Genomic DNA, 55,959 nt, shown 5'->3' with positions numbered 1-55,959 from the left:
TTCATCATGAATTTGAATTATTAGTTTAGACTTTAAATTTCTCTTTTTAAGTTCATTATAAACTTTTACCATTGCGATTTTTATAATGTCCGCTGCAGAACCTTGGATTGGTGTGTTAAGAGCAATTCTCTCGCCAAAACTTCTTATGTTAAAATTCTTTGCACTAAGTTCAGGAATGTACCTTCTCCTTTTAAAAATTGTCTCAACATAACCCTTCTTTTTGCCTTCTTCAATTTCCTCAGACATATAATTTTTTATTCCAACAAAGTGTCCCAAATAGTTGTCGATGTATTCCTTGGCAGCCTTTCTCGGTATATTTAGGTTTTGTGAAAGTCCATAGTCAGAAATTCCGTAGACTATTCCAAAGTTTACAGCCTTTGCCTCAGACCTTTGAAGGGCATTTACATCGTCATAGTCCACATGGAAAACTTCTGATGCAGTTTTTCTGTGAATGTCCAAGCCATGTTTGAAGGCATCAAGCATTTCTTGGTCCTTTGAAAGTGCCGCTAAGACCCTAAGTTCAATTTGTGAATAGTCGGCGTCCACTAAAACTGAATTTTCTGACGCCAAAAAGGCCTTTCTAATTAACCTTCCCTCTTCAGTTTTTATTGGAATGTTTTGAAGGTTTGGCTCAGTTGATGAAATTCTTCCCGTTGCAGTCACTGTTTGCATAAATCTTGAGTGAATGCGGTTGGTCTTTTTATTTATAACAGCCTTTAGTCCGTCAATGTAAGTTGATTTTAATTTAGAAAATTTTCTGTAGTCTAAAATATTGTCAATGATTTCGCCCTTGCCGCGAAGTTTTTCTAGAACATCGGCAGAAGTTGAGTAGCCCGTCTTTGTCTTTTTAATCACTGGAAAGTCCATCTTCTCAAATAAAATCACGCCCAACTGCTTTGGCGAATTGATGTTAAATTCTTCCTCAGCTTCCCTATAAATTTCTTCTTCCAAATCCTTTAGCTTTAAAGTAATTTTCTCGTCAATTTCATCAAGGACAGCCTCGTCAGTGTTGATGCCCACATATTCCATGGAGGCAAGGACTTCAACTAGAGGCAGCTCCATGTCTTTGTAGAGAGAAGTCATCTCCTCTTCTTCAATTTTTTCTCTTTGAAGACCTTCCAATTTATAAATTGTATTTAACATAAAGGCAAAATATTTAAATAGGTCATCCTTATCTAAGTCTGCATAAGTCTTTTTCTTTGCCCCCTTGCCCAAGAGGTCTTCCTGGTCCATGTAGCCATTTTTAAAATAGTCCATAGAAATTTTATTTATGTCGTAGTCGCTTTTTGTGGAATTTAAAATATATTCTGCAATAACCACATCGTGGGAGTAATTTTTTATGTCCATGCCAAGATCCATTAAGATGATTATATCTTCTTTCATGTCGTAGCCAAGTTTTTCTATGCCTTCATCTTCCATGACTTCCTTTAACTTTTTGAAATCAATTTTTTCCCACGAAATGAAATTCACAAGCTCATCCTTAATTTTTAGGGCCAGATAAATAGGTTCCACATCTTCATAAATTTTGCCATCAGAAATAAATTTAAAGGTAAAAGACTTTTCATCTATCGCTTTTTCTATAAAGTCATCTAGGTTTTTTATTTCCTTAAATTTAAAATTATCTTCGGAAATTTCCTCCACTTCTTCTTTCCTATACTCCTCTGGAAGTCTTGCAAGCATGGAATTAAACTCAAAGTCACGGTACATCTTTGAAAGATTTTCATAATCGTAGTCCACTTTTTTGAAGTCATCTAAAGACTCTTCAATTGGCACATCTCTTACAATTGTCCCCAATTTTTTGCTCATAAAGGCAGACATTTTGCCCTCAATTAATTTTTCCTTAAGCTTTTTTGCTGTCACATTTTCAATATTTTCGTAAAGATTTTCAATGTTTTTAAACTCTTTAATTAATTTGAGACCAGTTTTTTCTCCAATGCCATAAATTCCTGGAATATTATCAGATTGGTCCCCCATAAGTGCCTTTAAATCAATAAATTCATGAGGCTCAAGACCGTATTTTTCCTTTAGACTATCAACTGTTATTATGTCCATTTCAGTTATGCCCTTGCGAGTTAAGAGGACCCTTGTCTTGTCATTTACAAGTTGGAAATAATCCTTGTCGCCAGTTAAAAGATAAGTTTCAAAATTTTCTTGACTGGCAAGCTTTGAAAGAGTGCCTGCGATGTCGTCTGCTTCATAAACTGGTGATTCCAAAATTTTTATATTCATCAAGTTTAAAATGTCTCGGACAAGAGGCCATTGTTGTTCAAGTTCATTTGGAGTCTTTTGCCTAGTGCCCTTGTAGTCCTTATAAATGTCAGACCTAAAAGTTTTGCCCTTCATGTCAAAACAAACTGCCACATGAGTAGGATTTATCTTCTCTATGGCATTTTCCACCATCATGACAAAGCCGTAAATCGCATTAGTGTAAAGACCCCTCTTAGTTTTTAAAAGAGGAAGAGCGTAAAAGGATCTGAAAAAAAGTGAACTTCCATCTATAATTAAAAATTTATTATCCATAAAAAACCTCCTTACTACATTATAACAGAGTTTAAAAGAAAAAATTTGCAAATAAAAATCCCCAAGTGAAATTAAATTCATTTTGGGGATTTATAAATTTTAAATTTTATTTTTCAGAATATTCTGCTTTAAGAGTCTTGCCCTTAATTTTTTTGCCGTCAAGGTCTTTTATGGCATCTTTAATCATATTTTTTGGAATTTCCACAAAAGTGAAGTTTGGCATAATATTGATCCTGCCAATTTCACCTGGAGATACATTTGTGTGCTTCTCAAGAAGTCTTATAATTTCGCGGGAGTCAAGTCCATCTCTTTTGCCCTTGTTGATGAAAATTTTTGGTCCCTTGATCTTTTTCATTTCTTTAGTCGTCTTGGTCTTTCTATTAGACTTGTCAGCCCTATTAGATCTATTCATTTCAAATTTTTTGCCAAAGTCAACCTTATCAAGCTCAGTAATTTTTCTGTTTTTTGAAGACTCATTTACCATCTTTAAAAGTGAAACGCTTATGTCGTATAAACTGTGTCCCTGAGCCAAAAGTTTATTTAAAACTTCGCTGTATCGGACATTGTCTTCTGCCTTTAAAATATTTTTGCTGACCCTGTCAAGTAAATTTTCCATACTTTCTCTTTCAAGGTCCCCTTTAGTTGGCAAATCTATTCTTTCCATCTTTATATTTGCATACTTTTCGATTTCTCTAAACTTTGGATAATCCCTGCTAGTCACAAAAGTAAAAGACAGACCCTTTTTGCCAGCTCTTGCCGTACGACCAATTCTGTGGACATAATACTCAGCTTGCTGTGGCAGGTCGTAGTTAAAAACAATGTCTATGTCAGAAACATCAAGACCGCGAGCAGCAACATCAGTTGCAATTAAAACATCAATTGTTCCCTTCCTAAACTTTTTCATGACATTGTCCCTAGAAGACTGACGCATATCGCCGTGAAGGGAGTCCACCTTGTAGCCCTTTTGTGCAATTTCCTCTTCCAAATTTTCCACCATTCTCTTAGTGTTGCAGAAAATAATAGACTTCTTTGGCTTGTGAATTAAGATGAGCCTGTTTAAAATTTCAGTCTTCATATTCCTATTTAATTCCAAATAGTATTGCTTAATTTTTTCTGCAGTGAGCTCCTTCTTTTCGATGATAACTTTCTTTGGATTGTTTTGATAAAGTTTTGAAAATTCCTGTATCTCATTGTCAAAAGTTGCAGAGAAAAACAAAGTTTGTCTGTCATCATTTGTCTTTTCGATTATAGTCTTCATATCATCCCTAAAGCCCATTTCAAACATCTCGTCTGCCTCATCAAGGACCAAAAATTTTAAACTGGATAAATCAATAGTCTTCCTCTTCATGTGATCCATGATTCTTCCTGGAGTGCCGACTACAATACTTGCGCCCCTCTTTAGTTCTCTAAGTTGCTTGCCCATGTCTGCTCCACCATAAATGGCAAGGACCCTTATAAAAGTTTTATGTTTAGAAAGTTTTTTAAGTTCTTCTGACACCTGTCTTGCAAGTTCTCTTGTTGGGACCAAGACGATTCCCTGCAAAGTTTCATAATTATTGTCCTGGATTTTTTCAATCATTGGTATGCCAAAGGAAGCAGTCTTGCCTGTACCCGTTTGAGCTTGCGCAAGAAGGTCGTGACCATCTAAAATTTCAGGAATAGTGCCCTCCTGTACTTCTGATGGACTTACAAAACCCATTTCTTCGATCGCCTGCAAAACTTCCCTAGATAAATTTAATTCGTTAAATCTCAATATATTCTCCTAATCTATTTTGAACAAAAAAATAGACCGAGATTTCCCTCGGTCTCAAGTTCTTTCCTTAGGCATTATAACACATAAGCTGCAAAAAAACTTCCTTATCGAAAAAATATTTAACAAATCTTTTAATTGCAAAAAATTATTTAACAAGCTTTCCCTTATACTTTATAATTCCACCCTTAAGGTTTATGGCATTGTAGCCCAGTTCACTTAGGTAAGATGCCACTTCATAGGATCTTCTTCCACTTCTGCAGAGAATATAAATTTCTCTGTCTTTTGGAATCTTGTTTAAGTTATTTGGCACTGTCATCATGGGAAGGTGAACTGCTCCCTTTATTGTTCCTGTCTCAAATACTTCTTCATCTTCACGCACATCTATGATAAAGGCATCACTAGTCTTATCAATATCATTTACATTTATCTCTTTCATTTTTCACCACTTGTCTTTTATAAAAAAAGACCCCGAAGGGTCTATTATTGAAATAATTATTTTACTGCTATTGCTTCGATTTCAATTAAAGCTTTCTTTGGAAGGTTAGCTACTTCAACACATGATCTTGCTGGTTTGTGTTCTGTAAAATATTCTGCATAAACTTCATTTACTGCTGCAAAATCATTTACATCGTCTAAGAAAATATTTACTTTAAGAACCTTGTCCAAGCTTGATCCTGCTTCTTCTAAGATTGCCTTGATGTTGTCAAGACTTCTTGCAGTTGCCTTTTTGATGTCGTCAGATACAAGTTCTCCAGTTTCAGGTACTAGTGGAATTTGTCCTGATGTGAAAATAAATCCGTTAACTTCTGTTGCTTGTGAATAAGGACCTACTGCTGCAGGTGCTTTGTCAGTGTGTAGTGTTTTAACCATTATTATTCCTCCTCATTTTCATGATCATGGTTTTTATTGTCGCTATCTTCCCACAATCTTTCGAGATTATAATACTCTCTCTCATCCTTGTGGAATACATGTACTATTATATCACCAAAATCTAAAATTATCCATCTACTTGAATTTTTGCCTTCAGTGTTCATAGGCTCTTCGCCTTGTTCTGAAAGTTTTTCGTCAATTTCCCTAGCAAGGGCATCTACTTGTGCTGAGGAGTTTCCACTTACGATTACAAAATAATCTGCTATAGAAGTCATTCCCCCTATGTCCAAAACTTTTGTATCGATTCCTTTTTTTGATTCACAAGATTTTAAAATAATATCTAATTTTTCTTCTACTGTCATTTTGCCTCCTATTTAAAATTATATTCTAAAAGCATTACATTTATTTTTTTCTCGTCTGGAATGAAATAAGAAATTCCACCTATATATTTTGGGCTGCCTGGAAGTGTATTTGTTGTTATATCCTCTGTGCCTATGCTGCGCATATTGGCTGCCACCTTAATAAGTTTTTTTACTGGAATATTATTTTCAGAGTAGTTTACATAAGAGCCTATGAGGAAGGGTGCCTTTAATAAAGTTTTTGGCTCCTTCATCTTAGATAAAAGTGACGCCATAAATTGTTGCTGTGCCTTTACTCTGCCAAGGTCTGCGTCCTTGTAACCCTTTCTAAATCTTAAAAATCCAATGGCATCGTAGCCATTTAAGGTTTGTGTACCTTCTTTTATATCAATTGTCAGAGGTGGATCTGCTGTTGGGTCTTCATACTTCATGTCCATGGGCACATCAACTGTGACTCCGCCAATTTTATCTACTACATCTTCTACAAATCTGTAGTCCACTGTGACATAATATTTTATATCTGTGCCAAGAAGGTTATTTACAGTGTCAAGGGTTAGCTCACTTCCTCCATACTTAAAGGAGTGGTTGATTTTTGTCTTTTTGTAACCCTTAATCTTTGTGTAAGTGTCCCTTGGGATTGAAATTATATTTACCTTTTTGCTTTTGCCATCTACATTTACTACCATAATTGTATCTGACCTGGCATTATCTGCTTTTTTTGAGTCGAGAGAGTCAACTCCAAGCATTAAAAATTGAAGATTTTCTCCATCTTGGTCAAGCTTGCCGTCGTCTTCATTTCCTAGGAAATAAAAGTATCCTGCCACGCCTGCTAGTGCCAAGACCAGTACGATTATTATTGTCGTTATAAAAGCTTTAAAAAAAGTTTTCAAGTGTCCATCTCCTTATAAAAATTTCTAGCTAAAACTGTGGCCGGAACAATGTAGGAGTCCCGCTCAACTAAAAATTTTAGGGTGTTATTTAGTGCGAAATACATGGCAGCGTCTAAGTCTTTATTGGCAAGTTCCCTTGCCCTTTCTACGCCGTCAAAATTTCTCAAGGGCTCAATATAATCTGCCAAGAAAATTATTTTTTCAAGATCAGACATATTGGCTCTGCCAGTTGTGTGATAAGTAATGGCATTTAAAATGTCCTCATCATCAATGTCATAAAATTCCCTTGCAAATATGGCGCCAAGATAAGAGTGAATGATTTGAGGAGCTTTCATCATCTCCTTAGTTAGGAGGAGATTATTCTCCTTGGCTTTTTTAATTAAATCTTTCTTATCTCTTATTTTTGCACAATCGTGTAAGAAGCCAGCAACTTCTGCCTTTTCCACATCTACATCGTGAATCTTTGCAAGTTTTATGGCTGTGTCCTTTACCCTTATTGTGTGAAGAAATCTCTTTTCGCCAATTCTCTCGCGAATTTCATTCTCATACTTTTTTAAATCATAGGTCATTTTTTATAAAACCCGCTTTCCTTAATATAATTCACAACTTCTTCAGGAATTAAATATCTAACAGATTTTTTATCTCTAATTCTATCTCTAAGTTCAGTTGAAGAAATTTCGTAGAGGGGTGTGTGAATAATTTCCACACTAGTCCCATAATTTTCTCGCAAAAATTTTAATTCTCTATTTATCTCTTCGATGTCTATATATTTTGGTCTCAGTGCCACAACAAATTCTATTTCCTTTGAAAGCTCTTCTATTTTTTTCCAAGTCTTAAGTTGAAAAAGTGTGTCAAGACCTATTAAGAAAAATAATTTTTCTTCTTTATAAATTTTTTTTAGTTCTCTTACTGTATCAACAGTGTAGGATAATTTTACCCTCTTAGTTTCAATGTCAGAGATTTCAAAATTTGGATTGGACTCTATGGCGAGCCTTACCATGTCATACCTGTCCTCTGCCGAAACATCAAGGTCCTTGTGAGGAGGATTGCCCGTTGGTATAAAAATAATTTTGTCGAGACCAAGCTCTTCCTTTAAATATTCACAAATCATGAGATGACCGTAGTGAATGGGGTTAAAAGTTCCTCCAAAAATTCCATATTTTTTCATGGCAATTCTATCTTTTTGTTTTCCTTAGATTCTCTATAAATTGTAAGTTTCTTGCCAATTTTTTGCACAAATTCTGCCCCAGTTTTTTCTAATATTTCGTCAACAATTTCATCAACTTCTACTGGTGCATTTTGCAAAACTTTTATCTTTACAAGTTCATGATCCTCTAAAAGTTTATCTATTTGATTTAAAAAGCCTTCATTGATGCCATCTTTTCCCAGTTGGATAAGTGGATCCATATTGTGAGCAAGACTCTTTAAATATGATCTTTCTTTTCCTCTTAACATTCTTTCTCCTATCTATTATTTATTCAAAAAATTCAAATTCGTAGCCGCCGATAAATACAGCACATCCATCTTCTGCCCCAAGTTCTTCCAATTTTTCAACAACTTTATTTTTTCTAAGATTTTCTTGGAAATATTTAAGTGAGTCGTAGTCGTCAAAATTCGTTGAGCGAAGGAGTTTGTCAATATAAGGTCCTTCAACAAAGTATTCGCCATTATCTTTAAATACTCTTATGCCTTCTTCTCTTGTAACTTCTTCCACATGCTCTTCATCGTAGGTCTTGTAGTCACTATAATCTACTTCTTTTAGCTTATTATATGTTAGCTTCATTAATTTGTCCAAATTTTTTGTAGTTGCACAAGAACCTGCTATAATGTCGTATTTGTCGCCAAGTTCTTCTTCCAATTTTTTTAGATTTTCTTGGGCACCTGGCATATCCATTTTGTTGGCAAAAATAATTTGCTTCTTTTCGCCTAACTTTTCATTGTATCTCACAAGTTCTTCGTTAATCTTATAAAAGTCCTCAAGAGGGTCCCTGTATTCAGAGCCAGAAATGTCAAGGACATGGATTAAAATTCCAGTTCTCTCAACATGCTTTAAGAACTCGTCGCCAAGTCCAATTCCTTCAGATGCCCCTTCAATAAGACCTGGTATATCTGCAATTACAAATGATTCACCTTCATCAATTCTTACAACTCCAAGGTTTGGAGAAAGTGTAGTGAAGTGATAGTTTGCAATCTTTGGAGTGGCAGATGTCACTATGGAAAGTAGGGTTGACTTGCCTACATTTGGAAAACCAACAAGTCCAACATCGGCGAGAAGTTTTAATTCTAAAATTACTTCCCTTTCTTCGCCAACATTGCCTGCTTGGGCAAAGGCCGGTGCTTGTCTAGTTGATGTCTTAAATCTTGCATTGCCAAGACCACCCTTGCCACCCTTACATACAGTGACAGCCATATTATTTTCCTTTAAGTCGTAGATGACGCCCTTGGTATTTGCATCTCTAATTAGAGTTCCAACGGGAACTTTTAAGATTATGTCCTCGCCATCTCTTCCAAATTTTAATTTACTCATGCCGTTTTGTCCATTTTCGGCCTTGTATTCTCTTTTATATCTAAAATCCATCAAGGTGTGAAGTCCAGAGTCCGTCATTACAATTACGCTTCCGCCTCTTCCACCGTCGCCTCCAGCAGGTCCACCAGCTGGTTCAAACTTTTCTCGTCTCCAAGCGACAGCGCCATCTCCACCTTTTCCGGCTTTTAATTTTATTTTTGCTATATCTATAAACATTTTAACCTCGCATTTTCTAAAATTATATCATAGAATTAACACTGAATTGTAGTGAAAACTTGAACCTTATGTCAAATATGTAAAATCTTGGTGAAATTTTAGATTTTACAAAGAAAAAAATAAAAGCAAGGTTTCCCTTGCTTCATCTTTATGCTAATTCAACTTTTTCTTCTTCGTAAACATTGGCGAATTTCTTTCCGCCCTTGCCCTTAGTTGTGAATCTCACAATACCATCAGCTGTAGCAAATAAAGTGTCATCAGAACCCTTCATAACATTTTCGCCTGGATGGATTTTTGTTCCTCTTTGTCTAACTAAGATGTTGCCTGCTAGAACAAATTGACCGTCGCCTCTTTTAACTCCAAGTCTCTTTGAGTTTGAATCACGACCGTTCTTAGAAGAACCTGCTCCCTTTTTTGAAGAAAAAAGCAATAAATCAAATTTAATCATTTTACACCTCCACGATCTTTAGTGTCAAATATTCTGGGTAAGCTTCATCGATAAGCTCAATTCCCATTATCATAAATTCAAAACAAGTTTGAATATCTTTTCTTTTAAAAATATCACTATTTAAAATTTCTATTTTTAATAATCCGTCGCCCTGCCTGTCTTTAATTTCACTTTCACAAACTCCAAGTTTATTTATCAGTGTAAAATAAAGAGTTTGAGTGAGAGTTGAAATGCTGGAGCAGACAATTTTATCAAATTCGCCCTCTGCATGACCACAAGACTTAAATCCACAGTAATAATCGCCCTTTTTGTAAAGGTCAATAATAGTCATTAGTTAATACCTGAAATTTCAACTAAAGTGTATGGTTGACGGTGTCCGTTTTTCTTTCTTTCGTTTTTCTTAGATTTGTATTTGTAAACAACAACTTTTTTGTTCTTACCTTGTGCCAATACCTTAGCTTCTACTTTTGCACCATCAACAAATGGAGCACCAACTTTAGTCTCATCACCTGAAACAAAAAGAACTTTGTCAAAAGTTACCTTGTCGCCTTCTTTTACATCTAATTTTTCAACTTTAATTTTGTCACCAGCTTCAACAACATATTGTTTTCCGCCTGTTTCAATAATTGCGTACATTGTAGCACCTCCTCATTACAAGACTCGCCATTATAGGCACCTAAGTTTAAAACCTATTCTGTGCGGTTACATCAATGTATTTTATCACAAGGACTTGGCTTTGTAAAGAAATTATTTGCTATTTTTAGACAAATCCTCATAAAAAAATAAGCAGGCTTTCACCTGCTTAGATTTTATCTTTATTTAATAAGATTTTCAACTGAAAAATTAAAAATTAGTCAGTTATTGTCATATTTTTGATTTCTTCTTTTAGTGATGCAATAAATTCATCTACATCAACATCAGCTACTTCTTCGCCATTTCTCTTTCTAACAGAAAGTTTGCCTGAAGTTTCTTCTTTTTCTCCAATTACTAGCATGTAGTTGATCTTCTTAACTTGTGCTTCTCTAATCTTGTAGCCAACTTTTTCTGTACGGCCATCAAGATGAACTCTAAGTCCTTCAGCGTGAAGTTTGTCTGCAATTTTTTCTGCAAAATCTTTAAATTTGTCAGATACAGGAATAACTTCAACTTGTACTGGAGATAACCATAGTGGGAATTTACCTGCAAAGTGTTCGATTAGGATACCCATAAATCTTTCAACTGAACCTAGTAGGGCTCTGTGAAGCATAACTGGTCTCTTTCTTTCTCCATCTTCATCAACATAAGTTAAGTCAAAGTTTTCTGGAAGTTGGAAGTCAAGTTGGATTGTACCACATTGCCAAGTTCTTCCAATGGCATCTTCTAGGTGGAAGTCAATCTTTGGACCATAGAAAGCTCCGTCGCCTTCGTTAATTGTGTATGGAAGTTTCTTTTCTTCTAGGGCTTCCTTAAGTGACTTTTCAGCCAAGTTCCATGATTCGATGTCGCCCATGAAGTCATCTGGTCTTGTTGAAAGTTCAATTGTATATTTAAAGCCAAAAGTGCTGTATAGGTAATCAGCAAGGTCAATCATCTTAAATACTTCGTCTTTTACTTGTGAGAATAAGCAGTAAACGTGGGCATCGTCTTGAGTAAATGTTCTTACCCTAAATAGTCCGTGTAGGGCTCCAGAAAGTTCGTGTCTGTGAACAATTCCGTATTCAGCAAGTCTAATTGGAAGGTCCCTATAAGAGTGATTATTTGAATTGTAAACTAAAATTGAGCCTGGGCAGTTCATTGGCTTAACAGCATAATCTCCATCGTCAATTTTTGTGAAATACATATTGTCTTTGTAGTGATCCCAGTGTCCTGATCTGTGCCACAAGGCTTCGTTTAAGATAATTGGAGTTAGGATTTCTCCGTAACCATTTTCATTTAGAACTCCTCTCCACCATTCAAGTAGAGTGTTTCTCAAAATCATTCCATTTGGATGGAAGAATGGGAAGCCAGGTCCTTCTTCGTGCATGCTAAAGAGGTCAAGTTCTTTACCTAGTTTTCTGTGATCTCTCTTTTCAGCTTCTTCGCGTCTTTCAATGTATTCATCTAATTGTTTTTGCTTTTCAAAGGCAATACCATAAATTCTTTGAAGCATCTTGTTGTTTGAGTCGCCTCTCCAATAAGCACCAGCTATTGAAAGAAGTTTTATTGCCTTAACTTTTTTAGTTGAAAGAAGATGTGGTCCCTTGCAAAGGTCAGTGAAGTCACCAATCTTATACATAGTGATTTTTTCATCTTCTGGAAGGTCTTCAATTAGTTCAACCTTATATTCTTGATTTTGTTCCTTGAAATACTTTATTGCTTCTTCTCTTGAAACTTCAATTTTTTCTACTGGAAGATCTTTTTTAGCAAGTTCCTTCATCTTATCTTCAATTGCCTTTAGGTCTTCATCTACAAATCTGTGTTCAAGGTCTAGATCATAGTAGAAGCCTGTTTCAGTTGCAGGTCCAATGGCAAATTTTGCTTCTGGATAAAGTTCCTTAATTGCATAAGCCATTAAGTGAGATGCAGTGTGCCATAAAATTTTCTTTCCTTCAATGTCATCGAATTTTACAACTTTGAAGTGAGCATCTTCATAAACTTCATCGTCAAGTCCTAAAATTTCTCCATTGACAACAGCTCCAAGGGAATCTCTAAGAAGTCCTTGGGAGATATCTCCAGTAATTTTACTTACCTTTACGCCACTTTCATATTCCTTTTGTGATCCGTCTGGGTATTTAATTATCATCATATCCTCCTAAAATTAAAAAATAAAATAAAAAAAGTCATCATCCCAAAGGACGATGACCGTGGTTCCACCTTAATTAAACTCGAGGGATTTAACGCATCCATACGCCATAGTTTGCTATGGGGCTCCAAGTTAGTTTTCAAAAATATAAAATTGGAAACTTGCACCAGCCGTTTCCTCTCTAAAAATTTTATATAATTTACTCTTCTTATCAAAGCCATTTTTAAAATTGCTCTTATATTAACATATAATCTTTAAAAATTCAAGAGCCAAGAGAAATTCTCTCTCAACTTACTAATATTTATTACCCTCTGAAAAGTTTTTAAAACAAAATTTTTCTCTCTTTGGTATAATTTAATTGTAATAATTGATTGAGAAATTATAATGTTTGTGTAAAGGGAGAACTTTATGAGAAAGAAATTTTTAAATTGTTTTATGATTCTTATCATAAAATAATCCTTTAAGGAGATGTAAAAGTAAAATGAATTATGAAACTCAAATTAAAATGTTCAAGCATTTAATTCCTATTGGCGAGAGGGATTCAAAAGACCTTATAAATTATCTCAAAAATAAATTTGACCTTGTTGAACTTAATTTTTCAGAATTACCTCCTTACAAGAAGTATATGCTTAGTGAAAATGCAAAGTATTTCGTTGGAAATATTAAGTTAAATGTTGAGATAGAAGACATGTCCTTTCGTCTCTTTAAAATTATAGAAAATGAAAAAAGTATAGAGTATGTGGATCCTCGTGAAGCAGAATATGGTAATTTTCTTTTTTTTATACTTGAAGAAAAGACTAAATATATGTCTACAAATAGTGGTAGACTTCTAACAGAGATGACTTACATTTCTGGGGTTTCTAAAGAATCTTACCTTGAAGAAGATTTAGTTTTTAAAGATTTGCTTTCTAAGTTAATGTTTGATTACCTTGATGACAATAAATTTTTATATGAAAAAATTCTTAACAAAAAAATAAATAGATAGTATATGTTTATAAATATCCTAATAATTATATTATAAATAAAAGATGGTATTAAAGAAGGGAATTAAGCCTTCTACATACCATCTTTTATATTTTCCATTTTTACATAAGTTTTAAATAAAATAAATAGAACCAAAATCTTCTATTGTTTCATCTGATAAAATTTCAATTTCATAATCATATTTTTTTATTATTTTTAAAATTTCTTCATGGGAGGAGTGATGAGAAAAATCTCCTGTGAAGAATATTTTTTTGCCCAAGACTCCACTTGCACCACCTATAAAACCGTAGTTAAAGTTTTGAAGCCTAATCTCTCCATGCTTTATTTTATAAATTGGTATAAAATCCCTTAGGCTTTCATAAATTCCGCCGTCACTTGTAATGATAAAGTCATTGGTCACAAGTGAGGAGCACTTGCCATATCCCTGCTTAATATTTTTCATCTCATAGCCAGAATTTTTGTAATAATCTAAGAGAACTTGATCTGTAAATTTTAAGTTGTGGATGAAATAATTTTTAAAAGTGAAGGCATTTAGGGGCACATCTTTTGGATACTTTTTTGACAAACTTGAATGTGATGGAATGATATTTTTGTCTGGAAAAAATTTTTTGTAGTATTCTAAATTATCCCTATCCACAACAAGCTCTCCACTGGGCAGTGGATGGACTAAAATATCTGGATGAGTGTCTAATCCTTTCATTAAATTTTTATTTGATTTTGTTCTAACAATTTTCCCATATTCTTTTAATATTTTTAAAGATTTTTCTGGAAATTTTTCTGCCACAATTACATATTTCATTTCATCATCTCGTAAATTATTATTGATGCCGCAACATTGGCATTTAAGGAGTCAACATTGGGAGAGATTGGAATATTTAAAAACCCCTTGGCATGAGACATCAAAAATTCTGAAACGCCCTTTGCCTCGTTGCCTATTACAACAATGTCCTTGTCCTTAAATTTATAGTCCCTTGTGGATCTTGAATTGTCAAGAGAAGTTGCAATAATATTAAAATCTAAATTCACCAAATCTTCCCGGCTCATAAAATATATTGGGACCCTAAAAATTGATGACATGGAGGACCTAACTGTCTTTGGATTGTATAAATCGCAGGAGTTTGGCGAAATAATTAGACCATCAAGGTCAAAGGCATCAGCAGATCTTATTATGCCTCCAAGGTTTCCCGGCTCTCTTATGTCATCTAAGTACAAAAATTTCCCAGACTCTTCATGAAACTCTCTGTGGACCTCACTGTAGTAGGCGATTATGCCAGGTGAAGTCACTGCATCGCAAAGATTTTTGAAAATATTGTCTGAAAAAATAAATAAGTCTTCTTCCTTCACTCTTTTTATTATGTCAGTGAATTTATTTTCCTTAAAGGAAGACTCATTTATGGCAATATATTTGGGTCTAAAGTCTCTTGCCTCTTCCATTACCACAGGCTTTTCCACCATAAAAAGTCCATGCTCTTGTCTATATTTTTTTTCCTTTAAACTCTTTAAAAATTTATAGGTCTCATTGTTTTTACTTGTGATTATCATTTTGCTCCTCGCCTTAAAGAAAAAAGCCCCGCAGGGCTCTTCACTTTTTATTTGAATTTACTTTTATCTTTTAAATATTCTTTGACATCAATGACTTCGCCATTTTCCATAATTATTTTAAAGGAGTAGTCATAAACATAGGCTGCAGAAAGTCCAATAAGTGATGCAGGAAGCGCCAAAATCATTCCAATGGCAGATGTAGTTAGGGAAAGAGATAAAACTGTTTCATTGTCTTTTTCAACAAGAAGTCTGCTTGCATTGCCCTTTCTCCAAATTTCCTTTATTGCGTCAACAATTTCGTCAAGATAATTTATAACTTCGTCAACATATTCTCTGCCTGTTTTACCTTGGCGACTTTCGTAGGATTCTTTTTCTTCTTCGCTTTCGAAAACCTTTGAAGCCTCAGCTGCCTCTTCGTATCTTCCTTCATTGATAAATTTTATAGCGTCATCAACATCGCCGTCGCTATCAAGTAGTGCCTTTCTCACAATTTCATAGGATGCTCCAGTAGTATTAATAACATAGTCAATTTTTGTCATATTAATCATAATATCACCTCGTGCTTATATTTACCCAAGAAAAATATTTTAAAAATTATTATTTCTCAGCTTGGTCTTCTGCCTTTGCATTAGTATTTGCAGAAGGATCATCTGCGCCATCTTCATCAATTTGTGGCAATGTATAAACAGCATCCTTTTCTTCATCAACTATAGAAAAGAAAGTTCTGCCTGGGTAAAATTTAACTTCAGTTTCATCAGGATATTTTAAGATTGTCCTAGCATCTTCATTTTCCTTTTCCCAAGTTATAGGAGCAAGTTTTCCCTTTTGAAGAAGAAGTCCTGAGCCGCTTCCTATATTTGCCATTTTTAAAGTTCCCTTAGGTCCAGCAACTACTCCCTTTTGGAAGAGGACAACTAGGTTATCTGTAGAAAATTCTTCGCCTGTCGCTTCATCAATAACAGGTTTATCTTGGCGAATGTATTTATATTTTCCACTTGCATCATCATAGATAAATTTTGTCTTATAATTTTGGTTAAAGTTTAGTGTGATTTCTTTTACATCTAGACCTTCAATTTCTGCTATCTCGTCATAAAAATTTAGTGATACAGTGTTGTCATTTACATCGACGCCCTTTTTCTCAACTAAATAATTTTCAAGTTCAGGAAGGGAAATATATCCATTGTGGGGTGCGCGCTTGCCAACATCTTTATTTCTGTGGAAGACTATTCCTTCAAGGGCAATTCCGTCAAGGTCAACTACGTGTCTATTTCTAACTTCAGCAAGTCCTGCTTCAGAGCCGCCCCAGTGAGCATAAATTGCATTGTATTCCTTGGCAGTTTGCACAAAGTAAGGTCTTGCAGAACGAACTGGTCCCACACCTTCAGGGAAATTACTTTGGAAGAGTGCCATATATCTTGTAAACTCGCCTTCAACTCTGTACTCATAAATTATGTCAGCCTTAGAAATTTGTGCTTGAGGTCTTGCATCATCGTGGTTGTCAAGCATTACTGCAAAGATTTTCTTCTTGGCTTGTTCTTCATTGTCTCTTTCTTCATGAGTAAGTGGTGTGTAGTAAACTATTTTTTCTGGCTCTTTTTTTTCTTCTTCCTTAGGTGCATTAGCTGTGTTTGTGTCTTTGTTGCAGGCAATTAGTGAAGTCGCCACTAAAGTCATAAGTAAAAGTTTTTTTAATTTTTTCATTGTCTCTCCTCTTTCTGATTTCTTTTATGTATTAACTTAATTGTAGTTTATAAAGGTCAATATGTAAACAAAGGATTAATTTTAAAAAATTTTTTCTTGTGATAAAATAAAAAAGGTGGTGATTTTATGAATAAATATCTTGAAATAATTGTCTATTTTACTGCTTTGTTTGGATACTTTTTGACTAAATACACAAAAATAATTAAAGACGAAAAACTAAGAGGCAAAGTCTCCTATGTCTTTAACCTCATAGCTTGGCTAATGCTTGTATATGAATTCATTCTAAAAAAATTTTTATAAATTTTGCAAAAAAAAAAATAAGGGCAACTGCCCTTATTAATTTACTTCTGTAAATCTTTTAATATCCTTATCGGAACCTAAAACTGTTAAGATGTCCTCTTCTTTTATCTTAAAAGAAGCAAGAGGGTTTACAAAATTTTCTCCAGCTCTCTTAACCATTAAAACATTAAAATTATAATCCTCTCTAAGTTTTAAGTCACGGATTTCTTTACCATTCATCTTTGGGCTTGCCTTTAAATCATAAATAGTATAGCCCTTAGAAATTTCATTGGCATCTAGTAAATAATCATTGGATAAATTATTTGCAAGTCTAAATCCCATGTCTCTTTCAGGGAAAATAATTTTATCTGCCCCACACTTTAACAAAATTTTTCCAAATCTATAATTAGGTGCCTTGGCAATAACTTTTTCGATTCCCGCTTCCTTTGATGCAAGGACTGCCATGACGGCAGCTTCAAGATTTTCTCCAATGGCAATTACTGCAACATCATAATTTTTTAGTGCAAGCTCTGTCATTGCCTTTTCATCTTCAAGGTCACATATAACTGCTTCAGTGACATTTTCTGAAATTGCGTCAATTTTTTCTTCGTCATAATCTACAATTACAACATCATTTTTTAAATCATATAATCTTGTGGCAACAGTAGAACCAAATCTACCACAGCCAAATACAATAAATGTCTTCATAAATTACCCCACTATTATTTTTCCTTCTGAATATTTCGTGTGTTTCTTTCTGTGATTATCTAAAATTCCCACACCTAAAGTTGCCGCTCCCACTCTTCCAAGATACATTAAGACAATTAAAATTATCTTTGAAAGAGAACTTAAATCTGCAGTGATTCCTCTACTAATACCAACTGTTCCAAAGCCTGAAACAATTTCGTATAAAATATCTAAATATAAAAATTTCCCCTGCTCAATAAGTGTAATCCAAAGAGAAGAAAATATTACTAAGAAAGATCCCAAGGTGAAAATACAAAGAGATTTAATAAGTGTATTATAGGGAATTGTCTTGTGAAATATTTCTGTCTCTTTATTTCCCCTTAAAACAGAAATTGTTGATGATAATAAAACTCCAAAAGTTGTAGTCTTAATTCCTCCACCAGTTGATGCTGGAGAGGCACCAATAAACATTAACATTATAGTTACAATTACAGAACCTTCTTGCATCTTTCCTATGTCAATTGTATTAAAGCCAGCTGTTCTCGATGTGACAGACATAAAGAAGGAAGATAAAATTTTCCCCTTTAGAGACAAACCTGCCATAGCTGGACTCCTGTATTCAATTAAGAAAAAAACAAGAGTGCCCACTAAAAGTAGCATTGCCGTAAAGGAAATTACAACCTTTGAGTGAAGACTTAAATTTTTAAATCTTTTCTTTCTATATATGTCAATAAAAACTGTGAAACCTAAACCGCCAAAAATTATTAAAATAGAAATTGTCATGTTGACAGTAAAATCAGACACATAATCCGTTAGAGAATTGCCTATGATGTCAAAGCCTGCGTTACAAAAGGCAGAAATCGAATGAAAGATAGAAAATAAAATTCCTCTTTCAAGTCCAAAGTCTGGGATAAATTTTGTGGCAAGTAAAATCGCCCCAATAAGTTCTACAGTCAAAGAAAATTTAATAATATAAATTACAAGTCTAATGATGCCCTTGCTAGTGTCTGCACTTGTCTGTTCCTTTATAATTCTTCTCTCAGTAATTCCAATTCTCTTGTTAAGTGCCATGGCAACAAGGGACAAAAACACCATTGTGCCCAGACCCCCAATTTGAATTAAAATAATTATAACGACTTTGCCAAAGGCAGTCCACTGAGTGGCAGTGTTGGCGACAATAAGTCCCGTTACACAGGATGCCGATGTAGATGTGAAGAATGCATTTAAAAATCCAATTCTCTCGCCATTTGCACTTGCTATGGGAAGGTCTAATAGACAGGCGCCCAAGAAAATCAGTGCAAAAAAAGAAAGGCATACTATAAGAGGTGGATTCTTTTTTAATTTTCTAATCATAATACCCTCAAAAAATTTTTTATATATTCATTATACAAAAAAAGCTCCCTAAAGGGAGCATAAAATTATTGTTCCTTTGCAATTTGAACTAGTTTAGCAAAACCTTCTGGATCATTAATAGCCATTTCAGAAAGCATCTTTCTGTTAATGTTAATGTTAGCTTTCTTAAGACCATTAATAAATTTAGAATAGCTCATGCCATTAATTCTTGCAGCAGCATTAATTCTTGTAATCCAAAGTTTTCTAAAATCTCTTTTTCTTTGTTTTCTACCAATGTATGAGTAGTTTAGAGATTTCATAACAGCTTGGTTTGCAGTTCTATATAATTTTGATTTGGCACCAAAATATCCCTTAGCTTGTTTTAGGATATTATTATGTCTTTTTTTAGCGTTAACGCCTCTTTTTACTCTAGCCATCTTTACCTCCTATTAAGGGATCATGTGATCAATTCTCTTTTGATCACCTTTAGAAACTAAACTGCCCTTTCTAAGTTTTCTTAGTCTCTTAGCAGTTTTCTTACCAGTTAAATGTCCTTTATAAGCATAAAATCTTCTAAGCTTTCCAGAACCAGTTCTCTTAAATCTCTTGGCGGAAGCTCTGTGAGTTTTCATTTTTGCCATAAAAATCCTCCTTAATTATCAGACTTATCTTTGTCTTTTCTCTCTGAAAGGAACATCACAAGACTTCTTCCTTCCATTTTAGGTTTTTTGTCCACAACTCCATACTCAGAAATTAAATCATAAAACTTGTCGAGAACATCTCGTCCAAGATCAGTGTGACCCATCTCTCTACCTCTAAATCTAACTGAAACCTTAACTCTGTCACCATTTTTTAAGAAATCAATAGCTCTATTGGCTTTAGTATTTAAGTCATGATCTTCAATATTAGGAGTTAATCTAAGTTCCTTAATATTGATTACCTTTTGTTTTTTCTTAGCTTCTTTTTCTTTCTTCTCTTGTTCGTATCTGTATTTACCATAGTCCATTATACGACATACTGGTGGTTTTGCGTTTGGCGCAACATTGACTAAGTCCAGTTTTTTAGATATAGCCAAATCGATGGCTTGCATCTTAGGCACAACGCCTAATTGATTGCCTTCATCATCTACTAATCTGACTTCCTTTTCCCTTATCTCTTCATTGATTTGAAGTTCTTTAATTTCTAAGCACCTCCGTAAATTAAAAAAGCAGGCACCCAAAGATGCCCGCAAATTCATCATAATTTTTAAACAACCTAAATGACCCTGCCATTAGGTGAGAAGCGGACTTCTTCTTTAATAACAGATGATATGATAACACATAGTTTTTGTCTTGTCAAATGTTTTTTATACTAAAGATTTAATTTTTTGGTATAAAAGATCAATTGCCACTTCATTTTCGCCACCTTCAGGAATAATTATATCGGCATACCTCTTTGAAGGCTCAACAAATTGAAGGTGAGATGGTCTTACTGTTGCCATGTATTGATCAATTACTGAGTCAAGAGACCTTCCCCTCTCATGCATATCCCTTTTAATTCTCCTAATAATTCTGACATCGGCATCTGTGTCCACAAAGACTTTTATGTCCATAATGTCGATTAAATTTACCTCACTAAAAATTAAGATGCCTTCCAAAATTATAATTGGCTTTGGATAAACTATCTCCTTTTCCTTCTTTCTGTTGTGAAGGGAAAAGTCATAAATTGGCTTTTCAATTTCCTTGCCTTCCTTTAACATCTCTAAGTGCTTAAATAAGAGGTCGTTATCAAAGGCAAGAGGATGGTCGTAGTTAGTCTTTACTCTCTCTTCAAAGGCGAGATTTGACTGGTCCTTGTAATAAGAATCTTGCTCAATTACAGATACATTTTCTTTTCCAATAAGCTCAATTAATTTTTTTGTGACAGTACTTTTTCCACTGCCGCTTCCACCACATATGCCAATAATGCAGGCTTTAGTCTTCATTTTCTCTCCTCAAAATAAATCCTTTTTCAATAGGCTTATCTATTTTTATCTTAAAAATTTGCTTTGCCTTGTTTGCAACTTCAATTTCCTTGTCCTTGTCATCTAACATCCTTTCGATTTTGTAGTCGAAGTGTTTGATGCCAGGGCCAAAAATTTCGATTTCATCGCCAACAAAGACCCTATTTCTTTGCTCAATAGTTGCTATCTTTGAGTCCTTGTCATAATCAAGGACAATTCCCACAAAGTCATAGCCCCTGATGTAGGAGTTGTCTTCATAGACTTGTGAATTTTCATTGGCCTTGCCATAAAAGAATCCCGTAGTAAAATCTCTGTGGCTAACTTTTTTTATCTCTTCCAAAAGATAGGGATCGTACTTATAATTCTCTCTGTCGGCATAGTAAGCGTCAATTGCCATTCTGTAAGACCTAATAACAGTTGCAAGATAATATTCACTTTTTACTCTGCCTTCGATTTTTAAGCTGGCTATGCCTGCCTCGATTAAGTCGTCAATGTGCTCAATCATGCATAGGTCCTTGGAGTTCATGATAAAAGTGCCCTCATCATGTTCTTCAATTGGGAAATATTCCCCAGGTCTCTTTTCTTCAACTAAGTGGTACTTATATCTGCAAGGTTGTGCGCAGTCGCCCATGTTGGCATCTCTTCCCGTCATATAATTTGACAAAAGGCATCTCCCTGAGTAGGACATACACATGGCACCGTGAGCAAAGGTTTCAATCTCAATGGAATCTCCAACTTCCTTTATTATATCAGAAACTTCCTTTAAACTTAATTCCCTTGCCATTACAACTCTTTCTGCCCCAAGTTTTTGCCAAAATTTTACTGTTTCGGCATTTGTAACTGAGCCTTGAGTTGAAATGTGAATTGGAAAATCTGGTGCCACTTCCTTTACCTTCATAAACATACCTGGATCTGCAACTATTAAGGCATCCACTCCAATATCATAAAGTTTTTTGATGTAATCTTCTACTCCCATCATGTCCTTGTCGTGAGGGATAATATTTAAAGTTACATGAAGGGTTTTTCCCCTCTCGTGCAAATAGTCTGCTGCCCACTTTATATCTTCAAGGGAAAAATTCTTTGATGCCTTTCTAAGTCCAAAGCTTTCTCCTCCAAGATAAACTGCACCGGCACCATAGTCTACTGCAGTCTTTAATTTATTAATATCACCAGCTGGTGCTAAAAGTTCAATCTTCTTCATCTTTTCTCCTAACTAAAAGGACTCCATCTCCAATGGGAACGACAGAAGAGATAAATCTCTCGTCTTCTGAAATGTCCTTTAAAAATTTTCTAAGTCTTTTTACAATAGTTATTTTTCTTCTCTTAACTAGGGAGTCCTCTGCAATCATGCCCTTAAAGAGAACATTGTCGCAGATTATAAGTCCCTTTTCATTTAAATTTTTAAGTGCAGAGTCAAAATATTTTTCGTATTGCCCCTTGGCAGCGTCAATAAAAATTAAATCATATTTTTCTTCTAAGTAAAGTAAATAATCATAGGCATCACTTTCGTGAACAGAAATAATATTTTCAAGGCCTACATCGGAAATATTTTTCCTGGCAATTTCCGCCATTTCATGCTTTAATTCCACACTGTCGATTTTTTCTATGCACTTATTTCTCTTGGCAAAGGAAATGGACGAGTAACCAATGGCTGTGCCCAGTTCCAGAACTTTTTTTGGCTTTTGCATTGAAATCAAAAAATTAATAAATTCTTCGCTTTCCCTTTCGATTATGGGAACATGATTTTCCTCTGCAAAATCATTCATCTCTCTAAGTTTCTCATCGTCAATTTCTTTTAAATTTCTCAAATAATTTTCTATATAATCGTAATTTATATTTGGCATAATTCCTCTAAAAAAGGGAACCTAATAGATTCCCTAAATGTCCTAAACTTCCATAATAATTGGCAAAATCATAGGATTTCTCTTTGTGTTTTTGAAAATATAGGATCTCAAATTGTCTCTAATGTCAGACTTGAGTCCATTCCAGTCCTTTAAATTGTCTCTTGAGTCATCATTTAAGATTTTTCTAACAACATTTTTTGCGTCTTCGATTAAATCTTCAGACTCTCTTACATAGACAAATCCTCTTGAAATTATATCAGGTCCTGATACAACTTTTCCTTCTTTTGTAATAGTTATTACAACTATAATAAGTCCATCTTCAGAAAGATGTCTTCTGTCTCTTAGTACAATATTTCCTACATCGCCAACGCCAAGGCCATCAACTAAAATATTTCCTGAAGGAACATCGCCAACAAGCTTTGCCTCTTTTTGTGAAATTTCAAGGCAGTTTCCATTTTCCATGATGAAAATATTCTCTTCCGGCATTCCCATTTGAGTGGCAATCTTAGCGTGTTTCATCAAGTGTCTAACTTCGCCGTGAGCAGGAACAAAATATTTTGGCTTAACTAAGCTTAAAATTAATTTTAACTCTTCTTGGCAAGCGTGACCTGAAACGTGAATTTCTGAAAGAGTTTCATAAATTACCTTTGCCCCTCTCTCGAGAAGTCTGTTTATAACCTTTGTAACGGCATTTTCATTGCCAGGAATTGGAGTTGCTGAAAGAATTATAGCATCATTTTGTGTAAGCTGAATCTTTCTGTGTTCTCCATATGCAATTCTAGTAAGGGCAGACATCGGCTCACCTTGTGAACCTGTTGTGATTAACACAATTTCGCTGTCGTCATACTTATCCATATCTCTTATGTCTACAAAGGTATCTTTCTTAACCCTAAATTGTCCCAGCCTTCTTGCAGTTTCAGTAACATTTACCATAGACCTGCCAGATAAGACAACTTTTCTGCCGTATTTTTCTGCAGAGTTTATAATTTGTTGGACTCTATGCACATTTGATGCAAAAGTTGCAATGATAATTCTGTTGTCTTGCAAGTTTTGGAAGAGTCTATTAAAGGTTTCCCCAACTTTAGATTCACTCATTGTGTAGCCTGGTCTAAGGACGTTTGTAGATTCACCAATCATGGCAATAACGCCCTTTTGGCCTATTTCTGCAATCCTAGTTAGGTTAATTGGCTTGCCACTAATTGGCGTAAAGTCAACCTTAAAGTCTCCTGAATGATAAATATATCCAAGAGGTGTCTTTATGGCAAGGGCACAGGCATCGGGTATGGAGTGGTTTACATTTATCCACTCAACTTCCATTTTGCCAAGCTTCACTACATCTCCAGCATTAACTACATGGAGCTTGTCCTTAGAAAGTCTGTGTTCCTTTAATTTATTTTCCAAAAGTCCAATAGTAAGTCCCGTTCCATAAATGTCTAAGTCCAACTTCCTTAAAACATAGGGAATGGCACCAATATGGTCCTCGTGACCATGAGTTAATACAAGTCCTTTAATCTTATGCTTATTATTTTCCAAATAAGTCACATCTGGTATTACAACATCAATACCAAGCATTTCGTCTTCTGGGAAAGTCATACCACAGTCGATAATAATAATATCATCTCTGTATTCTACAACTGTAAGATTTTTTCCAATCTCGTGAAGTCCTCCCAGTGGAATTATCTTCACTTTATTAGTATTTTTCATTAATTTGCCTTCTCCTCAAATTTGTGGCGGCAGTCTTCGCAATAACCCATAAATTTTAGAGTGTGGTCAACTATCTTAAAATTCTTTTCTTTTTCAACTTTAGCTTCTAGTTCATTTAAATTGTCGATATCAACTTCTTCGACTTTTCCGCAATTTATACAGACAAGATGATGGTGTCTATGACCTTCACTTGGGACTCTAAGTTCATATCTAACAATGTTGTCGTCAAATACAATTTGATCTAATACGCCAAGCTTGTGAAATAATTGGACGGTCCTATAAATAGTTGCAATACCCATTTCAGGGTCTTTTTTTGCAACTAAATTATAAACTTCTTCAGTAGTCATGTGTTTATCCTTATTGTCCAAAAAGATTTCGTAAACCTTAGCTCTTTGTTTTGTGTATTTGTAACCCTTGTCTTTTAAGATTTTCTTAACAGGATCAATATTTATATCCATAATATCACCTAGTCTAATTCGTCCAAAAGTTCTTCATAGGCTTTTTTTGCTTCTTCAAGTTCATCGTCATTGATGCCAGCAAGAAGCTCGTCACCATCTTCATCTTCTATCACTTTTAATATATAGATTTCTGGCTCTTCTTCATCTGTATAGAGTGCAACATAGTCTGTGTCATCAATTGAAAATTTTGCGTCAACAAAAAATTCAACCTCAACGCCATCTTCATCATATAATTTTATTTTATCCATTTTATCACCTATAAATTAAATCTATCCAGATAGGATTGCAGAATGTATGTGGCTGCAATTTTATCTATATATTTTTTTCTATTTTCTCTGCGAACAGAACCCTCTATTAAAACTTGTTCTGCCATTAAAGTTGTCATTCTCTCGTCAACATACTCAATTTCAACATTAAATTTATTCTTCAATTTTTCTGCGAACTTCATGACCTTTTCACTTTGTGGCCCAATAGTATTGTTCATGTTCTTTGGAAGACCTACCACTATTTTTTCTACATTATATTCTTTTATTATGTCATGAATTTTATCATAGGCTATTTTATTTGACTCTCTCTTAATTGTCACAAGAGGTTGGGCTGTAAGCATCAAAGCATCTGAAATAGCTACTCCAATCCACACATCGCCAACATCAAGGCCTAAAACTCTATTCATATAACCACAACCTTTACAGGTACATATATAATATGTAAAAGAGATGGTCTAGCCATCTCAAATCTTTTCTAAATAAACTTTTAACATCTCTTGTAAAAGCTCATCACGCTCTACTTCTTGTATCATGGATCTTGCATTATCATGGCTTGTAATATATGTGGGATCGCCTGATAATATATATCCAATAATTTGGTCAGAAGGATTATAACCCTTTTCTTCTAGAGCATTATAAACAACCTTTAAAACACTCTTAATTCTCTCTTGTTCCAAACTGCTTTTTTCAAAAATTTGTGTATTATTGTTTTGATCCATAATTACCTCCAAATAGATTATATCATAAAATATCTATTTTGATAATATTATAAAAGCTCGCTTAGCTTGTTTAGAGCTTCCCCTACTTTATTTATATCCTTGGCTCCAGCAGTTGCCATGTCAGGTCTTCCGCCGCCGCCACCGCCAGCAACTTTTGCGATTTCTTTTATAATTTTGCCTGCGGCAATTTTCTTTTCAACTAAATCCTTTGAAACTGCACATACAAAGTTAAGTTTGCCATCATTTACTGTTGCAAATAAAACTACAACTGAGCCAACTTTATTTCTAACTTCATCAGCCAAGTCACGAAGAGTATTTACATCTACTCCCTCAAATTTTTTGATGACATAATTTATGCCATTTTTATTTTTAACTGAACTCATAATATCAGCAATTTGATCCTTAGCCATGTCGTGTTCAAGTTTTTCAATTTCTTTATTTGCTTCCTTTAGGCTCTTAATATTTAATTTTATCTTTTGTAAAATTTCTTCTTTATTAGACTTTAGTTCCCTAGCTATTTCTTCTTGTTCATCCTTAAGTTCATTTAAATATTTCAAAACAGCAGGACCAGTAATAGCTTCAATTCTTCTAATACCGTTACTTATACCACTTTCAGATAGGATTTTAAACATGGAAATTTCAGAAGTATTGGAAACATGAGTACCACCACAAAGCTCGCGAGAATAATCTCCCATGGAAAGAACCCTAACTTCCTCATGATACTTGTCTTCAAATAGTCCAATGGCTCCCATTTCCTTTGCTTCATTTAAGTTTGTAAGCTTAGTTTCAACTGGAAGACCTTCAAAAATCTTTTCATTTACAATTTTTTCAACTTCTTCAATTTCTTCTTTAGACATTGCTTCAAAGTGTGAGAAGTCAAATCTCATTCTGTCTGGCATAACTAGTGAGCCAGCTTGGTTTACATGATTACCTAAAACATCCTTAAGGGCTCTGTGAAGTAGGTGAGTTACAGAGTGGTTTCGTCTTATATTATTTCTTCTTCCTACATCTATAATAGCCTTGACAGGAGCTTTTTCTAGTTTTCCTTCTTCAACTTCTACAAGGTGAAGGTGAAGTCCATCCTTAGTCTTTTTAGTGTCTGTAACTTTTAACTTAAATTTATCAGAAATAATTTCTCCAGTATCGCCTACTTGTCCACCGCTTTCCCCGTAAAAAGTAGTCTTGTCCAAGATGACAATACCTCTTTCACCTTCATTTATGGAGTCCACAATTTCGTCCTCATCAGAAATTATTCTTATAATATTTCCCTGACATTCATTTTTTTTATAGCCCAAGAACTCGTTAGAAAGACCTTCAAATAGGTGCTTGTTGTCTTGGTTAGCCCAGCCAATGTTCTTGTCCTCTCTTGCTTCTCTAGCTCTTCTCTTTTGATCTTCCATTTCAGCTTCAAAGCCTGCCATGTCAACATCGAAACCTTCTTCTTTTAAGATTTCTTCTGTCAAGTCAATTGGGAAGCCGTAAGTGTCGTAAAGTTTGAAAGCTTTTTTGCCGTCAAGTAATTTTTCACCACTTGCCTTCATTTCTTCGATGTTGGCATTAAGTCTTACAAGACCATCATCAATAGTTTCTAAGAATTTTTCTTCTTCTCTTCTGATTATTTCCTTAATGGACTTTCTATTTTCCTTTAGTTCCTTGTATTGGTCTCCCCAAGAGTCCATTACCATGTCTGCAATTTCATAAAGGAAGGCTCTCTCTATGCCGAGTTTTCTTCCATGTCTTGCTGCTCTTCTTATAAGTCTTCTTAGGACATAGCCTCTACCTTCATTTGAAGGCACGATTGTGTCAGAAATCATAAAAGTCATAGCCCTAATGTGGTCTGTTATAACTCTAAAGGAGATGTCTGCCTTTTTGTCTTCCCCATATTTTTTGCCTGAAACTTTTGCAATTTCGCCGATAATGTCCTTGATTGCGTCAATTTCAAAAATATTGTCAGTCCTTTGTAGAACTGTGGCAATTCTTTCAAGTCCCATTCCTGTATCAATATTTGGATGTGAAAGTGGATTGTAGTTTCCTTCTTCGTCCTTATCAAATTGAGTGAAAACTAAGTTCCAAACTTCGATAAATCTGTCGCCTTCTCCACCAGGTCTTTCGTCAGCTGATCCGTATTCAAGACCTCTATCTACATAAATTTCTGAACAAGGACCAGATGGACCAACTTCAAGTTCCCAGAAGTTATCATCTTTTCCAAGTCTAATTATTTTTTCTTCAGGTATTCCTATTACATCTTTCCAAATGTTGTAGGCTTCGTCGTCATCTTTATAAACTGTAACCCAAAGATCTTCCTTTGGAATTTCAAGATTAACTGTCAAAAATTCCCAAGCCCAAGGTATTACTTCGTGCTTGAAATAATCTCCAAAGGAAAAGTTGCCAAGCATTTCAAAAAATGTTGCGTGCCTATCTGTTAAACCTACATTATCTATGTCGCCAGTTCTAATACATTTTTGGCAAGTAGTAACTCTCTTTGCAGGTGGAATTTCTTCTCCAGTGAAGAATTTTTTCATTGGCGCCATACCTGCTCCAATTAAAAGTAATGATTTGTCATTTTTTGGAATTAGTGAAAAACTTGGTAGTATTAAATGATCCTTTGATTCAAAAAATTTTAAAAATTCAGTTCTTATATCGTGTAAACCTAAATATTTCATATACAACTCCTATTAAAAATCCTCCCATTCCCTGGGAGGATGTGCTATAAATATTATAATTATAAAGAATATGATTGTCAATTAGAGCTATATCTGTCATTGTATTTTATTTTCGCAAAATCAATTAGTATAAATATTATAGATGTTATTGGAACGGAGATTACCATTCCCCATACACCAAAGATACCTCCACCTATGATTATTGAAATTAAAATTATTAGTGGATTAAGCCCTGTGCTATCTCCAATTAGTTTAGGCGCCAAAATATTATTTTCAATCCATTGAACTAATATGAAGAGAATTAAAACCCAAAAGGCTTTTATTGGTGAATCCATAAAGGCAAATAAAACTGCGGGGACACAACCAAGGAAAGGTCCAATAAAAGGTATTATGTCAGCCACACAAGTTATAAGTCCAATGATTATGGCAAAGTCTACTCTTAGGATCAAAAGATAAATCATAGTGAGGAATCCAACGAAGATTGCAAGTAGCATTCTTCCTCTAATAAATTGTTGAAGAGCTATGTCAATTCTATTTGCAAGATATGTTATGTCTTCTCTATATTTATTTGGCATAGATTTTCTCACTTTATGTGTGAATTTTTCCTTGTCCACTGAAAAGTAGAAGGAGAAAATAATTATTAAGACAAGTCTAAAGGCAGATGTCACAAAGCCATAGACCTTGGAGAACACTCCAGAAAGTGAACCCATAAGGGAGCCTTGTGCCTTTGTAACTAAGTCATTAATGGTTTTTTTCATTGAGTTTAAAATATTTGAAACTATTTGTGGAGTCTCAAAATTTCCCTCAACCTTTGGATTTGACTCTTTATAAAAATCTATAAAATTATCAGGAAGTTCAATGTTAAATTTAGCAAAAATATCTGTCAAAAAACTATTAACATTTTTAGTTAAGGTATCAACCATTTCTGGAAGACTTGCCAATAACTTTGAAATTTCGTTAATAGTCTTTGGAATAACAGAAACTATTAAAACCCCAAAAATCAAGACAACTGAAATGTAAACTATAATTACACCAAATTGTCTCTTGACACCCTTTCTCTCCAAATAATTTACTATTGGGTCTATTATGTAAGCAAAAATAATTGCAATAATAGCAGAGGAAAGAGTGTAACCCAAAATTGGAAACTTGTTAAAAATTATGGTTATTAAATAGAGAATCAAAATCCCTATAAAGATTTTTGTAATGAAATGCAAATCTATGCTTATTCTCTTTTTACCTTCAATATATCTATTCCCAATATTTATCAGATAATAAATCGCCAAAAATATTAGGAGTATAGATAATATTGCCAGAGCATAAATCATAAATCTCGCGGCATTACCGGAAATTTGTTCCAACATATTATCACCTGTTCTTGAACTTTTTCATCCCTTGGCTTATCTTTTCCACTACATAGTCACATTCTTCCCTTGTGTTGTTGTGATTAAGGGAAATCCTAAGCATGGAAAGAGAATCTTCTTCGCTTCTTCCAATTGCCCTAAGGACATGGGATGGATTTATACTTCCTGCTGCACAAGCAGATCCAGAGGAAACACATATATCATACATATCTAGGTACTGCACCATAGTTTGTGGTTTAGTATCCTTTAAAGTGATATTAATATTTCCAGGAAGTCTCTTCTCTCTTGGACCATTTAAAATAATTCCATCAATGTTTAAAAGTTTTTCAATAGTATAATCTCTTAAATCTCTTGTGTACTCTATGTTCGCGTCAATATTAACGTAGGCATCTTCTAGAGCCCTTCCTATGCCAACTATAGATGCCACATTTTCTGTGGAGGCTCTCATGCCTCTTTCTTGTTCTCCACCATTTATGAAGGGAGAAATTTCTGTACCCTCTTTGATATATAAAATTCCTATTCCCTTGGGAGCTCCAAGTTTGTGACCTGATATAGAAAGCATGTCCACATCTAAATCTCTTAGGTTAAAATTGACATTGCCCATGGCTTGCACTGCATCTGTGTGCAGTAAAATATTTTTCTCGCCAGCAATTTTTGAAATTTCTTCTATGGGCTCTATAGTTCCTATTTCATTGTTGGCAAACATAATGGAAATTAATTTTGTATTGTCCCTAATTTTTTCACTTAATTCATCTAAATTGACAAAGCCTTCTTGGTCAACAGAAATCAGAGAGTAATCACTCCCCAAGCTCTTTACTGCCTTAAGTGAATTTAAAATAGCTGGATGTTCTATCCTTGATGATATTATATGATGTTTTTCCCTTGGATTCAATGATTCTTTTATAACCCAGTTGTCTGACTCAGTACCTGATGAGGTAAAATAAATTTCACTGGGCTTAGTTTTTAAAATTTCTGCAATTTTTATTCTTGAATTTTCAATTGCTGCCCTAGATTTTTGTCCCAGAGAATAAATTGCCGATGCATTCCCATAGTTTTCTCTTAAATAGGGAAGCATAGCATTAAAAACACTATCTGTTATTTTTGTAGTGGCAGCATTGTCCATGTAAATCATAATAACCTCACATGTCTGCTAGAGTCATGGACTCCATTACATCTTCAATTTGTCCTTGAAGTTTTGATAAAATATCTCTTGTTGCACAATCCTTAAGCTTGCCACAATTAGAATTTTTGCCAAGGTCGCAACATGAAAGGGACATGTCTCCTTCAAGGGCATTTATTATTTCTCCTATTGCAATTTCCTTTGGGTCTCTTGAAAGGACATAGCCGCCGCCTGCTCCTCTTATAGATTTCACAAGGTCAGCCTTCCTAAGGAGTGTGAAGAGTTGCTCCAAGTAAGATTCAGATAAATTTTCTTCCTTTGCAATATCCTTTAGTGCAATGGGACCCTTGCCCATATTTTCCTTTAAATTATACATTGCCATGAGTCCATAACGACCCTTAGTAGAAAGTTTCATTTAATCACCTCTTATTCTGGAATAAAAGATCCTTCTTCTTTATTATTTTCTAACATGTCCTTTAAGGTGTACCAGGAAAGGACTGCGCACTTAACTCTGGCAGGAAGTGTGCTAATAGATTCAAAGGCAATGGCATCGTCAAGATCTTCTAGTTCATCAAGGTCAGTAACTTCTCCCTTTACCATTCCTATAAATTTTTTTGCCCTTTCAATGGCTTTTTCTACCTTTAAGCCCTTTACATTGTCACACATTATTGATGTTGATGCTTGTGAAATTGCACAGCCATGACCTGTATAAGAAATGTCTTCTATTATTCCATCTTTTACTTTTAATTCAAGAGTAATTTCATCGCCACAACTTGGATTGTGTCCAAGTTCCTTGTGAGTGTAATCTTCTAATTCATGTCTATTGTGTTTATTTCTTGAATGTTCCAAAATTAATTCAGTGTAAATATTATCAAGATTCAATTCCTAAAATCCTCCTTACATCTTCAAGATGTTCAACGAAATAATCAATTTCTTCCACTGTATTATAAATCGCAAAACTTGCTCTACAAGAAAAGTTTGAACCTAAAAATCTGTGAAGTGGTTGAGCACAATGGTGACCTGACCTTATGGCAATGCCAAAAGTGTCAAGAATTGATGCAACATCGTGAGGGTGAGCTTCTTTAAAGTTAAAAGATATTACTGGTGCCCTGTTCTTGTCGCTTGTCGTATAAACTTCAAGATAATCTAATTTTTTTAATTTGTCGTAGCAATAGTCAGTTAAATATCTTTCATATTCGTCAATTTTATCCATGCCATACTTATTTATAAAATCAATGGCTGCTGCAAGATTTACTGCACCTTCAACATTGGCAGTTCCTGCTTCAAATCTTTGTGGTGCATCTAAGAAAGTTGTCTTGTCTTCGTAAACATATTCAATCATGTCGCCACCTGATAGGAAGGGTTCCATTTCATTTAATAATTTTTCTTTGCCATAAAGGACACCAATGCCTAGAGCAGAATACATTTTGTGTCCAGAAAAGGCAAGAAAGTCAACATCAAGCTGGCTTACATTTACTTTTCTGTGAGGCACAAGTTGTGCACCGTCTAAAATAATTTTTGCAGGTGACTTTTCTCTTGCGTATTTTACAATTTTTTCAATATCTGGATTTGTTCCAACTACATTGGATGCACCTGTTATTGACAAAATTTTTGTCTTTTCAGTGACTTTTTCTTCAATTTCAGAAAAAGGAATTTGTTTGTCCTCGTCAATGTATAAATATTTTAATTTTGCCCCAGTTTTTTTGGCAACTTCTTGCCAAGGAACTAAATTTGAGTGGTGCTCCATTATTGAAATTAAAATTTCGTCGCCCTCACTTAAATTATTAAGTCCATAGGAGTAGGCAATTAAATTTAGTGCTTCTGTTGCATTCCTTAAAAATACAATTTCACTTGCCTTTTTTGCTCCCACAAAGTCGGCAACCTTTTGTCTTGCATCTTCATAAACTACTGTGGACTTCATGGCAAGATAGTGAGCTCCCCTGTGGGGGTTTCCATTTTCATTTTCATAAAAATTCTTTATATTTTCTATGATTTCACGAGGCTTTTGTGTAGTTGCCCCATTGTCAAAGTAGACAATGTCTTTGCCATTTGGCTTTAATTTTAAAAAGGGAAACTCTTTTCTAATATCTTCAATTTCATTTTTTGTAAACATATTAATTTCCTCTCTTTATAATTTTTCTAACTGAATCCCAAACTTCTTTTCTCAACTTTTCATCAGAAAGAGCATCAATAGCACGAGAAAATTTAGATTCAACTATTAAGGCTTCAGCTTCTTCGTGGCTAATGCCCCTAGACATTAAATAAAATATTTGGTCCATGTCAAGCTTACCTGCACTTGATGCGTGATTGCCAACTACATCGTCTTCGTGGGCAAGCATTAGTGGGACTGATACTGAATGAACTGTGTCGTCAAGTAAAATTGAATACTCTTCTTCTGAGCCCACAGCACCCCTTGCCCCTTCAATAAATTGTAGGTTTGACTTAAAATTTTTAAAGGCTCTATCCTTTAAGGCACCATTAACTAAAATATCTGACTCAGTCTTTTTGCCCCTGTGAATCATGTCGTAATTCATGTTTAGATACTCGTCCTTTTGACCAAAGTAAATTGAATCTACTATTGACTGAGATTTTTCTCCAATTAACTCGCACTTATAATTTGTGTAAAGTTTTCCTGCCCCAAGTTCATATTGGTGAAGAGTTACCTTTGCTCCATCTTCTGTATAAATGCCAATGGATTCAAGGACAAGTGACTTGTCATCATCTCTTGCAATTACGAAAACTTCTACTTCAGAATTTTCCTTGGCAAGAACTTTTATTACAGAATTTCTGAATTTTTCACCTTGACCAGAAGATGTGTAGTCTAAAACTACTTTTAATTTTGAATTTTTTTCTGCAATAATGTGATGAAGATCAAAGAGTTCAGAATAATCGTCATCTAATTCAAATAACTTAAAGTCTTCTCTCTCTTCACCTTCTTTTGCCTCGTAAGAATTATAATAATTTAAATATTTTCTATTTAATTCTAGTGCATCTTCTGAAATTCCATATTTTATTTTTTCAAATTCAGAAATTTCTCCTGGATTTTTTTCTCCAACTTCTCTATATAAGATCCCTTTAATTTCAGGAATTTTTATTTCAGTTTCATTTACCTTTAAAAAGCTAAAAGTCTTAAAGGCAATTTCATTTCCAATTATATTCATCTTTCACCTACCCAATAGCTCCAACAAGTTCAAGGTTAATGAGGTTGTTCATCTCAACTGCATATTCCATAGGAAGTTCCTTGGCAATTGGCTCTGCAAATCCTCTTACAACCATTTCCTTTGCCTCTTGTTCTGAAATTCCTCTTGACATCAAATAAAAAATTACAGAGTCAGAAATTCTTCCGATTTTTGCCTCGTGTCCAATGTCGATGTCGTTGTTTTCAATATTTATTGTAGGAATTGTGTCAGAGCGAGACATTGAGTCAAGCATAAGTGACTCACAGGATGTTGAGTTCTTTGAGCCCACAGCATTTTCCTTTATTTCAACGAGACCCCTATAAATTGCAATTCCGCCAGATTTTGAAATTGACTTTGTGTTAATGGTTGACTTAGTGTGTGGTGCTGCGTGAACAACTTGCGCCCCAGTGTCAAGATTTTGTCCCTCACCTGCAAAAGAAATGCCCGTAAATTCACTAGATGCATTTTCTCCAACTAAAATTGATGCAGGATAAAGCATTGAAACCTTTGAACCAAAGGAACCTGAAACCCATTCGATCTTTCCATTTTTTTCAACAATGGCTCTCTTTGTATTTAAGTTGTACATATTTCTTGACCAGTTTTCAATTGTTGAATATCTAAGAGTTGCACCTTCGCCAACGAAAAGTTCAACTGCACCTGCGTGAAGGTTTATTACATTATATTTTGGAGCAGAACAGCCTTCTATGAAGTGACAGTAGGCTCCGTCTTCTACGATAATTAGTGTGTGCTCAAATTGACCTGCACCTGGAGCGTTAAGTCTAAAGTAAGATTGTAGAGGTATATCTACATTTACTCCCTTTGGCACATAGACAAAAGAGCCACCAGACCAAACTGCATAGTGAAGGGCAGCGTACTTGTGTAGCTTTGGCGTGATGCACTTGCTAAAATATTTTTTTACGATTTCTGGATATTTTTTAAGTCCACTTTCAAAGTCAGTGTAAATAACTCCTTGGTCAGACAAATATTTTTGAATGTTGTGATAGACTACTTCAGAGTCATATTGTGCTCCAACACCAGAAAGCATAGCTTCCTTTTCAGCTTCAGGTATGCCAAGCTTATCAAAAGTATCTCTTATTTCATCGGGAACATTTTTCCAGTCGTCAGACATGTCAGCATCAGGTCTGATGTAAGTTGTGATTTTATCCATATCAACTTCTGAAAGGTCTGGACCCCAGTCAGGATTTTTCTTCTCATTAAAAATCTTTAATGCCTTTAGTCTACTTTCAAGCATCCATTCTGGTTCATCTTTTTCAGCAGAAATTTGTCTTACAATTTCTTCTGTAAGTCCCTTTTCAGTCTTGGACCTAAAAGTGAATTTATTTTTAATATCATAGACGCCGCGGTCCATGTCTTCTACATAAGTTTTTTCTGTCTTAGCCAATTATTTCACCTCTTCTCTTATCCAATTGAATCCTTCTTTTTCGATTTTATCAATTAGAGAAGCGTCTCCTTCTTTTACAATTTGTCCGTCTAAAATAACGTGAACAAAGTCAGGTTTTATATTATCTATAAGTTCCTTGTGGTGAGTGATAATTAAAACTGCATTGTCCTTATTTAAAAACTTTTCAATTCCACTAGAAACTATTCTTGTTGCATCAACATCAAGTCCTGAATCTGTTTCATCAAGAATGGCAAGCTTTGGATTTAGCATAAGCATTTGAAGAATTTCATTTTTCTTCTTTTCTCCACCAGAGAAGCCAACATTTAAGTATCTCTCTGCATAAGAAGAATCCATTTTTAATTCTTCCATTTCCTTTTTGATTTCCTTTTTAAATTTTAAAATAGAAATTGTCTTGTCTTCCTTTAAAGACTTAGCTGTTCTAATAAAATTTTCTACAGAAATTCCTGGAACTTCTTCTGGACTTTGGAAGGACATAAAAAGTCCCTTGTTAGCTCTCTTGTCTGTTGTAAGGTCGCTTATGTCTTCGCCATCTAAAAATATTTTGCCGCTTGTCACATTGTAAACTGGGTTATCCATAATTACATTGGCAAGTGTGGACTTGCCTGAACCATTTGGTCCCATAATTACGTGAACTTCGCCGTAATTAATTTTTAAATTTATATTTTTTAAGATCTCCTTATCTTCCACGCCTGCACTTAAATTTTCTACTCTTAATAACTCTGTCATACTTCCTCCATTTATAAAAAATAATTCATACAAAATTACTGTGTTTTTTTCTATTAACTATAATAACACAAGTTTTTTAATAATCAAATATTTATTGCAAATAAAAAAACTAGGCTTAACCTAGTTTATGAAAGCATAAATGCCGACTCTATGTGATTGATTTCCTTTTCCTTAAAATAAATTTCAATTATGTCAAAACGCACCATTATGTCAAAAAGATTTTTCTCCATAATATATGCTGTTGCTGTCTGTATTATGTTTTGCATTTTAAATTCAGTGACAGCTTCATAGGCGTCGCCATATTTTCTTGAGTTACGAGACTTCACTTCAACAAAAACAATTTCATCCTTATCCCTTGCTATAATGTCAATCTCTGTCCCAAGAGCCCTGTAATTTCTTTCTAATATTATATAGCCCTTTTGCTCCAAAAATTTTGTGGCAATGTCCTCTCCAAGATTCCCAAAAAATAAATTGTGCCCTACCATGATTTTATATTCTTCAAAAAAGATTTTCTGTGCATTACTGTTGGACCATAAGCCTTAAGTGCCTCTCTGTGATACTTTGTGGCATAGCCCTTGTGCTTTTCGATGCCGTAGTGAGGATATTCTTCTGCCCACTTGTCGCAAAGATTATCCCTATAGACCTTTGCAATTATAGAGGCACAGGCAATGGAGTAGCAGGACTCGTCTCCCTTTATGATTGCCTTTTGAAAAATTCCAGTTTCAATTGTCTCTGCATCTATTAAGACACAATCTGCACTAACTTTTTTGCCTTCCTTGTCGCGCAAATTTTCAAGAGCATTTATCATGGAAATGTGTGTCGCCATTTTTATATTTACCTTGTCAATTATATCTGGGTTGGCCCTGCCAATGCCAACAGCAAGGCAAGACTCCAAAATTTTTGGGTAGAGTTCTTCTCTCTTTTTGGGACTAAGTTTTTTTGAATCATTTACTCCCTCGATGAAGTCATCCTTGGGCATAATAATTGCACAGGAAACTACATCGCCAAAGAGGCAACCCCTGCCAACTTCGTCAATGCCGCATATATTTTTGTAGCCCTTTTCGTAATATTCATTTTCAAAATTATAAAAATTCATTGGGCTCCTCCAAAGTTATTCTTCCAAGAGTTCCCTTTCTAAATTCGTCTAAGATAATTCCAGAAACTTTTTCATAATCTATGAGACCGCCACGCATAAGGGCGCCCCTGTTTTTTCCAATTTCATCCATAATTTCAAGGGGCGACATTTCTTTTATGTCAGAAATTTTATATCTCTCTTCAAGAGAAGCTGGTGCAATATTTTTTAATTTTTCAATTAATTTTAAGGCTAGAGTTTCCCTATCCATAATTTCATCTTTTATGGCACCAGTAAAGGCAAGGTTAAGTCCAACCTTTTCTTCGAACTTTGGCCACAAAACTCCTGGCGTGTCAAGGAGATGAAGCTTTGAGTGAATCTTTATCCACTGATTTGTCTTTGTAACTCCAGGTCTGTTGCCAGTCCTTGCAGATTTTGTGCCAGAAATTGAATTTATAAAAGTTGACTTGCCAGAATTTGGTATGCCCACAATCATTGCACGAAGTGGACCCTTTTTTAGACCCTTGTCCTGGTATTTTTTTATCTCATCTGCCATGAGTTCTTCAGATTTTTTTACAACTAAATTTACATTGGGCTTCATGGCATTGTAAGATATGGCAAAATTATTTTCGTCAGTGATTTTTTCCATCCACTCTTCATTTAATTTTGGATCTGATAAGTCAGACTTATTAAAAATTAAAAGTCTCTTTTTATTTTTTAAAAGGTCCTTAAAGAGAGGGTTCCTACTTGAATAGGGAATGCGAGAGTCAATTATCTCGATTACAAAATCCACGAGTTTTAATTTTTCCTCTATGTCCTCTATGGTCTTTTTCATGTGACCTGGATACCAGTTAATATTCATTTAATCACCAAATAAAACCTTATCTAAAATTTTTACTGCTCCATCACTATTGTTGTCAAAGTCAGACACCACATCGGCTGCCTCTCTTAGTCTTTCAACACCATTTTTCATGGCAATGCCAAGGCCAACAGATTTTATTAGCATTACATCGTTGGAGTCGTCGCCAATTGCCGCAACATCTTTTAAGTCAATTCCCCTAATTTCTGCATATTTTTTTACGCCGTAAAATTTGTCGCCAGATTTTTGCAAGACTTCCAGCATCCACTTTGGCTCTCTTCTAATTTTCATGATGTGAAAATTAAATCTATCAGAAATTTCGTCTCTCATCCTATTTCTAAGACCTACTAAATCGTCATGGCTTCCTGCAAAGACAATGGATAGAGGATTGCCCTCTAAATTATTAAAATCATCAAGAGCGAGATTTCTTCCCCTAAAGGCGTCCACATAAGTGCCCTCAAAATTTGTAAAATTCTTTTTCTTGTAGACAAGATCAATTCCATCATCTCTCTCTATGTGAAGTGATGTAAAGACTTTGTCATTGTCATCAAAGGCCATGACCCTCTTTAAGTCTTCGTCACTAATTGGATTTACATAATGAACCTTGCCAGATAAATTATCTCTAATTACATTTCCATTGTTGCAAATTAAATCTATGTCAACCTTATTTCCCACAAATTTATGGGCAGAATAGTATTCTCTTCCCGTTGCCACTACTGGAATAATATTATTTGATTTTAGTTTTTTTACAAAGGATTCAAAACTCTCTGTAATGACCTTATCTGTAGTCAAAAGAGTTTCGTCTAAATCCATAGAAACTAGTTTAATCATAAATCACCTATACATTAAATTTAAATACAATTACATCGCCATCTTCTACGACATAATCCTTACCTTCACTTCTTATAAGCCCCTTTTCTCTTGCCACAGCAACAGAACCTGACTCAACTAAGTCCTTGTAGCTAACAGTGTCAGCCTTAATAAATCCTCTTTCCATATCAGTGTGGATTTTTCCTGCAGCTGTTGGAGCCTTTGAACCCTTCTTAATAGTCCAAGCCCTAGTTTCCATTTCACCAGTAGTTAAAAATGAAATTAGACCTAAAAGTTTGTAGGAAGACTTAATTAATTTGTCGAGGCCTGAAGAATCGAGACCAAGTTCTTCCAAGAAGAGTTCCTTTTCGTCTTGGTCGAGAGCCGCAATTTCTGCTTCGATTTCTGCAGAGATTACAACAACTTCGTCGCCAGTTTTTTCTGCATAGGCTCTAACTTTTTTTACATATTCATTGTCTTCCTTGTTTATGTCTTCTTCAGCCACATTGCAGACATAGATGACTGGCTTTGCACTTAGAAGAGAATAATTTTTTATTATTTTTTCTTCTTCCTCGTCAAGTTCAACTTCTCTTGCAGGTCTTCCTTCTTCCAAGGCTAATTTTATTTTTTCCAATAGATCTCTTTCCTTGGCAAGAGATTTTTCTGCTCTAGCTTTTTTTACCACTTTGCCATATCTGTTGTCCACTTGTTCTAGGTCTGAAAAAATTAATTCCAAATTTATATTTTCAATATCACGAAGAGGGTCTATAGAGCCGTCAACGTGAATAATATTTTCATCGTCAAAGCATCTTACTACATGGACAATGGCATCAACTTCACGAATATTTGATAAAAATTGATTTCCAAGTCCTTCGCCCTTGCTGGCACCCTTAACAAGACCAGCTATGTCATAAAATTCTATATTAGTGTGAACAATTTTTTCTGACTTGCTAATCTTTGCAAGCACATCTAATCGTTCATCAGGTACATTTACAACCCCAACATTTGGCTCAATAGTTGCAAAGGGATAGTTTGCAGCTTCAGCACCAGCACTTGTTAGGGCATTAAATAAAGTTGACTTACCAACATTAGGTAGTCCTACGATTCCAAGTTTCATTAGAAAACCTCCATTCAAGTTAAAATTATATCACAGGCGAGACAAGTCGTCATTTAATTTTCCTCATTAAAAGATTTGCAATAAATTTTTCTATGATTTTAAAATTTTCGACTTATTAATCGATGTTTTTTCTCTAAAAATTTTTTGCCAAGCAATTATAAATCCACTCTTAACTTTTATTTAGCTATTTTTTATTGTATAATGAGTTTATCAATTATTAAAGAGGTGAATAGTATGAGTGCCATCGTCATAAATGACCTGACAAAACGCAAGGGCAAGGAAAAAGTCTTATCAAATTTAAATTTAGAAATTTTAGATGGCGAATTTTTCTCTCTTCTTGGAACAGAAAACTCCGGAAAGACAACTCTTGCTAGAATTATAATGGGATACTTAAAACCTGGTAGTGGATCTATTAGGGTTTATGATATGGATTCATTTAAGGAATCAAAAGAAATAAAAGAAACTGTGTCCTTCGTATCTGAAGATATGATTTTCGATTCAAAGATAAAATCTTATACTTTACTAAAGAAGACACTTAGCGCACATGGTTTGTCTAACACAGAAGACATTGATGTCCTTTGTGATTATTTTGAATTTAATTCAAACCTTCGCATTTGCGACTTAAGAGATAGAGAAAGAAAACTCTTTGCAATTATTAATGCCTTAGTTATAAAACCAAGACTTTTAATCTTAGACTCTCCAGCAAAATTTTTAGAAGAAAAGGATATAGATAGACTCTTCTCTCATGTGAAAAAATTAAATGAAAGTGAAGGCTTAACAGTTTTACTACTATCTGATTCTCTTAGACAGGCTAAAAAATATTCTTCAAGAATTGCCTACTTGTCTGATGGAAAAATCCAAGACACTGAATACAATAATGTAAAGGCAGCTGGAGACAAGGTTTTAAAAATTGACTCTTACAGAGGAAATTTAAATTACTTTACTTCCATTGGCGCAAGAATTATTAAGGATGAGGAAGATGAAACAATCCTCTACTATGATGGAGCTCTTCCTGAACTTTCAAAGGTGATCTATGAAGAAGCCCTTGAAAATTATGTACTTGAAGATGCAAAATTATCTGACAAGGTAAATGCTTACTACAAGGGAGAAAATGCAAAGCTTCCTAGAAGAAAAGCTCCTGCTCCAGTAAAAGATGCAGAAGAGACTCCTACAGAAAAAATTTCTAAAAGTGGTCTTGAAACTTCCGAAGTTAATGGAGTGACAGAAAGCACAATAAAAATTAGAGATGCAGAAAATAATTTTTCTGAAGTAGAAGGCGTCAATTTAGAAAATTCGGAAAAAGATGTAATTCACAACACAAAGACAAATCTTTTTGTCGATGAAGATAAAGTTGTCCTTGGAGAAGAAAAATCTCCTGAAATAAAAGAAGAAGTTTCTCCTGAATTAGAAAATGAAAAAGCAGAAACAATTAATGAAGTTGAGCCTAAAGTAGAAGAAAACTTTGTTGATAATACAGAAATTTTCCACGACAGTTCAGAAGAAAATAGAAAAGACGATACAATTATTTTTAAAACCTCTGATGAAGGCGTCTTTAATGCAACAGAAGAGACAAGGCTAAAGGAGGATAAAGATGATATTTAATATGGAATTTAAATCAAATTTTGCAAAGATGATATCTTGGGCAATCGTCCTAATAATTTTACTTGGACTTATGCTTGCCTTCTATCCTTTCCTTGCAGAGTCACAAATGAACTCACTATTTAATTCAGTTATGGAAAGCTTTAACGAGCCAACTAGAAATATTTTGGGAGTTTATGAAGGCATGGACATAGTAAATATTGGCGATTACCTTGCCCTTGTTTACCATTACCTTGCAGTTTTAATATTTGTATTTGCAATGCAACTTGGAGCAAGCTCCCTTGCTAAGGAACAAAGCTCAGGCAACATTGAATACATTTATTCAAACCCAATTTCAAAATCAGAAATTGTAACAGGAAAAATTGCCGCCAACTTGTTGACTTATATTTTATTTTTAATAATAATGGGACTTGCAACAGTTGGACTTGTTCTTGGAATTTCTTCCATAGGAATTGGAGCAAGTGATGCTGCTGAAATAACAAGCTTTGAAATTTTTGAAGCAGTAGTAAAAGTTTTCGTTGGACTACTTGGCTCAGGTCTAGTATTTATGTCCATTGGCTACTTCTTCTCTTCAATGTCAAAATCTTCACTACACCAAGATGCAGTAGCTGCACTATTTGTATTCTTAATTGTACTACTTACAATTGTAGGAAAAGTTATGGGCGATGTCTTTGGCATGGTTGTATCTTACTTCCCTAACGAAGCCTTTAGACCTTATAGCTTTGTCAGTGCAGACTTAAACCTATTTGGCATAATAGCAAATGCAGTCATATTTATCCTCATGATAGTATTGACTTACACAATCTATTCAAGCAAGGAACTTAAATATTAATTTAAAAAAACTATTTTGGTTAAGCCAAAGTAGTTTTTTTGTGCTCAAAATTATTTTTCATAAATTCTATTTTTAAAAATTTGTCAGAATTATTATCTCTATCACGAATATATTAGTGAAGGAGGAAATATGGATAATAAAGACTTGATAGAAAGGCTAAAAAATAAAGATGAAGATGCCCTTTATATATTTATTGAAGAGTACGGAAAAATATTAAAGGGAGTTATTTCAAAAACGCTTTGGAAATATCCAAACCTTTGGGAAGAAGCCATGAATGACGCACTTTTAAGTATATGGCAAAATATTAAATACTTTGATTCAAGTAGGTCTACTTTTAAAAACTGGTGTGCTCTTGTTGCTAAGTATAGAGCCATAGATATTCTTAGAAAAGAAATTAAATTTGAAAGCCTTAGACTAGATGAAGATTCAAAAATCGTCGATTCAGATTTATCTTCAAATCTAGAAATAGAAGAAATCCTTTCACTTTTAAATGACGAAGACAAAAAACTTTTTGAAAATATTTTTATCCATGGTCTTTCCTATAAAGAGGCAGCATCTAAACAAAATATTTCCACAGCAAATGCCTATAAAAAAGTTAGCAGAGGAAGAAATTTTTTAAAAAAATGGAGGGAAAGTTTTTATGAAAAATAATATTTATGATGAGTTAAACGACATGAAAATTGAATATGAAGAAGTTCCTCTTAATGATTTTGAAAGAGAAAATCTTAAAAGAACTGTGAGATCATTAAAAATAAAAAACAAGAAAAATAAGTTTAATAAAAGAGTGGCGGCAATAGCAGCATCACTTATTTTAGTTTTTGGCATATCAAACTACACATCTGGTGGTTATGTATTGGCAAAGACAAGAGAATTAGCAAGTAACTTTAAAATTACCTTATCTGATGCCATGGGTTTATCAAGAGAAGTTGATGAGTACAGCATAAATTTAAACGAAGCTTTTAAAATAAATGGCAAAAAATATATTTTTGATAAATTTATTATTGAAGATAACAATTTATACACTGTAATTTTGAGTCTAAATGACTCAGAAAAAATGCTCTCTGGAGAAGTTAACCTAACTGAACTTAAGGTTAATGGCAAGAAAAATAATATTCTTAGTTCTACTGGCTCTGGATATACTTTACCTGAAGATGAAAAAGTAAATGTCTATACTCTTAAATATGATTTAGAAGACTCCTTGCCAAAAGAAGGCAAAGTTAATTTAGAATTTTTCTTCGATGAGTTTTTAGGAGACAAGAAAAAAATTAATCTTTCAACAAATATAGATATGTCTCAAATGAAAATGAATAAAAATCTTATAGCAAAGGACTTTACTATTCCAGATACTAATAATATTGTCATTGAAAGCTTTACTACAAGCCCAGCTTCACAAAAAATTGTACTAAGCTATCCTGACACCGAAGATGGATATCTTTATTCAATAAAAGCAAGAGATCCCAAGGACAGATTTGTTTATTTTGAAACTTGTGAAGCAGAGAAAAACAAATCCAACCTTTACTTTTCACCAGTCACTAGCAAAGTCACTGCCGATGAACTTTTAAATGAAATCAAAACACTAAAATGCCAATTATACAGAGTGACAGTTCACAGCTATGACGGCAAAGAAATGCCTATTGGAGAACAAAAAGTTGGTGACGAGTTTACTCTCACTTTAAAATAAAATTCTACATTAAGGAAAAAGCCCTACCCGACAAAAGGTAGGACTTTTTCCATGCAATTATTTTATGAGGTTTATGCGATTTTTTCTATTTGTTTCATATTTTCTAAATTTTTTATTTTTTCTGATTCTAGGTTATTTGATTCTTCGATTTTTTCGTTGTAAATTCTATTTAATTCTTCTTCTGTCACTTGGCTTGGAAGAATGTCTAGAACAACTTCGCCCTTATTTAGCATTATTATTCTGTCAGAATATTCTATGGCGTTTTTCAAGTTGTGAGTGATCATAAGGGTTGTGATCTTTTCTTTTTTTATTAAATCATTAGTCTTATCCATGATTAGCTTTGATGTCTTCGGATCAAGGGCTGCTGTGTGTTCATCAAGTAAAAGTATCTTTGGCTTTTTTACTGTCGCCATTAATAGAGATAGTGATTGTCTTTGTCCACCTGATAAAAATTTTACTTGTGTCTTTAATTTGTTTTCAAGCCCAAGGTCAATGGATTTTAGTTTTTCAATTATTTTTTCATTGTTGTTCTTGTCGATTAATTTTTTGAAGGTAAATTTGTTGCCCTTCTTAAATGCCATAGACATATTTTCCAAAATATTTAAGCTTTGACAAACTCCCTTTGATGGGTCTTGGTTTACCTTTCCAATATCAATTGCCCTCTTGTCTTCAGATAATTTTGCAATGTCCACATCGTCTAAGAGAATCTCTCCCTTGTCTGGGTTAAGTGAACCACTTATCATGTTAAATAGTGTAGACTTGCCACAACCATTTGGTCCTAAAATTGCAACGCACTTATTGTCTTCGATTTCAAGGGAAAAGTTATTAAATACTTGATTTTCTTCTTCCATTCCCTTGTAAAAAGTTTTTGATATATTATTAATTTTTAGCATTTTCTTCCCTCTTTCCCTTTAATACAGATAGTCCTTTGGAGGAGACATTGTTATAAACTATAAAGAATACTACTATTATTGCAGTTATTCCCTTTAAATCACTTGGAGCAAGTCCAATGTAAAGGGCTATGCCGTAAATGATTCTATAAATTATTGCTCCGATTATTGCCCTTGTTGTTCTATTTAAAAAGTTTGCGTTCTTTAAAAAGGCATCGCCTATTATAACTGATGCAAGAGCTGATACGATTATAGCTTGACCCATAGTAATGTCAGCGTAGCCATTTGACTGTGCCATTAAGGCTCCTGCCAAAGCTGCAAGGGCATTTGATATTATGAGACCTATGGCAATGTACTTGTCTGGGTTTTTGCCAAGAGCCTTTACTAGACTTTCATTGTCCCCTGTTGCCAATAAGAGGTAGCCTCTTTCTGTCTTTAAGAACCAGTCCAAGGCAATTTTTATTATTAGGGTCATAATAATTAAGATTACAATCTTTGGTAGGCTTTCAAAAAGTTGAAAAACAGTTTTATAATCAAAGAAGGTAACATTTGGCGTGCCAGTGATTCTCAAGTTAACTGAATATAAAAATGTCATAGTCAAAATCCCTGCAAGGATTGCCTGAATTTTAAATTTTCTAAATAAAACATAAGTTATATATCCGCCAAGGCCGCCTGCCATAAATGAAAATAGCATTGCAAGCAGTGGGTTCATCCCAAGTGTTAGCATCTTTGCAAAGACAAAGGCTCCCAGTGGAAAGGTCCCTTCCACAGACATATCTGGAAAATCTAAAATTTTAAAGGTTATTACTACTCCTATTGTCAATATGGAAAATATAAGTCCCATGACAATGGATTCCATTATTACTGAATTCAACTTTCTTCCTCCTAAAAATTTTCGTGAATTTATTATTCAACGACCTTTGCGTCTTTCATTAAATTATCGTCTTCACTTAGTCCAAGTGCATCAGCAGTTTTTTTGTTTACAACCTTTCTTGTTTCAGTTGAAAAAGCTACTGGAACTTCAGAAACTTTTTTGCCGCCAAGTATTTCACTTGCCATGCCAGCTGCCTTCTTTCCAAGATCAACATAGTCAACGCCTGCACTAATTAAGATTCCATTTTCAACAGGTCCTTCTTCTGATGCAAAGGAAGGAATTTTTGCAGCCTTTAAAGATTCTGCGATAATTGTTGATGCAGATGAAACTGTGTTATCTGTAATTGCCATGAAGATGTCAATCTTCGGCTCAATTGTCTTTATTGCCGTTGATACATCGTTAATATTATTTACTCCAACTTCAACTACATTTAGTCCAAAGCCTGCTGCTGCTTTCTTTAATTCTTCAATTTGGAATTTTGAATTGGCTTCGTTAGTAGAGAACATTACGCCAATGTTTTTTATATCTGGGAAAATACTTATCATTTCTTCAAGTTGTGCTTCTATGGAGAAGTAATCGCTAACGCCTGTAATATTTCCTTCAGGTTCTTCCAAGTTCTTTAATAGGTCTGCACTTTCAGGATCAGTTACTGCGTTAAAGATAATTGGAATTTCCTTTTCGCCATTCTTTGCACCTTGTGCAGCTGGAGTTGCAATTGCGTATATCAAATCAACTTTTTTATCTTGGAAAGATTTAATAATTGATGGGACAACTGTCAAATCTCCATTGGCATTTTTTGAAATAATTTCAACATCTGGGTTTGTCTTTTTTATTTCATCTTCAAAACCCTTTCTCGCTCTTTCAAGGGCAATGTGGTCGGCAATTTGAATTATGCCAATTGTCTTTGCGCCTTCTCCACTTTCCTTTGCAGTTTCTTCCACTGGCTTCTCGTTTTTACCCACTGAGCAAGAAACTAAAAATAATGACAACAAAACTAAAACAAATACTCTTCTAAATTTCATAAAAAACCTCCATAAAATAAAAAAAGCCTTTCATCCACATTGGGACGAAAGACTGACTTCGCGGTACCACCCGATTTTATAATCTAAAAAGATTACCTCACTTTAAGGTCTAACAACCTCTAGCCTCAGTTAACGGTGGCTTCCGTACTTGCCTACTAATTTCAACAAATAAGCTTTAGAGTGTATGTTAAATTTCCGTGTATTGCCTTGCACCAGACGGCAACTCTCTTAAATCATCAAAAATTCTTTTTTCTCTTTCAACGCTTTTATTAAATTAAAATGATTATATTCTAGTAGCAGAACAAAGTCAAGCCTTTTTTTATTTTTCCCAAAAAATTTTTTATTTAGTTTTATTGAATGAAATTTATTCCTTTTATTTTAAAATTTCAGCATCCTTTAGGTTTTCGTTGTTGAGGTCAAGTCCAAGAGCCTCTGCAGTTTTTCCATTTACCTTTTTCTTTGAAGTCTTGTTGTCTTCTGCGTGAAGATTTTTAATGTCTTCGCCCTTTAAAATTTTTATGGCAAGATCAGCTGCTTGTCTTCCATGTTCGTAGTAGTCAACGCCTTCGCTCATAAGTAGTCCCTTAGAAACTTGTCCCTCTTCTGCTGAAAGAGATGGAATTTTTTCCTTCAATAAATTTTCAGCAAGGATTGGACCAGCTGAGGCAACTGTGTTGTCTGTTAAGGCATAGTAAGCGTTAATCTTTCCAGTTAAAGTTGAAAGAGCTTGACCAATGTCGTTGATATTATTTATTCCAACACTTTCAAGTTTAAGTCCAAGTTCTTGGCAAGCCTTCTCTAAAGCTTCCACTTGTACCTTTGAATTGGCTTCATTAGTTGAGAAAATTGTTCCTATAGTTTTTATGTCAGGATAAATTTTTAAGAAGGATTCGATTTGATCCTTGGCAGAAACTGCATCATTAACACCAGTGATGTTTGTAATTTTATCTGGAGCTTCAATTAGTCCTGCTTCCACTGGGTCAGTAACTGCTGAATAGACAATATTTTTATTAGGAAGAGCAGTCTTTGCTCCCTGTGCTGCTGGAGTAGAAATAGCGTAAACTAATTTGTAGTCATCGCCTTCAAATTTTTTTGGTGCAGTAGTAGTTAAAGCTTGGTCGCCTTGCAAATTTTCCACTTCAACTTCTGCCTCAATGCCTTCTTCCTTTAACCTGTCCTCAAAACCCTTTAGGGCATTGTCAAGGGACACGTGTTCAATATATTGAATTGCTCCAATTTTTATTTTGCCATTTTCTTTTTCTGCCTTTTTGTCTCCACTGCAAGCAACAAGGGATGCAGCAAGGGCACCTAATACAAGAACTTTTACCATTTTCTTTAAATTTTTCATTTTTGTCCTCCAAAAAAATTATTTAAAATAATAAAAAAATCCTTCACCCCATATAGGGCGAAGGATTCGCGGTACCACCTAAGTTCGAAATATAAATATTTCCTCAATAAAGATCTAACAATCTCTAGTCCATGATAACGGTGACTGCCGTGAAGATCTACTTGTTTTCAATCTTCATGCTTTAGAGTGAATATATGATACTAACTTGTCTGTGGGCTCTCACCATCCCCACTCTCTTTGAGACTTATAAAATACCTTTTTCTCTTTCTTCGCATTTATTATTTTATTAGAAAGTATTATAGGCAGATAAAAATTATTTGTCAAGAAAAATTTTAATTTTCTTTTTTATTTTTTATTTTTTCTATGACAAAGTAAGTTAAGACATATAAGACAAAGGCTATTAGGGCAATTTTTAATTTCTCTCCCTCATAGGTCCCAAACTTGTAAATATAAAATCTCCTAACAAGGATTAAGTAAATAAATAAGACTAGGGCATTTTTGATGTAGTCTTTCATCTTAACCATTTCTCCTTGATATTACATAAATAACAAAGCAAGTTATTAGGTAAACTCCAATGACAAAAATGTATTTGTAGATCAAGTCTGAAATAATTATTTCAGAAGTAAAGTATTTATACAAATCAAAAATTGCCATTATGACCAATAAAATTGATAAATTTCTAAGTTGATGATTTCCCATAATTTCACCCTTTTAAATTTCAAATTTTGGAGCCATGACTCTCTTGTGAGAAGAGTTTTTGTGCATCCTGTCGATTTTTTCTTTTATTTCTTTTTCTGGAACTTTTTCTCCCCTGATATAGGAGTCAAGAACTTCATAAGTAAAGCCCATTTCATCTTCGTCAGTTTGTCCCACCCAAAGGCCTGCTGATGGTTTTTTATTTATTATAAATTCTGGAAGACCAAGTTCCTTTGCTATTTCAAAAATATCTGTCTTTAAAATATTTGCTATTGGCATAATGTCTGCACCAGAGTCACCATATTTTGTTGAGTAGCCAAGATACCATTCGCTGGCATTTGATGGTCCAAGGACTAAGTAGCCAAGGTCTTGGGCATAATAATAAAGTGTTGTCATCCTAAGTCTTGGCTTGATGTTTGACCTTGCCATCTTGTTTTCTGATGTAAAGGATGCCTTCATAAGCTCTTCAAAGGTGCTTGTCAAGTCAATTGTCTTTGTCTCTAAATTTATTGTCTTTGCAACCTTTCGGGCGTCTTCTCTATCCTTATCTATGCTGTCACAAGGCATAATTAGACCAAGAGAATTGTCTGGGAAAACTCTTTTGGCTATGGCAGCAATAACTGCTGAATCAATTCCACCTGATAGGCCAAAAATAAATCCCTTGGCGCCAACTTTTTTTGCATAGTCGCCTACCCATTTTTCTAAATCTTCTGTAACTTTTTTATAATCCATAATGTCTCCTAATTTTTAATAAATAATTTTTCCCTCAATGGTTGGAAGTTCAATTTCCTCTAAGTCTTCATTTATAAAATTTGCAGAGGTCAAGTCTCTAATTTTGTCTAAAATGCTTTTGTCATCTGCAATATCAATTGTGACCTCAACTTTATCTGTGTAATTTTCTTCAATGATTTTAAAATTTTCATTGGCAAGTAAATTAATTATAGCGCCATGAAAGGTGTAGTCATAAATTATTTTTGTCCTTGTGAAATTTTTCCTCACAACTCTTTTAGCATGGTCAAGGGCCTTTACAACTGCATCAGTGTAAGCTCTCACAAGTCCACCAGCGCCTAGCTTTGTGCCACCAAAGTAACGAGTGACAATGACAAGGACATTTCTCATGTCTTCTTTTTTTAGGACTTCAAGCATGGGAACTCCAGCTGTGCCAGAAGGCTCTCCATCATCAGAATATCTCTGGGTAAGTCCATCTTCGCCAATTATATAGGCGTGGCAGTTGTGAGTGGCAGACCTCTCAATTTCCTTTACATCTTTTAAAATTTCAAGGGCTTCCTCTTCACTTTTTACGAAAAAAGCTCTGCCAATGAAAATAGATTTTTTTATTTCAATTTCAGCTTTTCCACTTTTTAAAATTGAATTATACATTTACAACATAATCCTTTACTTTTTCGTATTCCCTTTCCTCTAGCTTTAATTCCAAATAAATTCCGTCATCTTCATAAAGAGGCTTTGCATCAAATTTTTCAACTAACTTGTAGAGTAAATCTGTGTCGCTGTAGGCAAATTTTAATTTCACATCAAAATATTTTTCCTTGAGATTGTCTTCGATGATCTTTAAAAGCTCATCCATGTTCTCGTCATTTTTGGCAGAAATATAAATCTTTTTCTCAGGCAAAACTTTTAAAGGAAGATTTATGTCCTCTGTATTTACCTTGTCAACCTTGTTAAAAACTGTAATTATATTTTTGTCCAAGACGTCAATGTCCTTTAAGATAGACATAGTAGTCTTGTACTGAATTTCTAGGTCCTCGCTTGATGCGTCAATGACATGGAGAATTAAATCAGAATACTTGATTTCTTCAAGAGTTGACTTAAAAGCTTCAACAATTTTTGTGGGAAGCTTGGAAACAAAACCAACAGTGTCGGAAATTATAAACTCGCGACCAGAAAGGAGCCTTGCCTTTCTTGAAGATGGGTCAAGAGTTTCAAAGAGCATATTTCTCACAGAGACCTCTCCTGAGTCCTCATCCTTTAATCTATTTAAGATTGTGGACTTGCCTGCATTGGTGTAGCCAACAAGGGAAACAATGGGAATATTGGAATCAAGTCTTCTAGTCCTAGTCGTATCTCTAGTCTTCTTTGCCTTGTCAAGCTTTTCCTTAATTTTGTCGATTTCTCTCTTTAACCTTCTCCTGTCAGTTTCAATAATTTGTTCACCAGGTCCCCTGGTACCAATACCACCGCCAGTCCTTGACCATCCGTCGATGCCAAGAAGTCTAGGCAGTTGATACTCCAGCATGGCAAGCTCAACTTGAAGCTTAGCCTCATAAGTTGTGGCGCGAAGTCCAAAAATATCTAGGATTAAATTTGTCCTGTCAATTACTTTCTTTTTAATTCTCTTCTCCAAGTTCCTAACTTGTATGCCAGAAAGCTCGTCATTAAAGACAACGGCATCAACTTCTAAGAGCTCAACCATTTCCTTTATCTCGTCAACCTTACCTGAGCCAATTAAATATTTTGGATTGAACTTTAAAATATTTTGCGTAACTTCACCAACAACCTCTGCCCCATCTGCAAAGACAAGGTCACTAAGCTCCTTCATAGAAGTCTCAAGGCTGTGAGGGTAGGCGCCCATATTTGTGCCAACAATAATAACTCTCTCTAATTTTTTATTTGAATTTAAATTCTCTAAATAAACATTATCCATGACTACATTATACTACATAATGACAAATTCCTCTTTTAAAAAAATTTCCCATAAAAAAACAAGGCCCACTAGCCTTGTCTCTTGTTTTTAGCTAACTTCTATTATTTGCGTTTTAGATTTTTCTGATTCTTTACAAAATTCAGTATATTCAATGCAAGCTTTTTTAAAATCTTCCTTTGCTTTTTCTTCAGTGTCTCCAAAAAATGGACAATAAGCATCTATTCCTAAAATTTCTCCAATATATACCTTATCTTCTTTATCGTACTCTAAAGAACCCAAAAGTTTATTATACTGTAATAACTTCATATCAGCCCTCAATCCTCTAAAATTTAAACTACTAGAGCATCATCAAAACTCTTTATAGCTTTTTCTGTTTCAAAATCCTCTTCATAACTTTTGATAGCTTCCTTAAAATCTTCTTTTAATTCCTCTAAATTTTTTCCATCATAGGCAACTATTGCATAAATCCCTTGAATCTTGCCATAATACAAATTATCTTCCTCAGAAAAATTAATGTCTCCTATATAACCATTGTGTTTTAAATATTTCATATTACACCCCTAGCTTATCTAACATTTCTCTTATATATTTTATTTCATATTCTCTAAAGTTTTGATCTTCACTTTTTTTATGTAACTCTAATAATTTTCTATTTTTTGCATCAAAAATTTTAAACCTAGAACCCTGTCCTTGTTGAATTTTTAAATCCAAATAACCCGCAAGCTTTACCAAATCTTTATATGATTTGTTTTTTGCGGAAGCACTTCTAAAATCTTTTATTAACTTATCTTTCTTTGTCATAATATTATACCCTTATTTTACTACATTACTAACTTAAAATTATTTTTTATAAAATTCTTATATGTAATAACATTATACTACAATCACTTAATAAAAAACCAATAGAATACTATTTAGCCAATTAACATAATAGTAATCATCTTCTTAAAATGTTATAATTGAAAAAAGGAGTAACTATGAAAAATTTTGCACACTTTAAAAATAATTTTAAAAATTTAAATAAGGGTCAAAAAATTGAAATCGGACTTTTAATTCTGCTTTTAATTTTTGTTTTAATTATTTCATTTTTTTCAGCACTTATCGTTTCAATTATTTCAAAAACTCCTGCCACAGACTTAAATAATTTGAGCTCCTCCTTTAATCAGAGCTCCTATATTTATTCTAAAGAGGGAAATTTAATTGAAAAAATTGAATCTCTTGAGTATAGAACACTAATTGACATAGATGACATTCCCGACAATGTGAAAAATGCCTTCATAGCCATTGAGGACCACAGATTTTATAAGCACAAGGGTCTGGACCCCATTGGCATTGCATCTTCCATTGCCGCAAATATAAAGTCTCGCTCTCTTTTGCGTGGTGGCTCAACTATAACTCAGCAACTGGTGCGTTCAGTTTATCTAACTAACCAAAAAACTCTTGGCAGAAAAATTCAAGAGGCTTACCTTTCTCTTCGTGTTGAAGATGTCTTAGACAAAAATGAAATCTTGGAAGCTTATTTAAATAGAATCAACTTGGGACAAGGTGCCTATGGCATTGAAGCCGCTGCCCAAACTTATTTTTCTAAGGATGCAGTGGACCTTAACATTGCCGAAGCTGCCCTTCTTGCTGGCATACCAAAGTCCCCAACAAATTATTCGCCCTTTAAATCTGTTCCCCAAGAATATTTGAAGGAAGATTATAAGGTCATTGGCACTCGCGAAATTGACGGCAAGGATTTATACATGGTTTTAAATGATGACGCCTTTAAGAGGCAAAAAACTGTCTTAATGAGAATGCACGAGCTTGGCTACATTGACGACAAGGAATATGAGCGTGCAAAAAATTATGACATAGTAAGCGCCCTAAACCCTCGCAATTTTAAAAATCACACAATGTCTACCTATTCCACTGACTACATAAAAAAAGAGGCTTCTAGGTACCTTGCTGATTTTTATAAGACATCTTTGGAAGAAGGCGAGCACAAACTTTTCACTGGCGGCTACAAGGTTTACTCCACAATTGATGAAAATATTCAAAAGGACTTAGAAGACAAGTACGAAAACTTCAAAAACTTTTTGTTAAATAGGTCATCAAGTGGCGGCAGCAGGATGTTAAACCTAAACTTCGATGAGGGCAACAACATTATCTTTGGCGACGAAATTTTATACTTCGCTCGCAACAATATTTTAGATGAAAATTTTAATTTGGTAATTCCAAAATCATCTTACAGCATCTCCTCTCATGGCGATTTAAAAATTAAGAGCCTTTACTTTAAGGACTTGGGACAAAAAATTGACATCATAGACGCCTATATTATTGACGACAATAAAATTTTAAACACCTATGAAATTGGCGGTCTAAAAATTGAAGAAGGTGCAGGAGAACTTAAAAACAATTATTTAATTATTGACGGAGCCTACTTAAAGGACTATCCAGACTTTTATAGACTTCAAAATGACAACTTAATTATTTCAAATAAATATTTTGACTTCAACCCAAGTCCTCTTATGCAACCACAATCTGCCATGATTGTTGTCAACAATGACAGTGGCTTCGTGGAGGGAATAATTGGAGGCCTTGATGTAAGGACAAAGAATGCAAAAATTTTAAATCGTGCAACAGACTCCTACAGGCAGCCCGGCTCTTCTTTAACACCTTTTTCTGTTTACCTACCTGCCCTTATGGAGGAAAAAACTCTTGGCGACGTTTATGACGATGTGCCAACAACTGTTGACGGAATGTTTTGGCCACACAATTATTATGATTCCTTTAAGGGTCTCATGACTCTTCGCCTTGCCATGGAAAATTCTTCCAATGTCATTGCGGCAGAAGTCCTAAAGGAAATTGGAAAGGACAAGGCCATAGATGTCCTTAAAAAATTTGAAATAATAAGAGAAGATGGCGACGATTATTTTATAGACCACAGGGACAACAAAAAGAAAAACGACGAAAACTTGGAGTCTCTTGCCCTTGGCAATATGCAAGTTGGCATAAGTCTTTCTCAATTATCAAAGATGTATCAGACAATTTCCAATGACGGAGTATATAAAGAAGAGACGGCAATTTTAAAAATTGAAGACCCAAGTGGAAATATAATTATTGATAACTCCAACAAGAAGAAAAAACTTTTTGACGAAAAGACTTCTCACCTTTTAAAGGATGTATTTATTTCCAATAGCGATAGGGGCAACGCAAGGGGCGCCCACATTGGCAAGTCAGAAACTGGCGCTTACCTGGGACAAAACAAGGTCAATTCAGATTATTTTGTCAATGGTTTTAATAAGAGCCACACAATTTCCCTTTGGCTAGGAGCAGACTCGCCAAAAATTTCTCTTGCATCAGATAAGTCATCGGCAATTGACTTATTTAACACGATGACAAAAAATTTGAGCAAGGCTGAAAATTTTGACGAAGACCCATCCTATATTGTCACGAGAAAAATTTCTTCAAAGAGCGGCAAGCTTGCCACAAAGATGAGCGATTACGCAGGCGCATCTTACAGTGAAAAATATATTTCTGGCACTGAGCCAAGTGAGCAAGACGACTTATTTAAAAAATATTTAATTTGCAAGGACTCCAATAAACTTGCAACGCAGTTTTGCCCAAGTGAGTCAGTCCTATACACAGTTCGTTTCGAGAGAAAAGAAAAATATGATGCCAAGGATCACTACGGAATTTATCCTGACGACTACATGACTCTCCCAAAGGAACACTGCGATGTTCACACTAGAGAATGGTATAATGAATTTGGTGAGGAAGAAAATAATTCGCCAAAAAAAGATAAGGCTAAAAAATCATCAAAACAAGAAAAATCAAAAAAATCTTCAGATAAAACAAAGACAAGTAAAACAAGTAAGAAGAAAAAATAGGAGGAAATATGAAAAAATTAAAGAGCCTAATTAAACTAATAGCCTTTATAAAACTTATAAAGCCAAAAAGAAGAAGGAGAAGAATAAAACTTATGCCCCTCTTAAATCCCAAGAGGGCAGGCAAGGTTTTTTACCACGCTGGCAAAATAAGAATGAGAAATGAAATAAAAAAACTTTATTGATATTACAAAAATACCCTCTTAAGCAAAACCTAAGAGGGTATCCTTATGTAAGGAGGAACTAAGCACTTGGCTCAGTTCCTTCTTTTATTGCTAAAATTTAGCAAATATTTACTTGTCTAAGACTTATAAA

At 34.4% G+C, this 55,959-nt stretch carries 65 protein-coding genes and 4 other annotated features (1 of these 69 only partly in view); of the genes, 8 read left to right on the top strand and 57 right to left on the bottom strand.

Translation table 11 applies throughout. The features are described 5' to 3' along the window. The 14 genes from polA to thrS form a co-directional block, all read right to left on the bottom strand. Positions 1-2,520, bottom strand: the 5' portion of a protein-coding gene (gene polA / locus WMO19_RS03205; protein WP_349170177.1) for a DNA polymerase I. It extends 138 nt beyond the left edge of the window; only the first 2,520 of its 2,658 coding nucleotides appear in the window; the start codon lies at positions 2,518-2,520; its stop codon lies off the left edge, out of view. A gap of 106 nt (positions 2,521-2,626) precedes the next feature. Next, positions 2,627-4,273, bottom strand: a complete 1,647-nt coding sequence (locus tag WMO19_RS03200; RefSeq protein WP_349170176.1) for a DEAD/DEAH box helicase — start codon at positions 4,271-4,273, stop codon at positions 2,627-2,629. A 145-nt stretch (positions 4,274-4,418) separates the two neighbouring features. Then, entirely contained in the window at positions 4,419-4,709 is a 291-nt protein-coding gene (locus tag WMO19_RS03195; protein WP_349170175.1) for a rhodanese-like domain-containing protein, read from the bottom strand. A 56-nt stretch (positions 4,710-4,765) separates the two neighbouring features. Then, positions 4,766-5,143 (bottom strand): RidA family protein, encoded by a 378-nt coding sequence (locus WMO19_RS03190; RefSeq protein ID WP_019125817.1) that lies wholly within the window; start codon positions 5,141-5,143, stop codon positions 4,766-4,768. A 2-nt stretch (positions 5,144-5,145) separates the two neighbouring features. Next, complete coding sequence (gene rsfS, locus WMO19_RS03185) at positions 5,146-5,505, bottom strand: ribosome silencing factor (protein WP_297392958.1); 360 nt, start codon at positions 5,503-5,505, stop codon at positions 5,146-5,148. Positions 5,506-5,513: 8 nt separating this feature from the next. Continuing rightward, a complete protein-coding gene (locus WMO19_RS03180; RefSeq protein ID WP_349170174.1) occupies positions 5,514-6,392 on the bottom strand; it encodes an LCP family protein in 879 nt (292 codons plus the stop codon). Beyond that, complete coding sequence (yqeK, locus tag WMO19_RS03175; RefSeq protein WP_349170173.1) at positions 6,389-6,961, bottom strand: bis(5'-nucleosyl)-tetraphosphatase (symmetrical) YqeK; 573 nt, start codon at positions 6,959-6,961, stop codon at positions 6,389-6,391. The genes WMO19_RS03180 and yqeK overlap by 4 nt, the downstream gene beginning before the upstream one ends. Next, entirely contained in the window at positions 6,958-7,560 is a 603-nt protein-coding gene (gene nadD / locus WMO19_RS03170; protein ID WP_349170172.1) for a nicotinate-nucleotide adenylyltransferase, read from the bottom strand. The genes yqeK and nadD overlap by 4 nt, the downstream gene beginning before the upstream one ends. Further along, entirely contained in the window at positions 7,557-7,847 is a 291-nt protein-coding gene (gene yhbY / locus WMO19_RS03165; RefSeq protein WP_019125822.1) for a ribosome assembly RNA-binding protein YhbY, read from the bottom strand. The genes nadD and yhbY overlap by 4 nt, the downstream gene beginning before the upstream one ends. A gap of 19 nt (positions 7,848-7,866) precedes the next feature. Then, positions 7,867-9,135: a GTPase ObgE gene (gene obgE, locus WMO19_RS03160; protein ID WP_349170171.1), complete on the bottom strand. Its 1,269-nt coding sequence runs from the start codon at positions 9,133-9,135 to the stop codon at positions 7,867-7,869. A 148-nt stretch (positions 9,136-9,283) separates the two neighbouring features. Then, positions 9,284-9,583, bottom strand: coding sequence for a 50S ribosomal protein L27 (gene rpmA, locus WMO19_RS03155; RefSeq protein WP_019125824.1), 300 nt, complete (start codon positions 9,581-9,583; stop codon positions 9,284-9,286). Between the two features lies 1 nt (position 9,584). Next, positions 9,585-9,914, bottom strand: coding sequence for a ribosomal-processing cysteine protease Prp (locus WMO19_RS03150; protein WP_349170170.1), 330 nt, complete (start codon positions 9,912-9,914; stop codon positions 9,585-9,587). Beyond that, positions 9,914-10,219, bottom strand: a complete 306-nt coding sequence (gene rplU, locus WMO19_RS03145) for a 50S ribosomal protein L21 (protein ID WP_349170169.1) — start codon at positions 10,217-10,219, stop codon at positions 9,914-9,916. The genes WMO19_RS03150 and rplU overlap by 1 nt, the downstream gene beginning before the upstream one ends. A 10-nt stretch (positions 10,220-10,229) precedes the next feature. Beyond that, positions 10,230-10,297: a sequence feature (ribosomal protein L21 leader region), on the bottom strand. Positions 10,298-10,433: 136 nt separating this feature from the next. After that, entirely contained in the window at positions 10,434-12,344 is a 1,911-nt protein-coding gene (gene thrS, locus WMO19_RS03140; protein ID WP_349170168.1) for a threonine--tRNA ligase, read from the bottom strand. Between the two features lie 45 nt (positions 12,345-12,389). After that, positions 12,390-12,568: a binding site (T-box leader), on the bottom strand. 257 nt (positions 12,569-12,825) lie between these two features. Between thrS and WMO19_RS03135 the strand changes: the two genes are divergently transcribed. Continuing rightward, complete coding sequence (locus WMO19_RS03135) at positions 12,826-13,329, top strand: hypothetical protein (RefSeq protein ID WP_349170167.1); 504 nt, start codon at positions 12,826-12,828, stop codon at positions 13,327-13,329. Positions 13,330-13,440: 111 nt separating this feature from the next. Here the strand turns inward: WMO19_RS03135 and WMO19_RS03130 are convergent, their stop codons facing one another. Genes WMO19_RS03130 through WMO19_RS03115 form a run of 4 tightly spaced genes read right to left on the bottom strand, consistent with a single transcriptional unit; the run spans position 13,441 to position 16,571 of the window. Then, positions 13,441-14,127, bottom strand: a complete 687-nt coding sequence (locus WMO19_RS03130) for a DUF6873 family GME fold protein (protein WP_349170166.1) — start codon at positions 14,125-14,127, stop codon at positions 13,441-13,443. Then, entirely contained in the window at positions 14,124-14,870 is a 747-nt protein-coding gene (locus WMO19_RS03125; RefSeq protein ID WP_349170165.1) for a TrmH family RNA methyltransferase, read from the bottom strand. Before WMO19_RS03125 ends, WMO19_RS03130 begins: the two co-directional genes overlap by 4 nt. 47 nt (positions 14,871-14,917) lie before the next feature. Further along, complete coding sequence (locus WMO19_RS03120) at positions 14,918-15,418, bottom strand: DUF4342 domain-containing protein (protein ID WP_019125832.1); 501 nt, start codon at positions 15,416-15,418, stop codon at positions 14,918-14,920. Positions 15,419-15,467: 49 nt separating this feature from the next. Continuing rightward, the gene (locus WMO19_RS03115) at positions 15,468-16,571 is read right to left on the bottom strand and encodes a DUF3048 domain-containing protein (protein WP_349170164.1); all 1,104 of its coding nucleotides are present in this window, start codon (positions 16,569-16,571) and stop codon (positions 15,468-15,470) included. 126 nt (positions 16,572-16,697) lie between these two features. Here WMO19_RS03115 and WMO19_RS03110 point away from each other — a divergent pair, with 126 nt between their 5' ends. Further along, complete coding sequence (locus WMO19_RS03110) at positions 16,698-16,871, top strand: hypothetical protein (RefSeq protein ID WP_349170163.1); 174 nt, start codon at positions 16,698-16,700, stop codon at positions 16,869-16,871. A 36-nt stretch (positions 16,872-16,907) separates the two neighbouring features. Here WMO19_RS03110 and WMO19_RS03105 read toward each other — a convergent pair whose 3' ends face one another. The 27 genes from WMO19_RS03105 to ychF all read right to left on the bottom strand — a co-directional run bounded on the left by WMO19_RS03105 (position 16,908) and on the right by ychF (position 40,171). After that, on the bottom strand, positions 16,908-17,558 hold the full coding sequence (locus WMO19_RS03105; RefSeq protein ID WP_019125835.1) for a potassium channel family protein: 651 nt from the start codon (positions 17,556-17,558) through the stop codon (positions 16,908-16,910). A 3-nt stretch (positions 17,559-17,561) separates the two neighbouring features. Beyond that, positions 17,562-18,890 carry a TrkH family potassium uptake protein gene (locus WMO19_RS03100; RefSeq protein ID WP_349170162.1) on the bottom strand — a complete coding sequence of 443 codons (1,329 nt, stop codon included), beginning with the start codon at positions 18,888-18,890 and terminating at the stop codon, positions 17,562-17,564. 65 nt (positions 18,891-18,955) lie between these two features. After that, positions 18,956-19,306 carry a 50S ribosomal protein L20 gene (gene rplT / locus WMO19_RS03095; RefSeq protein ID WP_019125837.1) on the bottom strand — a complete coding sequence of 117 codons (351 nt, stop codon included), beginning with the start codon at positions 19,304-19,306 and terminating at the stop codon, positions 18,956-18,958. Positions 19,307-19,318: 12 nt separating this feature from the next. After that, on the bottom strand, positions 19,319-19,510 hold the full coding sequence (rpmI, locus tag WMO19_RS03090) for a 50S ribosomal protein L35 (RefSeq protein ID WP_019107680.1): 192 nt from the start codon (positions 19,508-19,510) through the stop codon (positions 19,319-19,321). An 11-nt stretch (positions 19,511-19,521) separates the two neighbouring features. After that, complete coding sequence (gene infC / locus WMO19_RS03085) at positions 19,522-20,109, bottom strand: translation initiation factor IF-3 (protein WP_245543905.1); 588 nt, start codon at positions 20,107-20,109, stop codon at positions 19,522-19,524. A 105-nt stretch (positions 20,110-20,214) separates the two neighbouring features. Then, positions 20,215-20,832, bottom strand: coding sequence for a uridine kinase (gene udk / locus WMO19_RS03080; protein ID WP_349170161.1), 618 nt, complete (start codon positions 20,830-20,832; stop codon positions 20,215-20,217). After that, positions 20,822-22,051, bottom strand: a complete 1,230-nt coding sequence (locus WMO19_RS03075; RefSeq protein ID WP_349170160.1) for a peptidase U32 family protein — start codon at positions 22,049-22,051, stop codon at positions 20,822-20,824. Before WMO19_RS03075 ends, udk begins: the two co-directional genes overlap by 11 nt. Next, on the bottom strand, positions 22,038-22,694 hold the full coding sequence (locus WMO19_RS03070) for an O-methyltransferase (protein ID WP_349170159.1): 657 nt from the start codon (positions 22,692-22,694) through the stop codon (positions 22,038-22,040). The genes WMO19_RS03075 and WMO19_RS03070 overlap by 14 nt, the downstream gene beginning before the upstream one ends. Before the next feature lie 42 nt (positions 22,695-22,736). Next, on the bottom strand, positions 22,737-24,398 hold the full coding sequence (locus WMO19_RS03065; protein WP_349170158.1) for a ribonuclease J: 1,662 nt from the start codon (positions 24,396-24,398) through the stop codon (positions 22,737-22,739). Then, the gene (locus tag WMO19_RS03060) at positions 24,398-24,856 is read right to left on the bottom strand and encodes a Fur family transcriptional regulator (RefSeq protein WP_019125843.1); all 459 of its coding nucleotides are present in this window, start codon (positions 24,854-24,856) and stop codon (positions 24,398-24,400) included. Before WMO19_RS03060 ends, WMO19_RS03065 begins: the two co-directional genes overlap by 1 nt. Before the next feature lie 8 nt (positions 24,857-24,864). Then, a complete protein-coding gene (locus WMO19_RS03055) occupies positions 24,865-25,104 on the bottom strand; it encodes a DUF1292 domain-containing protein (RefSeq protein WP_349170157.1) in 240 nt (79 codons plus the stop codon). Positions 25,105-25,112: 8 nt separating this feature from the next. After that, entirely contained in the window at positions 25,113-25,529 is a 417-nt protein-coding gene (gene ruvX / locus WMO19_RS03050; RefSeq protein WP_019125845.1) for a Holliday junction resolvase RuvX, read from the bottom strand. Between the two features lie 57 nt (positions 25,530-25,586). Next, positions 25,587-25,841, bottom strand: a complete 255-nt coding sequence (locus WMO19_RS03045) for an IreB family regulatory phosphoprotein (RefSeq protein WP_019125846.1) — start codon at positions 25,839-25,841, stop codon at positions 25,587-25,589. A gap of 47 nt (positions 25,842-25,888) precedes the next feature. Then, positions 25,889-28,504, bottom strand: coding sequence for an alanine--tRNA ligase (gene alaS / locus WMO19_RS03040; RefSeq protein WP_349170156.1), 2,616 nt, complete (start codon positions 28,502-28,504; stop codon positions 25,889-25,891). 77 nt (positions 28,505-28,581) lie between these two features. Next, positions 28,582-29,865: an AI-2E family transporter gene (locus tag WMO19_RS03035; RefSeq protein ID WP_349170155.1), complete on the bottom strand. Its 1,284-nt coding sequence runs from the start codon at positions 29,863-29,865 to the stop codon at positions 28,582-28,584. Between the two features lie 4 nt (positions 29,866-29,869). After that, entirely contained in the window at positions 29,870-30,997 is a 1,128-nt protein-coding gene (locus WMO19_RS03030) for a cysteine desulfurase family protein (protein WP_349170154.1), read from the bottom strand. A 7-nt stretch (positions 30,998-31,004) separates the two neighbouring features. Further along, complete coding sequence (locus WMO19_RS03025; RefSeq protein WP_019125850.1) at positions 31,005-31,400, bottom strand: RrF2 family transcriptional regulator; 396 nt, start codon at positions 31,398-31,400, stop codon at positions 31,005-31,007. An 11-nt stretch (positions 31,401-31,411) separates the two neighbouring features. Then, positions 31,412-31,867, bottom strand: a complete 456-nt coding sequence (gene sufU, locus WMO19_RS03020; protein WP_349170153.1) for a Fe-S cluster assembly sulfur transfer protein SufU — start codon at positions 31,865-31,867, stop codon at positions 31,412-31,414. Then, positions 31,857-33,098: an aminotransferase class V-fold PLP-dependent enzyme gene (locus WMO19_RS03015; RefSeq protein ID WP_349170152.1), complete on the bottom strand. Its 1,242-nt coding sequence runs from the start codon at positions 33,096-33,098 to the stop codon at positions 31,857-31,859. The genes sufU and WMO19_RS03015 overlap by 11 nt, the downstream gene beginning before the upstream one ends. 1 nt (position 33,099) lies before the next feature. Then, positions 33,100-34,146 (bottom strand): SufB/SufD family protein, encoded by a 1,047-nt coding sequence (locus WMO19_RS03010; RefSeq protein WP_349170151.1) that lies wholly within the window; start codon positions 34,144-34,146, stop codon positions 33,100-33,102. A 7-nt stretch (positions 34,147-34,153) separates the two neighbouring features. Next, a complete protein-coding gene (gene sufB / locus WMO19_RS03005) occupies positions 34,154-35,566 on the bottom strand; it encodes a Fe-S cluster assembly protein SufB (RefSeq protein WP_019125854.1) in 1,413 nt (470 codons plus the stop codon). After that, on the bottom strand, positions 35,567-36,313 hold the full coding sequence (sufC, locus tag WMO19_RS03000; protein WP_019125855.1) for a Fe-S cluster assembly ATPase SufC: 747 nt from the start codon (positions 36,311-36,313) through the stop codon (positions 35,567-35,569). A 125-nt stretch (positions 36,314-36,438) separates the two neighbouring features. Continuing rightward, on the bottom strand, positions 36,439-36,798 hold the full coding sequence (locus tag WMO19_RS02995) for a YraN family protein (protein ID WP_349170150.1): 360 nt from the start codon (positions 36,796-36,798) through the stop codon (positions 36,439-36,441). Continuing rightward, positions 36,792-37,409 (bottom strand): ribonuclease HII, encoded by a 618-nt coding sequence (locus WMO19_RS02990; protein WP_019125857.1) that lies wholly within the window; start codon positions 37,407-37,409, stop codon positions 36,792-36,794. Before WMO19_RS02990 ends, WMO19_RS02995 begins: the two co-directional genes overlap by 7 nt. Beyond that, on the bottom strand, positions 37,396-38,247 hold the full coding sequence (gene ylqF / locus WMO19_RS02985) for a ribosome biogenesis GTPase YlqF (RefSeq protein ID WP_349170149.1): 852 nt from the start codon (positions 38,245-38,247) through the stop codon (positions 37,396-37,398). The genes WMO19_RS02990 and ylqF overlap by 14 nt, the downstream gene beginning before the upstream one ends. Next, a complete protein-coding gene (locus WMO19_RS02980) occupies positions 38,248-39,075 on the bottom strand; it encodes an HAD family hydrolase (RefSeq protein WP_349170148.1) in 828 nt (275 codons plus the stop codon). A gap of 7 nt (positions 39,076-39,082) precedes the next feature. Further along, a complete protein-coding gene (gene ychF / locus WMO19_RS02975) occupies positions 39,083-40,171 on the bottom strand; it encodes a redox-regulated ATPase YchF (RefSeq protein WP_349170147.1) in 1,089 nt (362 codons plus the stop codon). Positions 40,172-40,405: 234 nt separating this feature from the next. On the opposite strand from ychF, the gene WMO19_RS02970 reads away from it, so the two are divergent. The 4 genes from WMO19_RS02970 to WMO19_RS02955 all read left to right on the top strand — a co-directional run bounded on the left by WMO19_RS02970 (position 40,406) and on the right by WMO19_RS02955 (position 44,283). Next, entirely contained in the window at positions 40,406-41,773 is a 1,368-nt protein-coding gene (locus tag WMO19_RS02970) for an ATP-binding cassette domain-containing protein (RefSeq protein ID WP_349170146.1), read from the top strand. Beyond that, positions 41,763-42,602: an ABC transporter permease subunit gene (locus tag WMO19_RS02965; protein ID WP_288166497.1), complete on the top strand. Its 840-nt coding sequence runs from the start codon at positions 41,763-41,765 to the stop codon at positions 42,600-42,602. The genes WMO19_RS02970 and WMO19_RS02965 overlap by 11 nt, the downstream gene beginning before the upstream one ends. Before the next feature lie 129 nt (positions 42,603-42,731). Next, positions 42,732-43,253 carry a sigma-70 family RNA polymerase sigma factor gene (locus tag WMO19_RS02960; protein ID WP_349170145.1) on the top strand — a complete coding sequence of 174 codons (522 nt, stop codon included), beginning with the start codon at positions 42,732-42,734 and terminating at the stop codon, positions 43,251-43,253. Next, the gene (locus tag WMO19_RS02955; RefSeq protein WP_349170144.1) at positions 43,243-44,283 is read left to right on the top strand and encodes a DUF4179 domain-containing protein; all 1,041 of its coding nucleotides are present in this window, start codon (positions 43,243-43,245) and stop codon (positions 44,281-44,283) included. Before WMO19_RS02960 ends, WMO19_RS02955 begins: the two co-directional genes overlap by 11 nt. Before the next feature lie 71 nt (positions 44,284-44,354). Here WMO19_RS02955 and WMO19_RS02950 read toward each other — a convergent pair whose 3' ends face one another. From WMO19_RS02950 to WMO19_RS02895, 12 genes are all read right to left on the bottom strand, one after another. Next, positions 44,355-45,176 (bottom strand): ABC transporter ATP-binding protein, encoded by an 822-nt coding sequence (locus WMO19_RS02950; RefSeq protein ID WP_349170143.1) that lies wholly within the window; start codon positions 45,174-45,176, stop codon positions 44,355-44,357. Further along, positions 45,163-46,047 carry an ABC transporter permease gene (locus tag WMO19_RS02945; RefSeq protein WP_019125869.1) on the bottom strand — a complete coding sequence of 295 codons (885 nt, stop codon included), beginning with the start codon at positions 46,045-46,047 and terminating at the stop codon, positions 45,163-45,165. The genes WMO19_RS02950 and WMO19_RS02945 overlap by 14 nt, the downstream gene beginning before the upstream one ends. 32 nt (positions 46,048-46,079) lie before the next feature. Beyond that, positions 46,080-47,069 (bottom strand): ABC transporter substrate-binding protein, encoded by a 990-nt coding sequence (locus WMO19_RS02940; RefSeq protein WP_349170142.1) that lies wholly within the window; start codon positions 47,067-47,069, stop codon positions 46,080-46,082. Positions 47,070-47,106: 37 nt separating this feature from the next. Then, positions 47,107-47,339: a binding site (T-box leader), on the bottom strand. Between the two features lie 103 nt (positions 47,340-47,442). Beyond that, entirely contained in the window at positions 47,443-48,417 is a 975-nt protein-coding gene (locus WMO19_RS02935; RefSeq protein ID WP_349170141.1) for an ABC transporter substrate-binding protein, read from the bottom strand. A 50-nt stretch (positions 48,418-48,467) separates the two neighbouring features. Then, positions 48,468-48,696, bottom strand: a binding site (T-box leader). 53 nt (positions 48,697-48,749) lie between these two features. Further along, positions 48,750-48,941: a hypothetical protein gene (locus WMO19_RS02930; RefSeq protein ID WP_349170140.1), complete on the bottom strand. Its 192-nt coding sequence runs from the start codon at positions 48,939-48,941 to the stop codon at positions 48,750-48,752. Further along, complete coding sequence (locus WMO19_RS02925; RefSeq protein ID WP_019125875.1) at positions 48,934-49,116, bottom strand: hypothetical protein; 183 nt, start codon at positions 49,114-49,116, stop codon at positions 48,934-48,936. The genes WMO19_RS02930 and WMO19_RS02925 overlap by 8 nt, the downstream gene beginning before the upstream one ends. A gap of 12 nt (positions 49,117-49,128) precedes the next feature. After that, complete coding sequence (nadE, locus tag WMO19_RS02920; protein ID WP_349170139.1) at positions 49,129-49,845, bottom strand: NAD(+) synthase; 717 nt, start codon at positions 49,843-49,845, stop codon at positions 49,129-49,131. A gap of 15 nt (positions 49,846-49,860) precedes the next feature. Then, positions 49,861-50,493 carry a YigZ family protein gene (locus tag WMO19_RS02915; protein WP_349170138.1) on the bottom strand — a complete coding sequence of 211 codons (633 nt, stop codon included), beginning with the start codon at positions 50,491-50,493 and terminating at the stop codon, positions 49,861-49,863. After that, positions 50,486-51,775 carry a GTPase HflX gene (gene hflX, locus WMO19_RS02910; protein ID WP_349170137.1) on the bottom strand — a complete coding sequence of 430 codons (1,290 nt, stop codon included), beginning with the start codon at positions 51,773-51,775 and terminating at the stop codon, positions 50,486-50,488. The genes WMO19_RS02915 and hflX overlap by 8 nt, the downstream gene beginning before the upstream one ends. Positions 51,776-51,862: 87 nt before the next feature. Beyond that, positions 51,863-52,081 carry a hypothetical protein gene (locus tag WMO19_RS02905; protein ID WP_332087103.1) on the bottom strand — a complete coding sequence of 73 codons (219 nt, stop codon included), beginning with the start codon at positions 52,079-52,081 and terminating at the stop codon, positions 51,863-51,865. 23 nt (positions 52,082-52,104) lie between these two features. Beyond that, positions 52,105-52,326, bottom strand: coding sequence for a hypothetical protein (locus tag WMO19_RS02900; protein WP_070610586.1), 222 nt, complete (start codon positions 52,324-52,326; stop codon positions 52,105-52,107). Position 52,327: 1 nt separating this feature from the next. Continuing rightward, positions 52,328-52,576 carry a hypothetical protein gene (locus WMO19_RS02895; protein WP_070610585.1) on the bottom strand — a complete coding sequence of 83 codons (249 nt, stop codon included), beginning with the start codon at positions 52,574-52,576 and terminating at the stop codon, positions 52,328-52,330. A 176-nt stretch (positions 52,577-52,752) separates the two neighbouring features. Here WMO19_RS02895 and WMO19_RS02890 point away from each other — a divergent pair, with 176 nt between their 5' ends. Together WMO19_RS02890 and WMO19_RS02885 are read left to right on the top strand one after the other, a co-directional pair. Continuing rightward, entirely contained in the window at positions 52,753-55,647 is a 2,895-nt protein-coding gene (locus tag WMO19_RS02890) for a transglycosylase domain-containing protein (RefSeq protein WP_349170136.1), read from the top strand. An 8-nt stretch (positions 55,648-55,655) separates the two neighbouring features. Then, positions 55,656-55,829 carry a hypothetical protein gene (locus WMO19_RS02885; RefSeq protein ID WP_349170135.1) on the top strand — a complete coding sequence of 58 codons (174 nt, stop codon included), beginning with the start codon at positions 55,656-55,658 and terminating at the stop codon, positions 55,827-55,829. The last annotated feature ends 130 nt before the right edge of the window (positions 55,830-55,959 follow it).

It is taken from the genome of Peptoniphilus hominis (ex Hitch et al. 2025) (genome assembly GCF_040096015.1).
GTDB classification, from domain to species: domain Bacteria; phylum Bacillota; class Clostridia; order Tissierellales; family Peptoniphilaceae; genus Peptoniphilus_A; species Peptoniphilus_A hominis.
Note: the sequence above shows the minus strand (reverse complement) of the source record. Positions and strands in the feature narration are given on the sequence as shown.

Coding starts and splice junctions, on each gene's coding strand:
- ruvX (WP_019125845.1), bottom strand. CDS start 25,529: ATGAATAGAGTTTTAGGCCTTGATGTTGGCGATGTGTGGATTGGAGTA.
- WMO19_RS03115 (WP_349170164.1), bottom strand. CDS start 16,571: ATGAAAAAATTAAAAAAACTTTTACTTATGACTTTAGTGGCGACTTCA.
- alaS (WP_349170156.1), bottom strand. CDS start 28,504: ATGAAATATTTAGGTTTACACGATATAAGAACTGAATTTTTAAAATTT.
- WMO19_RS03065 (WP_349170158.1), bottom strand. CDS start 24,398: ATGAAAAATACTAATAAAGTGAAGATAATTCCACTGGGAGGACTTCAC.
- rplU (WP_349170169.1), bottom strand. CDS start 10,219: ATGTACGCAATTATTGAAACAGGCGGAAAACAATATGTTGTTGAAGCT.
- WMO19_RS02915 (WP_349170138.1), bottom strand. CDS start 50,493: ATGTATAATTCAATTTTAAAAAGTGGAAAAGCTGAAATTGAAATAAAA.
- WMO19_RS03025 (WP_019125850.1), bottom strand. CDS start 31,400: ATGAAACTTTCTACTAAGGGTCGTTATGGACTCATGGCAATGTATAAT.
- WMO19_RS02895 (WP_070610585.1), bottom strand. CDS start 52,576: ATGACAAAGAAAGATAAGTTAATAAAAGATTTTAGAAGTGCTTCCGCA.
- WMO19_RS02925 (WP_019125875.1), bottom strand. CDS start 49,116: ATGGGAAATCATCAACTTAGAAATTTATCAATTTTATTGGTCATAATG.
- WMO19_RS03030 (WP_349170154.1), bottom strand. CDS start 30,997: ATGATTTACATGGACAATGCTGCCACTACAAAAATAACAGATAGTGTT.
- nadD (WP_349170172.1), bottom strand. CDS start 7,560: ATGAAAAAATATGGAATTTTTGGAGGAACTTTTAACCCCATTCACTAC.
- WMO19_RS02890 (WP_349170136.1), top strand. CDS start 52,753: ATGAAAAATTTTGCACACTTTAAAAATAATTTTAAAAATTTAAATAAG.
- WMO19_RS02990 (WP_019125857.1), bottom strand. CDS start 37,409: ATGAATTTTTATAATTTTGAAAATGAATATTACGAAAAGGGCTACAAA.
- WMO19_RS02980 (WP_349170148.1), bottom strand. CDS start 39,075: ATGATTAAACTAGTTTCTATGGATTTAGACGAAACTCTTTTGACTACA.
- WMO19_RS02965 (WP_288166497.1), top strand. CDS start 41,763: ATGATATTTAATATGGAATTTAAATCAAATTTTGCAAAGATGATATCT.
- WMO19_RS02940 (WP_349170142.1), bottom strand. CDS start 47,069: ATGAAATTTAGAAGAGTATTTGTTTTAGTTTTGTTGTCATTATTTTTA.
- WMO19_RS03110 (WP_349170163.1), top strand. CDS start 16,698: ATGAATAAATATCTTGAAATAATTGTCTATTTTACTGCTTTGTTTGGA.
- WMO19_RS02885 (WP_349170135.1), top strand. CDS start 55,656: ATGAAAAAATTAAAGAGCCTAATTAAACTAATAGCCTTTATAAAACTT.
- WMO19_RS03135 (WP_349170167.1), top strand. CDS start 12,826: ATGAATTATGAAACTCAAATTAAAATGTTCAAGCATTTAATTCCTATT.
- WMO19_RS03045 (WP_019125846.1), bottom strand. CDS start 25,841: ATGGATCAAAACAATAATACACAAATTTTTGAAAAAAGCAGTTTGGAA.
- WMO19_RS03070 (WP_349170159.1), bottom strand. CDS start 22,694: ATGCCAAATATAAATTACGATTATATAGAAAATTATTTGAGAAATTTA.
- WMO19_RS03150 (WP_349170170.1), bottom strand. CDS start 9,914: ATGACTATTATTGACCTTTACAAAAAGGGCGATTATTACTGTGGATTT.
- WMO19_RS03120 (WP_019125832.1), bottom strand. CDS start 15,418: ATGATTAATATGACAAAAATTGACTATGTTATTAATACTACTGGAGCA.
- WMO19_RS02905 (WP_332087103.1), bottom strand. CDS start 52,081: ATGAAGTTATTACAGTATAATAAACTTTTGGGTTCTTTAGAGTACGAT.
- ylqF (WP_349170149.1), bottom strand. CDS start 38,247: ATGAATATTAACTGGTATCCAGGTCACATGAAAAAGACCATAGAGGAC.
- WMO19_RS02970 (WP_349170146.1), top strand. CDS start 40,406: ATGAGTGCCATCGTCATAAATGACCTGACAAAACGCAAGGGCAAGGAA.
- WMO19_RS02935 (WP_349170141.1), bottom strand. CDS start 48,417: ATGAAAAATTTAAAGAAAATGGTAAAAGTTCTTGTATTAGGTGCCCTT.
- udk (WP_349170161.1), bottom strand. CDS start 20,832: ATGAAGACTAAAGCCTGCATTATTGGCATATGTGGTGGAAGCGGCAGT.
- WMO19_RS02995 (WP_349170150.1), bottom strand. CDS start 36,798: ATGGTAGGGCACAATTTATTTTTTGGGAATCTTGGAGAGGACATTGCC.
- WMO19_RS03190 (WP_019125817.1), bottom strand. CDS start 5,143: ATGGTTAAAACACTACACACTGACAAAGCACCTGCAGCAGTAGGTCCT.
- WMO19_RS02900 (WP_070610586.1), bottom strand. CDS start 52,326: ATGAAATATTTAAAACACAATGGTTATATAGGAGACATTAATTTTTCT.
- rsfS (WP_297392958.1), bottom strand. CDS start 5,505: ATGACAGTAGAAGAAAAATTAGATATTATTTTAAAATCTTGTGAATCA.
- WMO19_RS03035 (WP_349170155.1), bottom strand. CDS start 29,865: ATGTTGGAACAAATTTCCGGTAATGCCGCGAGATTTATGATTTATGCT.
- yhbY (WP_019125822.1), bottom strand. CDS start 7,847: ATGTTAAGAGGAAAAGAAAGATCATATTTAAAGAGTCTTGCTCACAAT.
- WMO19_RS03105 (WP_019125835.1), bottom strand. CDS start 17,558: ATGAAGACATTTATTGTATTTGGCTGTGGTAGATTTGGTTCTACTGTT.
- WMO19_RS03125 (WP_349170165.1), bottom strand. CDS start 14,870: ATGATAATCACAAGTAAAAACAATGAGACCTATAAATTTTTAAAGAGT.
- sufC (WP_019125855.1), bottom strand. CDS start 36,313: ATGACAGAGTTATTAAGAGTAGAAAATTTAAGTGCAGGCGTGGAAGAT.
- WMO19_RS02930 (WP_349170140.1), bottom strand. CDS start 48,941: ATGGTTAAGATGAAAGACTACATCAAAAATGCCCTAGTCTTATTTATT.
- WMO19_RS03130 (WP_349170166.1), bottom strand. CDS start 14,127: ATGAAATATGTAATTGTGGCAGAAAAATTTCCAGAAAAATCTTTAAAA.
- WMO19_RS03195 (WP_349170175.1), bottom strand. CDS start 4,709: ATGAAAGAGATAAATGTAAATGATATTGATAAGACTAGTGATGCCTTT.
- WMO19_RS03010 (WP_349170151.1), bottom strand. CDS start 34,146: ATGAATATAATTGGAAATGAAATTGCCTTTAAGACTTTTAGCTTTTTA.
- WMO19_RS02955 (WP_349170144.1), top strand. CDS start 43,243: ATGAAAAATAATATTTATGATGAGTTAAACGACATGAAAATTGAATAT.
- yqeK (WP_349170173.1), bottom strand. CDS start 6,961: ATGACCTATGATTTAAAAAAGTATGAGAATGAAATTCGCGAGAGAATT.
- WMO19_RS03055 (WP_349170157.1), bottom strand. CDS start 25,104: ATGGATAAAATAAAATTATATGATGAAGATGGCGTTGAGGTTGAATTT.
- WMO19_RS03075 (WP_349170160.1), bottom strand. CDS start 22,051: ATGAAGAAGATTGAACTTTTAGCACCAGCTGGTGATATTAATAAATTA.
- WMO19_RS03060 (WP_019125843.1), bottom strand. CDS start 24,856: ATGGATATAAATATTGATCCTGTTAAGAAAATCTTAAAAGACAAGGGT.
- obgE (WP_349170171.1), bottom strand. CDS start 9,135: ATGTTTATAGATATAGCAAAAATAAAATTAAAAGCCGGAAAAGGTGGA.
- rplT (WP_019125837.1), bottom strand. CDS start 19,306: ATGGCTAGAGTAAAAAGAGGCGTTAACGCTAAAAAAAGACATAATAAT.
- hflX (WP_349170137.1), bottom strand. CDS start 51,775: ATGGATAATGTTTATTTAGAGAATTTAAATTCAAATAAAAAATTAGAG.
- WMO19_RS02950 (WP_349170143.1), bottom strand. CDS start 45,176: ATGCTAAAAATTAATAATATATCAAAAACTTTTTACAAGGGAATGGAA.
- WMO19_RS03015 (WP_349170152.1), bottom strand. CDS start 33,098: ATGTTTACAAAAAATGAAATTGAAGATATTAGAAAAGAGTTTCCCTTT.
- rpmI (WP_019107680.1), bottom strand. CDS start 19,510: ATGGCAAAAATGAAAACTCACAGAGCTTCCGCCAAGAGATTTAAGAGA.
- thrS (WP_349170168.1), bottom strand. CDS start 12,344: ATGATAATTAAATACCCAGACGGATCACAAAAGGAATATGAAAGTGGC.
- WMO19_RS02960 (WP_349170145.1), top strand. CDS start 42,732: ATGGATAATAAAGACTTGATAGAAAGGCTAAAAAATAAAGATGAAGAT.
- infC (WP_245543905.1), bottom strand. CDS start 20,109: ATGATGAATTTGCGGGCATCTTTGGGTGCCTGCTTTTTTAATTTACGG.
- WMO19_RS03100 (WP_349170162.1), bottom strand. CDS start 18,890: ATGATTAGAAAATTAAAAAAGAATCCACCTCTTATAGTATGCCTTTCT.
- rpmA (WP_019125824.1), bottom strand. CDS start 9,583: ATGATTAAATTTGATTTATTGCTTTTTTCTTCAAAAAAGGGAGCAGGT.
- nadE (WP_349170139.1), bottom strand. CDS start 49,845: ATGGATTATAAAAAAGTTACAGAAGATTTAGAAAAATGGGTAGGCGAC.
- ychF (WP_349170147.1), bottom strand. CDS start 40,171: ATGAAACTTGGAATCGTAGGACTACCTAATGTTGGTAAGTCAACTTTA.